The following is a 56614-nucleotide window of genomic DNA, read 5'->3' on the forward strand; positions in this document are numbered from 1 at the left end:
ACTGGCGGCAACCAAAGGCGCCTTCGCGCGTGGTTTCAAAATGCAGGTAAAAGTGCCCGATGGCCTGGTTGATCAGGTCGAAGGCCTTCTGCTGAAACGTTGCCAGAGTGTACTCGGCATGGCGAAGAAGGCCGGGGGCGTGATCCTTGGTTACGACCAGGTGAAGGACGCACTGCGCAACAGAACCCATGGAATCCTGCTTGAGGCTTCCGATGGTGCAGAAGATGGGCGCAACAAGGTGTATTTTCTCGCGAAAGCATTATATAGCAGCGTGAACGTCGCCGGGGCTCTCACCTCGGCGGAATTGGGCATGGCTTTTGGCCGGGAGCGTGTGATACACGGTCTCGTCCGCAAGGGAGCCATTGCGAAGACGTGGACTCTGGCCTATCGCCGGTTGACCGGCTTTCGCGAAGCCCCCGAATTGAACTGGTTCAAGGATCAGGATCGGTCTTGAAAACTTGCCGGGACGCATGGGCGCTTCGGTTCAAATTGTGATATGTAGGACGTATGAGCGAAACGAACGATACAGGTAATAATCAGGGTGGCCGCAAGCCGCTCACCGTGGCCCGCAAATCTGCCGGCACGGTGAAGCAAAGCTTTAGCCATGGTCGCTCGAAGCAGGTTGTGGTTGAGACCAAGAAGCGCCGGGCGGTTGGCCCAGGCGGCTCAGGCCCCACGCCTTCTGATAACGCGCCAGCCAAGAAAACAGACACGCTTGAAGCGCGCCTGATCGCTACGGCGAAAAAGCTGGGCATCACGGTCGACGAACTGAAAGCACGCCAGAAGGTTCTGCTGGAGCGCAAGGCTGAAGAAGCCAACCGCGCCAAGGAGAACATTCAGGTCGAAGCGGCCCAGGATCGCCTGCGTACTGAACAAGAGCGCAAAGCCACGGAAGCGCGTGAGCGCGAAGAAGCCGAAGCCCGTCGCAAGGCTGAAGAAGAAGCCCGCAAAGCTGAGGAAGCTGCTGCCGCAGCAGCAGCCGACGCGCCCGCGACAGTCGATGCCAAGCCGGCACGCGGCCGGTCCAAGCAGGATGCTGCCGCTGACGCGTCCGTTCCGGAACCGACGGCAGAAGAAGCCGCCGGTCGTGGCAAACGTGGCAAGGGCAAGGATGATCGCAGCGACCGTTCGCGCGACGCTGCCGCCCGTACAGTGCGCGACAGCGGCGAACGCCGCCGTGGCAAACTCACCATTTCCTCGGCGCTCGGCGACGATGCTGACCGCCAGCGCTCACTCGCCTCGCTTAAGCGCGCCCGTGATCGTGAACGCGAGCGCCGTTTCGGTGGTGGCGAGCAACGCGAGAAAGTCTCCGTCGAAGTCACGCTTCCCGAAACCATCACGCTGCAGGATCTTGCAGGCCGCATGAATGAGCGCGTCGCCGACGTCGTGAAATTCATGATCAACCAAGGCGAAATGCTGCGCGGCAACGATATCGTCGATGCCGATACGGCCGAACTGATTGCCGAAGAATTTGGCCACACGGTCAAGCGCGTCGCGGAATCCGATGTTGAAATCGGCCTTGAGGGCGAAGCTGATGATCCGGCCTCGATGAAGCCGCGCCCACCGATCGTCACGATCATGGGCCATGTCGACCACGGCAAGACATCGCTGCTGGATGCCCTGCGCTCAACCGACGTTGTGTCGGGCGAAGCAGGTGGCATTACGCAGCATATCGGCGCCTACCAGGTTCAGCTGAAGTCCGGCCAGAAGATCACCTTCCTCGACACCCCGGGCCACTCTGCCTTTACCGCCATGCGTGCACGCGGCGCCAATGCGACTGACATTGCCATCCTGGTTGTCGCTGCTGACGACTCGGTCATGCCGCAGACGATTGAATCCATCAATCATGCCAAGGCGGCCGGTGTGCCCCTCATCATCGCGGTCAACAAGATCGACCTGCACGATGCGCAGCCGGAAAAGGTGCTCACCGACCTCCTGCAGCATGACATTCAGGTTGAATCCATGGGCGGCTCCACGCAGGCCGTGCAAGTATCCGCCAAGTCGCGCATCGGCCTTGATGAGCTGACTGACGCGATCACGCTTCAGGCTGAACTGCTCGAACTTGCTGCCAACCCTGACCGCGCCGCCGATGGAGTCGTGATCGAAAGCCAGCTCGACAAGGGCCGCGGCCCTGTTGCAACCATACTGGTCAATCGCGGCACACTGAAACGCGGTGATATCGTCGTGGCCGGCGCCCAATGGGGCAAGGTTCGCGCCATTACGGACGAACGCGGCCAGCAACTCGCAGATGCGGGTCCATCGCTGCCGGTCGAAGTACTCGGTCTTGATGGTGCGCCTGATCCAGGTGAACCTTTCGTCGTTGTTGATACCGAAGCCCGCGCCCGCGAAATCACGGAGTACCGTGTCCGCAACAAGCGTCAGGTCTCCGGCAAGGCAGGCGCCGCCGCACGCGCCTCGCTCGACCAGCTGCTTAGCCGCCTCAAGGACGGTACGGTGGAAACCTCCGAACTCCCCGTCGTTGTCAAAGGCGATGTTCAGGGCTCCGTCGAAGCCATCTCCATGTCGCTCGACAAGATCTCGACCGAAGAAGTCCGCGCCCGCGTCATCCACGGCGCCGTCGGTGGTATCTCCGAAAGCGACGTCCTGCTGGCCCGCTCGTCGAATGCGCCTATCTTTGCCTTCAACGTCCGTGCCAACAAGCAGGCCCGTGACCTGGCCGAAAAGGAAGGCGTCGAGATCCGCTACTACTCGGTGATCTACGACCTGATCGACGATGTAAAATCCACGCTGTCGGGCATGCTCGCACCGGAGAAACGCGAAACCTTCCTCGGTTACGCCGATATTCTCGAGGTCTTCAACATCACGAAGACGGGCAAGGTTGCCGGTTGCCGCATCTCCGAAGGCAAGGTTGTCCGCGGTTGCGGCGTGCGCCTCCTGCGCGACGATGTCGTGATCCACGAAGGCAAGCTGAAAACGCTCAAGCGCTTCAAGGATGAAGTGAACGAAGTTTCCAGCGGCATGGAATGCGGCATGGCCTTCGAACGCTATGAAGACATCCGTGTCGGCGACAAGATCGAGTGCTTCCAGGTTGAGGAAATCGCAAGGACGCTCGCCTAAAGACAGGCAGAATGACGAAGCCGCTGCGCATATCCGGTCTTCTCCGGGAGAAAGATGTGAGACGCCTTACGCGTCTCACACGCGGCGGATCGGTCGGCCCCACGGCAGTCTACTACGCCGGGGTCACCGCGCCGATCATTTCGGCCAGCATGTCTGTCATGGTGCGCGAAGCCATGCGCATGGCGGGCCTGTCGGAATACTGGCAATGGTTCATCGCGGCGCTTGTCGCGGCCTTTGCCGGGATCAGCTGGTATCTCATCTTCATCCGCTGGTCTTACCGGCACAAATTCGGACGGGGCACGGAAATGACGCTTGAAACGGCCATTTCACTGGATGATGCAGCCCTCCTCGTAAAGCGCGGTGGCATCGAGACCCGGATAGACTGGGCCTGTGTTGAAGCCGTTCGGACATCGCGCAGCCATGTATCGGTGCTCATCAACGGCGCCGATGCTCTGATCATTCCGGACGCATGGTTCGGCAAGGACAAGGCGGCCCGCGCCGCATTCACCACCCGCCTGCAGGAAAAGGCCCCCAACTGATGGCTCGTAAACCCGCCTCCGCCGGCATGCCCTCCCAGCGCCAGCTCCGCGCTGGCGAAATCATCCGCCACGCCCTCGCTGATGTCCTCACGCGGGAAGACCTGCGCGATCCCGACCTCGCCAATGTCATCATCACAGTAGGCGAGGTGCGCTGCTCACCCGACCTGCGCCACGCCAACGTCTTCGTCACACCGCTGGGCGACGACACCCAGGAAGGCCGCGACAAGCTCGCAGAGGCCCTCACCCGGGCAGCCGCCTTCCTGCGCGGCAAACTTGGCCGCGAGATCGACATGAAGTTCACGCCGCAGCTGCACTTCATCGCCGACAAATCATATGACGAGGCCACACATATTGACCGCCTTCTGGCCGATCCGCGCGTCAAACGCGATCTCGAAGACTGAGCCTCGCCTGCCAGGCGTCTTATCAGCATTGTCATTTGACATCACGGCCATCTGTTGAGAGCGTTAATGGACTTGTGACAGGGGGACGGGCCTCATGGACCGCCAGACGCTCGATATGGAAGGCGCCCGCCACGGCGAAATCTCGGCGGCATCGCTGCAGCTGGGCGATGACACAATTGCCATACGCCGCATCGCCACCATGTGCGTCGAATCCATGGAATTTGCGCCTTGGGACATGCCTCGTAATCGCCAGAGCCAGCGCCTGCATGCTACGCTTTGCGTGGCCAACCTCTTCTTCGCGCTGGCAGCGCTGGCCTGGTGGGGCCTGATGCCCAACCAGCCCTCGAGCACGATTGCCCTGTTCATCGCTGGTGTGCTCCTGTTGCTTGGCGTCTTCCTGGGCATGCGCGCCGCCATGATCGCGATGAAAATCCGCAGGCGCGAACCCTATTACCGCCTCACCATCGGCACATCTGATGCCCGGCAGATCCCCATTGTTGACGATAATCGCGATGTACTCATCAAGATCCGCGACATTGTCCGCCACAAGATGGATACGGGCGACACCGAGACCACAGGCGAGTTCGACCTCAACCTCGATATTGTCGATCTTAAACTGCCCAAATCGGCTCAGCCCTCCGCAAGGCCCCCCGCCCGGCCCGAACGCGCGCCTGCATCAGACGAGCCGGAAATCCTCTTTGACGCCGACGAGGAAGAGGCGGCCGCCCAGCTAAAGAGCGCATCCTGAGCCTCTGCGGTTGACGCCAGCCGCCGCCCGGCCTAAGGCCGCGCCTTCATTTTGAATATGCCCGCAAGAGACGGATCGTCGGCGTTCGAACCGCCACGGGTCCGCAGGAGACAAAAAATTTGGCCCGTCAAAGAAAACGTAAGGGTGATCCGGTCAGCGGATGGCTAAACCTGTTCAAACCCGTTGAAATGACATCCACGCAAGCGGTCGCCATCCTGAAGCGCCTCTACAATGCCGAGAAAGTGGGCCATGGCGGCACGCTGGACCCGCTGGCCGATGGCATCCTGCCGATTGCCTTTGGCGAGGCCACCAAGACCGTCCAGTGGGCGATGGATTCCGAGAAGGAATATGTCTTCACCATCCGCTGGGGCGTCTCCACCGCCAGCCAGGACGCCGAAGGCGAGATCACGGCCACATCCGACGCCCGCCCCACCCGCGATGCCGTCGAAGCGGTGCTCGCCAATTATCTTGGCCTCATCGAACAGGTCCCGCCAAAATTCTCCGCAATCAAGGTTGACGGCCAGCGCGCCTACGACCTGGCCCGTGAAGGTGAGGATTTCGAGCTCAAATCCCGGGAAGTCATGGTCCATTCGGCCAAGGTGATCGGCATGCCGGACGCCGACCACACGGTTGTGCACGTCACCTCGGGCAAGGGCTTCTATGTCCGCGCCATGGCCCGCGACCTTGCTTTCGACCTCGAATGCGAAGGCCATATCAGCCAGCTGCGCCGCACACGCGTTGGCGCCTTTGCCGCACCGGACGCCATTTCGGTTGAGGCCCTTCAGGGCATGACCGAAAAGGCAGACCTGCTCGCCGCCCTGAAGCCTCTGCAATCTGTCCTCACCGGCATCCCTGATCTGGCCGTCAGCTCCGGCGATGCCGCCAGCCTGCGCCAGGGCCGCACGATCATGCTCATGCCCCACGTCCTTGAGGCCTGGCGCGATGCCCGCAATCCGGCAGACGAGGAAGACCGGCTCGCACTCGCCACGTGCAATGGAATCGCCGTCGCCCTCGGCGATGTGCGCGCAGGTCATTTCGAGCCTGTCCGCGTATTCAACATCCGCGAAACCCAAAGCGCCTGATCGCGGAACGAGTCAGCACTATGGCGATTGATGTCCCGAGACTCTTGAAAGGAGTAATAGGATGAACCGTATCGCCATCTGCACACTCGCGCTCCTCGCCGCCGCCTGCCAGCCACCCGAAACCGAAGTGCCCGCCCCGGAGCCTGCCACAATGGCAGAGCCGGGCGCGGTTGCACCGGAACAGACCAATCCTGCCCCTGAGGCGCCTGTCGCCGACGCCACCCCCGAAAGCGTCCTGCAAACCTGGGCCAGCGCCCTCGAAGCGGGCGATTGGTCGACGGCGCGGGCCCAGTGGGGCGAAAACGGGTCCCAGAGCGGCCTCTCGGAAGCCGAATTCGCTGCCGCCTATCACCAGTACAAGACCATCCATATAGACATCGCGGATGCCGAAACCGAAGGCGCGGCCGGCTCACTCTATTACCAACCCGAAGTCACCATGACCGGGGAGATGGTGAACGGGGAGCCCTTCCGCATGGTCGGCCCGGTCACCGTGAAGCGGGTCAACGACGTGCCCGGCGCGACGGAGGAACAGCTACGCTGGCATATCGCCTCCAGCGATCTGAAACCGCGCCCCATTGAATAGGTTGGATGGCCCTCTTGGGGGCCGAAGGCCTGATTGTGGGCCTCCCGCCCATATCACCCCGCCCCCTTCCCAAAGGGGCCTAAATCCGTCATAAGCCGCCCCTTGAGGCGAATATCGCCCTGAATCCCTTGCTGGACGACATCCCGGCTGCGGACACCAGGTCCCGAATTCTCTCAAGCCCCCTGCGTCCACGAGGCCGCAATATATTGAAAACCTTCGTCTTTTGACGATTTTACAGAAAGAGACCCGATGTCGATTACGGCAGAAAAAAAGCAGGAACTGATCAAGAAATTCGCCATCAAGGATGGTGATACAGGTTCCCCGGAAGTTCAGGTCGCGATCCTTACGGAACGCATCAACAACCTGACCGACCACTTCAAGACCAATAAAAAAGACAACCACTCCCGCCGCGGCTTGCTGACCATGGTCGCCACGCGCCGGAAGCTCCTTGACTATGTCAAAGGCAAAGATGAAGCGCGTTACACGACGCTCATCACGGAACTCGGCATCCGCCGCTAGGTCCGAAAAACAAGCCCGCCGGGCAATAGGGCCGCGGCGGGCTTTTCGTATGTGAAAAGAAAGACAATCGAAATGTTCAATAAACAATCCGTGTCGCTGGAATGGGCGGGACGCACGCTGACAATTGAGACGGGCCAGGTGGCACGTCAGGCAGACGGCGCCGTCATGGTGACCTATGGGGATACCCAGGTTCTCGCGACCGCATGCTTCGCCAAGTCGGCCAAGCCAGGCCAGGACTTCTTCCCCCTGACCGTCAACTATATGGAAAAATACTACGCATCGGGCCGCATCCCAGGCGGCTTCTTCAAGCGTGAAGGCCGCCCGACCGATAAAGAGACGCTGACCTCGCGCCTCATCGACCGCCCGATCCGCCCGCTTTTCGTCAAAGGCTTCAAGAATGAAGTCCAGGTCGTCCTGACCTGCATGTCCTATGACCTCGAGAACGATGCCGACATCCTCGGCATGATCGGCGCCTCGGCTGCCCTCGTCCTGTCCGGTGCACCATTCATGGGCCCGATCGGCGCTGCACGCGTTGGCTATATCGATGGCGAGTACGTCATCAACCCAACCATCGCCGAACTCGAAGACTCCGACCTTGATCTCGTTGTCGCCGGTACGGCCGACGCCGTGATGATGGTTGAATCGGAAGCCTATGAGCTGTCCGAAGATGTCATGCTTGGCGCTGTCATGGCCGGTCACGAATCCATGCAGCCCGTTATCGACGCGATCATCGATCTCGCCGAAAAGGCTGCCAAGGAACCGTTCGACTTCGAACCCGACGATAACTCCGCTGCGCTCGAAGCCATCCAGAAACTGGTTGGCCAGGACCTGTCGGCTGCTTACTCAATCACCGACAAGCTTGAGCGTCAGGCTGCCGTGGGCGCTGCCCGCGACAAGGCCAAAGCGGCCCTCGTCGGCACCGAAGAAGCGCCCGGCGAAATGACCGGCGACGCGTTCAAGGCCTCCTTCAAGGAAGCCGAAGCTGCCGTCGTGCGCGGCGACATCATCAAGACCGGCAAGCGCATTGACGGCCGTGCCCTTGATCAGGTCCGTTCGATCGAAGCCATTGCCGGCTTCCTGCCACGCACGCATGGCTCCTCGCTGTTCACCCGCGGTGAAACACAGGCCATCTGCGTCGCAACGCTCGGCACCAGCGATGATGAGCAGTTCATCGACGGTCTCGACGGCACGTCCAAGTCCAAGTTCATGCTGCACTACAACTTCCCGCCCTATTCGGTCGGTGAGACAGGCCGCATGGGTGGCGCAGGCCGTCGCGAAATCGGTCACGGCAAACTCGCATGGCGCGCGCTTCAGGCTGTCCTTCCTGACCACGCCGAGTTCCCGTACACGATCCGCCTCGTCTCCGAGATCACCGAGTCCAACGGCTCGTCCTCGATGGCAACGGTTTGCGGTTGCTCGCTTGCCATGATGGATGCCGGCGTGCCGGTCACCCGTCCTGTCTCGGGTATCGCCATGGGCCTGATCAAGGAACCAAACGGCGTGGCCGTCCTCTCCGACATTCTCGGCGACGAAGACCACCTCGGTGACATGGACTTCAAGGTTGCCGGTACCGAGAAAGGTCTGACGTCCCTGCAAATGGACATCAAGATCGCCGGTATCACGAAGGACATCATGAAAACGGCGCTAGAGCAGGCGAAGGGTGGACGCATGCACATCCTCGCCGAGATGGCGAAAGCCCTCGACACGTCGCGCGACAGCCTGTCGGAAAACGCACCTCAGATGGAAATCATGAAAGTGCCAACCGACAAGATCCGTGACGTCATCGGTTCCGGCGGCAAGGTCATCCGTGGCATTGTCGAAGAATCCGGCGCCAAGGTGAATATCGACGACGACGGCACAGTGCAGATCTCTGCGCTCGACCGCCCGGCGATCGAAAAAGCCATGAAGATGATCAAGGAAATCACCGCAGAAGCCGAAGTCGGCGAAATCTATCAGGGCACCGTGGTTGGCCTGAAAGACTTCGGTATCTTCGTGAACTTCTTCGGCCCGAAGGACGGTCTCGTGCACGTTTCGCAAATGGCGAAAGAGCGCATCGGCCATCCTAAGGAACTGGTCAAGGAAGGCGACAAGGTCTGGGTCAAGCTCATGGGCTTTGATGACCGCGGCAAGGTTCGCCTCTCGATGAAAGTTGTCGATCAGGCGACCGGCAAGCAGTTCGAAGGCGCCGAAGGCGAAGAGTAGACTTACAGTTTCTTGTAAGTATCAGATCAGGGCCATCCTCCGGGGTGGCCCTTTTTCTTTGCGCGAAGCCCGCCAATCGCCTGCCGCAAATACTACATCTTTCTGTACCCGGATGAAATTTTATTGACACGGAAGTGTCATGAAACTAATGTGACAGTTATGTTACAGTCACGTTACAAATATATGTCAGTGTCGGCGCTAGCCTTTGCGGCGCTCGCATTTCCCGCGTCGGCCGTGTCGACTTGCGAACTCGCAGACGGCCTGCCGCTCGATCCTGTGGCCTACAATCAGGAAGTCGCTGCCTGCTACAGCACCCCGACGAGCATCGCCAAGGATGCCGGGCTTGAGAAGGACCTCATTCAGGCGACCGACGCGGTTCGGGCTGCCGACAATGAGCCAGCCCTCATTCCGCTTGCATCGCTCGAAGAAGCTGCCCGCATCCACGCCATGGACATGGCCGCCCGCAACTATGCCGGCCACACGGACAAGGAAGGCCGCGGCCACCTCGAACGCGTCCGCATGCTGGACCGCTCTGTGCTGATCGGCGCAGCCGGCGCCAACATTGCCATCCTCGAAGGCGAGGGCGATGCTGAAGCCGTGTTCAACGCGCTGCGGGCAGACCCGGTCAATGCCAGCAACATGACGCGCGATGCCTTCACCCATACAGGCATCGGCATCGCCAAGGCGAACGGCCGCACTTACATCGTCCAGCTCTTCGCGCGCGTGGATGGCCACCTTGAATCCCCCCTCCCCATCCAGGTGTCGGGCCCGGCAGATATCAAGGCAACATTTGACGAGAAGGGCGTGCAACCTGTCGGCTGGCGCCTCACAACGCCTGAAGGCGAAACCGTTGCGCGCGGCTATGGCGCCAACATGACCGGCACGCTTGCGCCCGGCCAGCAGGCCTATGTCACCTTCGACATGGCCCGCAACACCCAGGAATACGCCCTGCGCGGTCCGCTCGTCGTCGGCCGGTAGACCCGCTTCTATCATGCGTCCCCCAGCCCGGCCCTGCACAGGGGCCGGGCTTTTCATGTCTGCACAGTTGAACAGGCCGGAACTATTGGAAAATGCGCCTGTTTGGCGCTAAGCAGCCCTCATGACCAAACGTAAGTCCGCCTTCCTCATCGCCATGTCCGGCGGCTCCGGCTCCGGCAAGTCGACGCTCGCCGAAGCCCTGCTCGAACATCTCGGGCCCGGACAGGCCGTCATGTTCGGCGAGGACGCTTATTACCACCCCATGCGCCATTACGGTGACTACACGACCGAGGACGAGCGTCAGGCCATCATCGCCGGCGTCAACTATGACGACCCGATTTCCAAGGAAGTCGACCACCTTGTCCGTGACCTGAAAGCGCTCAAGTCCGGTCATGGCGTCGACCAGCCGATCTATGATTACGAACGCCACGACCGCAGCGATCAGACACGCCGCATCGAGCCAGCGCCGATCCTGCTGCTCGAAGGCATCCACGCCCTCTCCATGCCCAAGATCCGGTCCCTGATCGACCTCTCCGTCTATGTCGACACACCGGACGATCTGCGGCTCGCCCGCCGCATCCGGCGCGACGTGATCGATCGCGGCCGCGATGTCGACAGTGTGCTTGAGCAATACATGTCCACCGTCCGCGCGGCGCATTATCGCTGGACCCACCCAGCCAAATTCGAAGCTGATCTGGTCATCGCTGACGAGGGCTTGCCGGCCTATGGCAATGTCCGCCCCAATGCCGAGGCCATTGAGCGAATGGTGGCCCCTGTCCTCGAGCGCCTGCGCTCGCTTGGCGTCCTCTCGGACAGGGCAAAGCTCTAGCCAATCTCGCTGAGCACAAGCGCCATGATGAAACCCAGCGCTGTGGCAATGCCCGCCATGTGGGAATCTTCCTTATAGGCCTGCGGGAACACCTCGGTTGCCAGTGACGCAATCACGGCGCCTGCCGCAAGGCAGCGGATCCCCGCCAGAAAATGCGGGCTTGCCCCTTCCAATAGCAGGTTACCCAGCACGGCCGCCGCTGACAGCAAGACCGCTGCGCCAACCCACATCATCAGTGCCTTTGTTTTCGATGTCCCGTTCTCCTGCATCTCCTTTGCCCCGCCCGCCGCTTCCGGCAAGTTCGACAGCAAGATCGATCCGGCGAGCGCCGCGACCGCCATGGGTTCTGCCCCAATAAGGGCAACGCCCAATGCGAGGTTTTCCGGTACGCCATCCAGCGTGATCGCCGCCAGTAGACCGCCCCCACTGTCGCTGTTCCACTTCTCATCGATCAGGTAATCGACGCCCGTGAACACGGCCGCACCCACGGCGGTCATCAGCATGGAGAGCCACAGCGTTGATGTCTGGATCGACGGCTCGATCAGCTCGGTCACGACCGACAGGATCAGTGCGCCCCCTGCGAGTGCCACGAGAAAACCCTCGAGCGGCTTGGGCAGTGTGCCGTAAAGGCCCCATGCCGCGCCTGCCACCAGCGCCCCTGAGACAACCGCCACCACAATCAGCATCATGAGCATGCCACACCTCCCGTCCGCCTAAATCTTCCGGATCAACCGGCTTGCACGGGGAATGTTCCGCTGCGGTAATAGTCTGGGCAACGCCATTAAGCGCCGCTAGGCTTTCGCGCATGAGGCGAACCCTGTCCAAATGGCTGGCACTCGCAGGCGCAGGCATTCTCATGGCCAGCGCCGCACAGGCCTGCGACTTGCGTCTTGGCGCGCGCGGCCAGAGCACGGCCGACTATGTCGAGACTGTGCGCCCCTGCCTTGCGCAGCTCCCATCCGGCTACAGGTTTGACGTGAAGATGGAGGCCGGCTTCCTGACTCGCATCAATGAGGAGCGCGCCGCTCATGGCCTTGCGCCGCTGCAGCTCCGCCGGGAGTTACTGGCCCCTGCCCGCTTCCAGAGCCTGGACATGGCCGCCAATCATTTCTTCGATCATGTCAGCCCCGATGGCCGCTCACCGGGCGACCGCCTGACGGCACTGGATCGCCGCGCCCTCCTGCAGCGCTCGGCCGAAAACCTCGCCATGCTGGAAATCGTGAAGGGCCGCTACAATTTCTCGAAAAGCCTGCCCCAGCTGCACGCCAACTTGATGAACAGTCCGGGCCACCGCGCCAATATCCTGAACCCGGATTTCACGCATGTCGCCATTGGCGTCGTCGTCACCAGGCAAGGCGTCTGGGCCACGCAGGTCTTCGCAGGCCTTTCCGGCACGCTCAGCGAAGACGTGCCGCTTCGCATGGCCGCTGGCCAGAGCCTCACCGCAGAGCCCTCGCTCAATGACTGGACCTTCCGCCACTTCGAAGCCGAAACGCCGGGGCACGCCTACATGCCGTTCAGGCAGACCCCGCGCGGCGCCATCGTGCCTGATGGCCTCAAAGGCGACGTCGACCTCGCCGCCTTCAGCATCCAGATGGGCGAAAAGAAAGGCATGATCTACTCGATCCGCCTGGCAGGTCCATCCGTCACGATTGTGAACTGACGCCTATTCCTCCGGTGCATCCGGCACGCCGACGACGTGGAAGCCTGCATCGACATGGATCACTTCGCCGGCAATCGAGCGGCCGAGCGGTGAGAGAAGGTAGAGCGCGCAGCCAGCGACGCCTTCCATGCTCGTATCTTCCTTCAGCAGCGACCAGTCGCGGCCCGTGCCCATCAGGCTTTTGCCGCCCTTGATGCCGGCCAGCGACAGCGTGCGCATGGCGCCCGCCGAAATCGCATTGACGCGAATGCCCTGGGGCCCGAGGTCGCGCGCCGCATAGCGCGTCGAGGCCTCAAGGGCGGCCTTCGCGACGCCCATGACGTTATAGGACGGAACGGTCCGTTCCGCGCCGAGATAGGTCATGCACATGATCGATCCGCCATCCGGCATCAGTTCGGCGCCGCGACGCGCACAGTCGATGAAGGAATAGACAGAGATATCCATTGCCCGGCGAAAGCCTTCGCGCGTGGTGTTGGCCACCATCGAGCCCTGTAGCTCATCCTTGCCGGCAAAGGCAATCGAATGAACGAGGAAGTCGATCTTGCCCCACTTGGCTTTGATCTCGGCGAAAGCGGCGTCCATGCTCGCATCGTCGGTCACGTCAGCCGGGATCATCATGTCCATGCCGATGCTCTCGACGAGCGGGCGCACACGGCGCTCCAGCGTCTCGCCCTGATAGGTGAAGGCAATCTCGGCGCCCTGCGCGGCCAGCTGTTTGGAAATGCCCCAGGCAATCGAGTTCTGGTTGGCGACGCCCATGACGATGCCGCGCTTGCCCTTCATCAGGTCACCGGACGGCAGGTTCCATTCTTCGGCCATGCGGGCCTCCTCATTGGCTGTTTTTCTGCCCTACGGGCTAGGCGGACACGGTCAAACCGTCAAGCGTCCCGCCGCTCAACCGACCCATGGGTGTGGCCTGCACTCAAAGGTTCAGAATGGCTCTTGCGGATCCTAGACCGGCGTTGCTTGGCCCGGAACGGTCAGGCCAACCTTCATGTCATTGGCCGTGTAGACATGGCGCTCGTCGACGAACACCTTGCCGTCCGCAATGCCGAGCACCAGCTTGCCACGGCGCACGCGGTGAATGTCGATCTCGTAGCGCACGAGCTTGCAATCCGGCGTGATTTCGCCGGTAAACTTGACCTCGCCCACGCCCAGCGCACGGCCCTTGCCGGGGCTACCGGACCAACCGAGCCAGTAGCCAACGGCCTGCCACATCGCATCGAGCCCAAGGCAGCCCGGCATGACCGGATCGCCCGGGAAATGGCATGCGAAGAACCACAGGCTCGGATCAATATCCAGCTCACCGATGACATGCCCCTTGCCGTAGACACCGCCATCCATGCTGATCTCGGTAATCCGGTCCATCATCAGCATTGGCGGCGCAGGCAGCTGCGCATTGCCGGGCCCGAAATACCCGCCCTTGCCCGATTCGAGCAAGTCAGCCTTCGTATAGCTGGACTTCGGGGTGTGGTAATCATGGGGACCGGACATCGCGGATTCTCCTGGAATTTGGCGTAACCGCTTAACCACAGTGACCGGCCCGGCTTGTCAACCGCCTGAGCTACCCTGAATTACAGACCTGCCTCGCCCGTATCCGCGCCCCAGAGCGCTTCTCGCAGGGCCCAGCCACGGAAATTCTGCACCTCAACCGCGCACCATTTCACTTCGCAATCGCCCAGCCGCACCAGCACGCCAGCCTCAAGTGACGCGACTTCAGGGCTCGCCGCGTCAGCCGTCTCATGTATCACAGTCGCTGACTGCACCATCGCCGCCGCGCCTGGCTCCAGCATCCGCGCATGCACCCAAACTTCATCGCCAGACGGGTCACGCACACGCCGCCAGTCGCGGCTTTCCTTGATGATCAACATCGGCAACCCCTTGCGCTCGTAGCGCCACAGGATTTCCTGATCCCGGCTTGGCCCCTTGCGACCGTTCACTGCGGCAAATTTCAACACTTCAAAGCGCGGCACGGCCTTGCCGGAGAACTGGCTTATCCGCGTAACCTGCGGGCCCTCGGCCGACGCAAAGCCGCCAAACAGGAAGATTCCGGATACTAAAAAGGGTGCCCATTTCATGCGCAGGAAGCCAGACTCGCTGTTGAGAGCCTCACACTCTCACACCCAGATGAATCACGTGTAAAACAACAGGCGTTGGCGTTCCGGGATCGCTCTGCTAAGCCCGATGAAAGAATTACGAGGGGGCCAGATGCCAGCCAAGAAACTGAAGATCGTCGTCACCCGGAAGCTGCCCGCCCCCGTCGAGCTGCGCATGAAGGAATTGTTCGACACAAGCCTGAATCAGGACGACCATGCCTTCACGCATGAAGAGCTCGTGGCTGCGGTCCAGACCGCTGACGTTCTCGTGCCAACAGTGACAGACCGGATCGATAGCAAGGTGCTCGCCCGTGCCGGTGACCAGCTGCGTCTCATCGCCCAGTTCGGTGCCGGTGTTGACAATATCGATGTGCAGAGCGCCGTGCAGCGCGGGATTACCGTTACAAACACGCCGGGCGTGCTGACAGACGATACCGCCGATGTCGCCATGGCGCTTATCCTGGCCGTCCCGCGCCGCCTGCATGAAGGCGCCCTGGTGATGGACAGTGGCAGCTTCGATGGCTGGACACCAACCTGGATGATGGGCCGGCGCCTGGCTGGGAAACGGCTTGGCATTGTCGGCATGGGCCGCATCGGCCAGGCCGTGGCGCGCCGTGCCAAGGCCTTTGGCCTGCAGATTCACTACCATAATCGCAAACCGGTCAGCCCGCGCACCGAAGAGCTGCTTGAAGCGACCTATTGGGACAGTCTGGACCAGATGCTCGCGCGTATGGATATCGTGTCGATCAATTGCCCGCACACGCCGGCAACGTTTCACCTGATGAATGCCCGCCGCCTCGACCTGATGAAGCCGGAAGCCTACCTCATCAACACGGCACGCGGCGAGGTGATAGACGAAGCAGCCCTCGCAAGGGCGCTCAAGGCCGGCAAGATTGCCGGTGCAGGCCTTGACGTCTTCGAACGCGAGCCGGCCGTGAGCGAAGACCTTCTGGGCCTGCCAAATGTGCTGCTCCTGCCGCATATGGGCTCAGCCACGATCGAAGGCCGCACCGAGATGGGCGAGAAAGTCATCATCAACATCAAGACCTTCGCCGACGGTCACCGTCCACCGGACCGCGTGATACCTGCCATCCTCTAGGCGCGCAGCTTCAGCGCAATCGCGAAGAGGGGCGAGACCGCCGTTACCAGCGCCCGCTCAAGCGGCCCTTTTGCGAACTTGCGGAAATAGCGCGTCAGGCTTTGCGCCTTGTGCCCCTGAACCACGCTGGAAGGTGCGTCCGATGTCGCGCCATAATGCAATGCCCCAGCCAGCGGCTGGTAGATGACCGCTCCGCCGGCCTCGATCACCCTGCGGCAAAGGTCGACATCCTCGACATGCAGGAAATAGCCCTCGTCAAAGCCGCCGATCGCGCGGAAAGCTTTCCGGCGCATCAGGAAGAAAGCGCCGGAAACCGCGCCTACGGCAATCGGTCCCTTTGGAGCTGGCTCCCCGTCCAGTGTCCACTGGCCAAGCCCCAGAGCGCGGGCAAGCGTCAGCGTATTGCGCCGGCATCCGCGCTCCTCGCGCCCGTGAAGGTCGAAAATCTTGCCCCCGACAAGCACCGGTTCTTGCTGTCCATTCATGGCGGCCACGAGAGGCCCGACAGATCCGCGCCTTATGATGGCATCCGGATTGATTATAAGAACCAGGTCTCCGAGCGCGCTGGCCGCCCCCCGATTGACCGCTGTCCCGAACCCCGGATTGTCGCCCATTCGGATGAGCCGGGCATTATCCGTGCGCGCAATGAAGCTGTCGATCCACGCCTCGGCTCCAGGCGCATTGCCATTATCCACGAGAATGATTTCGGAAATGTCAGGGTCTGATTTCAGCGCGTAGAGGCACTCCTGCAGGCGTGGCCCGGTATGGTAACTCACCACAATGGCGGAGGTCGTCGGCAGGTTGTTCACAGGGACTGACGGTCCCGCCGTGCAAGCAGGATAATCGCGCACACGGCCAGTACGATGCTTGCCCAGAAGGAATCGTTCCAGACATTATAGGAAAAACTGAACAGGCTAACGACGACACCAATGAGACCGGCAATCGCATAGCGAATGTCCGTCCGCAGCGTGGAAGGCGCCGGCAGGCGAAACCCTATGACAACAAGCGTCAGTGCGGCCATGACTGCACCAATCAGACCGGTCTCGGCCCATATTTGCAGGGCCATGTTATGGGGGTGTCCGGGAACAACTACATAGCTCGACCAGGAGGCAGGCAATTGGGCCAGCCACGCAGGATGGTCAGCATAGGTGTCCCGCCACGTTTTCGAGGCCGAAATGCCATGCCCGATAATCGGTTCTTCGACTGACTTGCTGATGACCAGCTGCCATGAATAGACACGCGACTGAAACGAGCCGGGAAGCACAATGCCAAACTGCGAAATCAACTTCACCGCAGTGCCGATCAGCAATGGCGCTGACGCAATATAGGCCGCCACCATACATAGCAGCCAGCGATAGCCTGTCTTTGGCGCGAGCGTCACGATCGCCGCTGCGGCCAGCATGAAGACAATGCCGATCAGGCCGGAATCCGTGTCGTCGAAGATCACGCTTACAATACTGGCGACCACAAGTCCGGCGGCGACAGCCCGCCATTTCCATCCGGGCTGGGCGATCAGATAAGCCAGCAATATCGGCAGCACGATCATGAAGGCATTGGCATTACGTGCTATATTCTGCGCGCCCTTGGCCTGCTCCATCGGATCAGCGCCATAGATCATCGCCACCACAGGCCCGCCGAAAACCGCACTGGCAGCTACCAGCAGGCCTTGTACGGCAAACGCACCCAACATCACACGTGCCGAGCGCTGTGCATTGCCCTGCTTGATCTGAAGGGCGCCAGCGACGGCCAACATTCCGAAAACAGCTGTCAGAACGATCCGCACACCTGCAGCGCGGATCGCAAAGTCGCCTTCCAGCAGGTTCCCTGACACGAAGCCGCGTGAAGCAGGCGACCAGATATCGCTCAAGGCTGCCCAACCGACAAAAGCTAGCGCCATCAGGGCATAGACTGCCGGCGGCATTTTCGGCCGCGCCACAGCGAGAGCCGGAAGCGCCGCAATCGCCAATAACGGGCCATAACCCTGCGCACCGAGCAGGCCCATGACAGGCCAGAGCACGAATACGGCTGCAAGAATGGGCGCATATGACATGCAGTTCACTCTGTCGCCAACGCCCTGACTTGTCACGAGTCCTTGATCACACGTCCCGCTTCAGATCGGGCGCAAGGGCTTCCAGCGCAAGGCTGACGACAGCCTCATCAAGACTGATCATCTGCTGGCCCTGGCTGCCAAGGCGACGCAGCGCAAGCGTGCGTTCCTCAGCTTCACGGCCACCCACGACGGCAATGATCGGCACCTTTTGCACCGAATGCTCACGGACCTTGTAATTGATCTTCTCGTTGCGAAGATCCGTCTCGACCCGCAGCCCTGCCTTGCGCAGCGCCGCCGCAGCTTCCAGCGCATAATCATTCGCCGCGTCCGTAATCGCCGCCACGACAATCTGCACAGGCGAGAGCCAGAGCGGGAAGGCGCCCGCATAGTTCTCGATCAGGATGCCCATGAAGCGTTCGAATGTGCCGAACACGGCCCGGTGCAGCATGACCGGCCGGTGCTTGGCGCCATCCGACCCTGTGTATTCCGCATCAAGGCGTTCCGGCAGCACATAATCGAGCTGGAACGTGCCGCACTGCCATGTCCGACCAATCGCGTCCGTCAGGTGGAATTCGAGTTTCGGGCCATAGAAGGCGCCCTCGCCCTCGGCGATCTCGAATTCCATGCCCGCCGCTGTGAGCGCGTCCGACAGGGCCTTCTCGGCGCGGTCCCATGTTTCGTCCGTACCGGCGCGCAGCTCGGGCCGCGTGGCCAGCTTGTAGGAAATCTCCGAGAGGCCAAAATCACCATAGACGCGCTCAAAGAGCTTCAGGAAGCGCAGCGTCTCGTCCGCGATCTGGTCTTCGCGGCAAAAGATGTGCGCATCGTCCTGCGTCATCTGACGCACGCGCATCAGGCCATGCAGCGCGCCGTGCGCCTCGTTACGATGGCAGCAACCGAATTCGGCCATGCGGATCGGCAGGTCACGGTACGAGCGCTGCCCGTTCTTGAATATCTGCACATGCGCCGGGCAGTTCATCGGCTTCAGCGCCATCAGGTCGCCTTCGCCCGTCAGGATTGGCGCATCATCCTCCGTCGACGGGATCTCATCCGGCACGACGAACATGTTCTCGCGGAATTTCGACCAGTGGCCCGACTGCTCCCAGAACACCGAGTTCAGCAGCTGCGGTGTCTTCACCTCGACATAGCCATCGGCGTCCTGCTGGCGGCGGATATAGGCCTCCAGCTGGCGCCAGATCATGAAACCCTTGGGATGCCAGAACACAGATCCCTGCGCTTCCGGCTGGAAGTGGAAGAGGTCCAGTGCCGCGCCGACCTTGCGGTGGTCGCGCTTCTCGGCCTCTTCCAGGCGTTCAAGATGGGCCTTGAGATCCTTCTCATTGGCCCAGGCCGTGCCGTACATGCGCTGAAGCATCTCGTTCTTCGAGTCGCCGCGCCAATAGGCGCCGGCCAGCTTCATCAGCTTGAATGCCTTGGGCAGCTTGCCCGTCGATGGCAAGTGTGGCCCGCGGCAAAGGTCGAACCAGTCGCCCTGGCGGTACAGCGTAATCGCCTCGCCCGGCGGAATGATGTCGTCGATGATCTGCGCCTTGTAGTCTTCGCCGATCTTGCGGAACATCGAGATCGCCTCGTCCTTGTCCCAGACTTCGCGAATGATCGGGTAATCGGCATCGACAATGTCGCGCATCTTGGCTTCGATCTTGTCGAAATCCTCCGTCGAGAACGGCGTCTCGCGGGCGAAGTCATAGTAGAAGCCATCATCGATCACCGGGCCGATCGTGACCTGCGTGTCGGGATAGAGCGCCTGCACGGCCTGCGCGAGCACGTGCGCGGCATCATGGCGGATCAGCTCGAGGCCTTCGGCGTCATTGGCCGTCACGATTTCTACGCGCGCATCGCCGTCCAGCGGGCGCGTCAGGTCGCGCAGTTCGCCATCGACACGGGCGGCAATGGCCTTCTTGGCAAGGGAATTCGATATGGACGAGGCGACGTCGAAAGGGCTCGCGCCCTCGGCAAACTCACGCACCGATCCATCGGGCAGGGATACTTTGATCATGTTTCAGTCTTCTTCAGCGGTCTGGCGCACGGGGCGCGGCAAAGTCTTATTCCGAAAGGCCTGCCTGCGGCGGTGTGCTTAGCGCGAGTTCACCAAAAATCCCACCCCATTCAAGGCGGCGATTGCATCAGGCCGGCGGGCCGGGCTTGTGAGGGAGTTTACCGGGTACATGAGACGGGAAGCGCGCACAGCGGCGCAGCCTCGCGGGGGTCATGCACCCCGGCGGGTTCGCGTGGTCAGGCCGCTGGGCAGCAGGATACGGTTCGAACATGTCATCGGGCGGGCTTATCTCACGCTTCCGGCGGATTTTCAATCTGCTGGTTCGGAAAGGGCCGACCGCCTGTTTTCCAGTCGCCATAGCGCCAGGGCTGCCATGCGGGCACGTCCGGTTTTGTCTCCGGCGCCGGATCATATCCGAAACTGCCCCCGGGGCGGCAGCGGATGAACCGCGCAATCGCCATCCATCCCCCCGGCCACCAGCCATGCCGTGCCACACATTCAGCGCCATATTCACTACAGGTCGGCTTGTGCTGACACCGCGCGCCCGCTGCATAGAAGACAAGCGAGAAACTGGCCTTGTAGATTCGCAACAGCACATAGGCCGTCTTGCGGCGCAGCCCGCTCATCCCTGAGGCGCCTCGACAGGCGCAAGGCCGCGTGCTGCCCGCGCCTGCTGAATCGCCGCCACAGCGGCCTCAAAGGCCAGCAGCGTGCTTGTATGGCGCGGGGGATAGTCGGCAACGGCCTGCAGGTGCCGCAATTCCCAGAACCGGCCTTCCGGCGGCGGGCCCTTGTCCTTCAGCATCGCTTTCAAAGCGTCGCGCGCAGCGACAACTTCATCGACATGCGCCCCGAGCACATATTCCGCCAGGATCGCCGTCGACGCCTGCCCCAACGCGCAGGCTTTCGGGTCCACCGCGATGGCAGCAACATGGTCCCCGCTCTCGTCGAGACGGATCTCCACATTCACTGTCGAGCCGCAAACGCGGGACACCTTCAGCACTGAGGCCTCGGCGCCCTCAAGCGTGCCGACATGCGGAATGTTCGCCGCAAGTTCCAGGATACGGTTGTGATACAGTTCGCTCATCACGCACACAGATGGCCTTGGGCGACTGTCATGACAAGCAGCGCTGCCAGAGGCAGGCAAAAAGAGGCCGCCCTCAACAGGTGTGAAGAGGACGACCTTTAAAGAATTCGGTGCATTGAAACGGGGGTTCTAGGCCCGTGACCCATTCGTCCCACGTGCCGCCCTGTCCGGTCAATTTAACGATCCGTCAGGATACCGCTCTCATGCGACATCAACTGTGATTGATACGATTTCGGCCACCATGGGCGCGCCATCCAGCTTCTGTTCCAGCGCCGCAAGTTCAGACTCGAGCGTCTCGGCAGGCACCTTGCGCTCAAGCACGCGCGTGCGTCCGTCATGATCAATGAATTCCGCCCGTAGCATAAGGAATTCCGATTTCTGCGTCTGGGCCGCGTCGGTAAAGCCCACAGGCGCCCCCGCCACTTCGTAATTGTCATGCGCCAGGTTCAGTACGCCCTTGCCGGCATGATAGACGCCCTTCCCCGCCATTTTGCCGCCCGCCCAGGCGACCTTCACGGGAACCGTAACAGCCGTCTTGGCAACTTTTGTGGCCACGCATCCCGGCAGAAGGAGCACGGCCGCGCAGGCAACGAGAATCCGGAACATAAAAAAGGGTCTCCCGAGTGACCGGAAGACCCTAGTTGAGAGGTAACCGACGGACCAGTGCCCCTTTGCACGGGTCGTCGGAAAACTGGTGATGGCGCAACATACACCGCCTACCCCAACGCGGCGTTCAGTTCGCCGCGCGAATTTCGATGAAATTTATGCGCGCCTTAAACGCGCCGCCAGGTCGATCCGCCAGCGCCATCCATGATTTCCACGCCCTCAGCCGCCAGCTCATTCCGGATCCGGTCTGCCTCAGCCCAGTCCTTCGCGGCGCGCGCATCGATCCGGGCCTGAACCAGCGCGTCGATACGGGCATTGCCGTCGCTGTCGCCGCCCTGCTCCCAATCCTTCGGCGTATGGGTCAACAGGCCCAGCAGCGCCCCGGCGGCCAGCAGGTTCGCCCGTGCATCCGCCATGGCGTCCCGGTCCTTGTGGTCGGCGGCCATATTGGCTTCGCTTGCAAGGCGCGACAGTTCCGCCAGCGCCTCGGGCGTATTGAGGTCATCGGACAGAGCCTTCAGGACGCCCTTGTCGCGCGCAGCACCACCTTCCTCGTCCCATACACGGCGCAGGGCGCCATACACCCGGTCAAGCGTCGTCTTGGCCTGCCTCAGCAGGTCCTCGTTCCAGTCAAGCGCAGCGCGGTAATGCCCGCTCAGCATGGCAAAGCGCAGCACTTCACCTGGCCATGTCTTCAGCAGATCATGGATCAGTACGACATTGCCCAGCGACTTGGACATTTTCTCGCCGCCCATGTCGAGGAAGCCATTATGCATCCAGTAATTGGCCATCACCTGCCCGTGGGCGCATTCCGACTGGGCGATCTCGTTCTCATGGTGCGGGAACTGGAGATCGATGCCACCGCCATGAATGTCGATTGTCTTGCCGAGATGCTTGGCCGCCATGGCCGAGCATTCGATATGCCAGCCCGGCCGGCCACGACCCCATGGGCTCTCCCAGATCGCATCTTCCGGCTCGCCCGGCTTGGCAAACTTCCAGAGCGCGAAATCAGCAGGATCGCGCTTGTCGGTCTCGACCTCGACGCGGGCACCCGCTTCATTGTCTTCGGGCTTACGGCCCGACAGCTTGCCATAATCCGGCATCGAGCCAACCGCGAACCAGACGCCCTGTGCGCCGACATAGGCATATTTCGTCCGCACCAGCTTTTCGATCATCTCGATCATTTCCGGCACATGGCCCGTCGCCCAGGGCTCAATCGTGGGAGCCATCACGTTCAGTGCGGCGACGTCTTCATTATAGATTTTCGCAAACTTGTGCGTGATCGTCTCGATCGGCTCGCCGGTTTCCAGCGCTGCCGCAATGATCTTGTCCTCGATATCCGTAATATTGCGCGCATAGACGATGGACTTGGCGCCATACTGGCTGGCCAGTACGCGGCGCAACACGTCGAACACGATAGGCGGGCGCGCATTGCCGATATGCGCATAATTATACACCGTCGGCCCGCACACGTAGAGCGTCACACGGGCCGGATCCTGCGGTTCAAACACGCGCTTTGCGCGGGCAGCGGTATCGTAAATGCGAAGAGTCATGGAATTTCGGGCTCGAACGGAAAAAAGGGTAAAATCATCGCCCTGCAGCAGGGCCGGATGCCCTAATGGGCACTAGTTGCCTTAACAGCAACAGCCTTTTGGCAATGCGAGCAGGGTCCGAAACAGCGTCATGAGGGGCCAGATACCACCGGCTACCGCTGCGGGCAATGCGATTCCGGTCAAGCATTTACTCTGCGTCACCGCAGAATTTTCTGGAAACGCCTGAATTGCCAGCCTATCTAATCACGCATCGCCCTGAGGGTATCAACTCGGGCGGGCGTTAAGTCCGGGCAGGGGGCCATCCGGTTTCCCAGACCAAGCCTCGGCTCGACCTCCGTCCCTCAGTCGAAGGACACTTAACATGGCCATGGACGCCATCACGCCCAAGAATGAAAAGTCGCGGGGGGAACCCCTCGTTCGCCCGACCGTGCAGGAAGCTGAAGAAGCCGTTCGCACGCTCATTGCCTGGGCCGGAGACGACCCCCGCCGTGAAGGCCTGCTCGATACGCCCAAGCGTGTCGTGAATGCCTACAAGGAATGGTTCTCGGGCTATGACGAAGACCCGGTCAAATACCTTTCCCGCACGTTCGAGGATGTTCAGGGCTATGACGACATCGTCATCCTGCGCAATATCGACGTGGAGAGCCATTGCGAGCACCACATGGCGCCCTTCATCGGCAAGGCCTATGTGGCCTACAAGCCATCGGACGCCGTCGTTGGCATCTCCAAGCTCGCCCGCGTCGTTGAAATCTTCGCCAAGCGTCTGCAGACGCAGGAAACGATGACCGCGCAGATCTGCGACGCCATCACGGAAAGCCTCGCGCCCATGGGGACAGCTGTCCTGATCGAGGCCGTGCATGAGTGCATGTCCACACGCGGCGTGCACCACAAGGATGTCACCACGATCACGACCCAGTTCACGGGCGTTTTCAAATCGGATGCAGACCTTCGCAACCGCTTCCTGCGCGCCGCCAATCAGTAGGCTTCGCCGGAATCAGACGTGATATTCAAGGAGGCGCTCGTATATCGGGAGCGCCTCCTTTTCAATTCGGGCCGCCTCGCCTGTCAGGGTGGGCAACGGCCCCGCTTCTGCACCGAAGCCTTCGGAACGCCAGACCGCATCATACCAGTGGGGCGCCCACGCTCCGTCCTCTGACTTTGGGCCCGGCGTCCATGAAAGCATGTTGGCGTCCCAGGAAATGCCGACCGCCGTGCACAGGTGTTCCAGGACGGTCGCAGGGTCGGCAAGGATACGATCTGAATCCACGACCGGCGGCGCCTTGCTTTTGAGTGCCTTCATCGCGTCGAACAGCCGCGCCTGTTGCGGAAAGCCGATCGCTTCGAGGCTGACCTCATCCATTTTGCGGACATACGAAGAAATGACGCGCGCTGGATGGCGGATGAGGAATGCGTGCTCGCAGTGCGCGGCCCACTCCAGAGGAAAATCCTCGGGCATGTGATGCGTCATCTGCTTCTGGTATTGCACCGTCTTGCCGGCAGGCAGCGGCGCCAGTAGCGCTTCAGCCACCTCGGCCGGATCTGCAGGCTGGCTGGCGAGGATTTCGGCTTGCATCGGGTGCGTTTCACCCGCCGCGACGAGCCAGGCCGCATAGAAGGGTTCGTCCACCGCCACGCAGTCCGCGCGCGCGCCGAAGCTGCGCATCATCGTGGTGGACATGTTGCGCGGGCCTGACCACATGGCAATCCTGTGGGCCGAACTCATGAAATCGGCGTCAGACTGTTGGTGGCGAGCTGCTTGTAGAGCGTGCTGATACGCTGGCTGACCGGGCCGCCGACATGGTCGATTGAACGCCCATCCACTTCCCGCACCGGCGTCAGACCGGCAAACGTGCCCGTAATGAATGCCTCGTCGGCAGAGTAGACATCAAACAGCGAGAACCGCTTTTCGAACACCGGTATGCCCGCCTCGCGGCAGACACGCATGATATTGCCGCGCGTGATGCCGCCGAGGCAATATTCCGGTGGACTGGTCCAGACTTCGCCGTCACGTACGATGAAGAAGTGCGTTGAATTGCACGTCGCGACAAACCCTTGCGGGTCCAGCATCAGCGCCTCGTCGGCGCCCGCTTTGTCGGCCTGGATGCAGGCCATGATACAGTTGAGCTTCGAGTGGGAATTCAGCTTCTGGTCCTGCTCGGCCGGACCGGTGCGACGCACATGGACCGTGAACAGTGTCACACCCTTGGCCACGATCTCCGGCACAGGTGTCTTGTATTCCGGGATGATAACGATTGTCGCCTTGCCGATCGTGAAGCGTGGCCCCTGATAGGGCGTCTTTTTGATCCCGCGTGTCACCATCAGCCGGATATGGACGCCATCCGTCATACCGTTGGCCTTGAGGCAGTCCATAAGGCGCGCCGTCAGTTCGTCTTTTGTCAGGCCGATATCCATGTCGATCGTTTTGGCACCGGCATAGAGCCGCTTGAAATGCTCCGGCAGGAAGGCAACGCCGCCATTGGACACGCGCATCCCTTCCCACACGCCATCACCCAGAATGTAACCGCTATCAAAGACGGACACGACCGCTTCGTTGCGCCGCTTCATCTCGCCATTCACCGAGATAAGGACATCTGCATTACGCGGATCAGCGACATAGTCATGCACGCCGTGTGCATCGTCCTCCATATCGTCAATCATGCCCGCGCTCCAAAAGGCTCATCCAGCCACTCCACGATGTCGGCCACCACGGAATCAGTGCCGGGCTCATCGACAATCCAGTGTGCATTGTCCGGATACTCGAAAAAATCGCCCGGCACGGGCGAGCGTGCATATTTCTCGCCCACCTTGCGCACGGCGCTTGCCAGCGTCGCCCGGTCATTCGAGGCCGCGATCGTCAGTGTCGGGACCGTCACCAGCCCCTCGTCCACCTCGACCCCGTCCGTGATGTCGCCATAGACCTGCCCGGAATCGTAGCGCGCCTGCGCGTAGATCGCGTCATGACGGCGCCGGGGCACACAATTCAACACCCCAAAGCGAAAGCCCGACCGCCATACCTTATAGGCCTTCTTGCGGTTGCGCGTCAGGATCACATTGAGAAACGTATAGACGACGGAGAGGCCAATCTCCGCGCATTCCTTGGGCTGCGCCGGCGTCAGGAACACGGCCTGCGACACGGCGCCCTTCTCGGCAAGGCATTGTGCAATCAGGCCCCCCATCGAATGTCCGATAACGGCAGGCTTGTGCCCCGTCTCGCGTTCAATCTTCCGCGCGGCCTCAAGCATGGCCGTGACATAGTCATCAAAGCCGAGGTCCGGCAGGCTTGCCGGCGGGTTTTCCAGTGTGCGCTGATCCGGAAACAGTGTCGGCGCCTCGCAGCTCCAGCCCGCCGCCTCGAATCCGGGACGCATATGGTCCCAGGCGTCCCCGCCGCAACCAATTCCGTGGATCATCAATAGGGATTTCGGCATGTATCGCTCCCTCAGCCCTGGGCGATTTTGCCACCATGTACAGGCTCGGCCCAGGTTTTGAACCGCTCGGCTACTTCCGAATAGACGAGACGCTTGAACGGCACAACCAGTCCCGGGGTTTCTTCCAGCGGCGCCCAGCGCCAGGCATCGAACTCGGGCGTATGGCGGTCGAGCCGCACATCGCTGTCAGACCCCTTGAAGCGAAAGGCAAACCACTTCTGCCGCTGGCCGATATAGGGCCCCGGCAGGCGCTTCTTCAGGTCCGGCGGAAAATCGTAATAAAGCCAGTCTTCGGTCTCTTCGAGCACATCGACGAGCTTTTCCGGCACGCCGATCTCTTCTTCCAGCTCTCGCAGCGCACCGTCGCGCGGTGATTCGCCCTTGTCGACGCCGCCCTGCGGCATCTGCCACTGGAACGCCCCGCGCCCGTTTATCCTGCGGCCAATGAAGACATGCCCGGCCTTCGAGAAAAGGGCGAGCCCGACATTCGGGCGATAGCGGTCAGGATCAATAATAGATGTTTTCACCCGGCAGGGTTTACAGGAGCCTGCGCCTTGCTGCCAGTGGCAACGCGCTCTGCGTCGACCAATTCTGCAGGCGTCGTGCCGACAAGCGCAGAGACAGGCGCCAGAATGATGCCCTTTGGTCCAAGCTCACTGGTCCAGATCTTCGCCATCTCGATCGTGATCGGGAAAGCGTAGCCGGCGCCCATGGCGGCGCCCTTCTCCTTGGCGATGGTCTCAAGTTCCATCAGTTCCAGATTGATATCGTCCGCCGTCAGCTTGGTATCGATGGGTGAAGCGGCCTTGGCGTAACGCACGTGCGTCTGGTCGGCCACCTTGTCGAGGCTCGCCTCTTCAAGGCTGCCATCCTCGACCAGCGCCACGCCGCGCTTGCTCAGCACGTCCAGCACCGGACGCACGGCCGTCGCATCCTCGGCAAATTTCGCACCCTGGTAATTGATCACGCCGAAATAGCCCGACGCCCGACCGAGCAGCGTGTTCAGACGCGGCACGTTCACATCCGCGCCCTTGCCGGACAGCAGAGTCTGCGGGTGCATTTTCATGCGCCCATAGTCATAGTTCTCCATCGGCAGCTCGATCAGCACTTCGTGCCCGGCGGCGCGGGCCCGGTCGATCCAGTACTGGAGACGGTTCGCATCCGGCGCGAAGGAAAGCGTCACTTCCGGCGGCAATTCCTCGATCGCCGATTTCGTGTGCGTGGCATTGATGCCAAGACCACCGACAACCAACGCCACGACCGGCTTCTGGCCCGGATTGGCAAAGGGCCGCGCATAGGCTTCGGCGGGCGTGCGCCCATCGGCAGCGATACGGGGCAGACGTACACCATTCACCGTCTCGGTCATGCCTGAAATCGGCGCATCGTCGAGCGAGGCAATCTTGGTGACTTCGCCATAGGATTCGCCTGGCTTCACCAGCTTGCCATTGATACGGACGCCAACGCCTTCACCATCGGCCATCACATCATCCGACGGGCCACCCGTTCCGGTCGCCTCGGCCCCTTCGGCATAGGCTATGCCAAGGCTCGGCTCATCGCCGCTTTCGACTTCCGCATAGCCGTCAGTGTCGACCTGCGGCAGCATCGCCATCTCGGCTGCGTCGGTCTTGAGCCGGGTCTTGAGGTCCGGCTTCGCCTCGTCGACCACTTCGAACAGGGCCAGCTGCTGGCGCGGGCCGGCCGCGGACGGGTCACCTGAAAACTGGATACCGGCACCAAGCGCGCCAGCAAGTCCACCGAACACCAGCAGACTCATCCCCGCATGGACAAGTCCGGTACGCAGAGGAGACGGATCAGCGTCTCTCCGATAAGGCATGGGGCGACCTCATGTAATCAACAAATTGAATCCTGAACGACCATAGATGCCGCAATCTGGTTAACGAGTTACAAATATTCGTTAACCAGCCCGCTGAAATGCACTGGCAGTTACAGTGCCTTCCTTCAGCATCTGCACGGCCCGCTCAAGCTGGAAGTCCTCGCCCTTGTAGTCTTCCGGCGGCTGTTCGTCCGGCATCTTCATTTCATGCCGGGTTTCGCCGTCTTCATTGGCCAGGGCATGTGGCAGGTCGGCTTCCGACCAGCGCTTGATCTTGGCCAGTTCCTCTTCGGTGAGGCGCGTATTGGTGATCTCGATATCGGGATCGATGCCCAATGCCTGGATCGACCGACCCGACGGCGTGTAATAACGCGCCGTCGTCAGGCGGATGGCGCCGCGATCTGCCCCCAGCGGGATCACCGTCTGGACCGAGCCCTTGCCGAAGCTGGTCGTGCCGAGGATGGTCGCGCGGCCACGATCCTTGAGCGCACCGGCAACGATCTCGGAGGCCGAAGCCGATCCCCCATTGATCAGGACGACAATGGGCACGCCCTTGAACACTTCACCCGTGCGCGCATTGTAGCGCTCGACATCGGAGGCCCTGCGGCCCTGCGTCGAGACAACTTCGCCGCCCGACAGGAACATGTCGGACACCGACACAGCCTGGTCGAGCAGGCCGCCGCCATTGTTGCGCAGGTCGATGATCAGGCCCTTGGGGCGACCGCCCGTGGCTTTCGAAATGCCTTCGATGCCTTCTTCAAGCAGCAGCGTGGTGCGCTCGTTGAAGCTCGAAATCCGCAAATAGCCAACGTCATTCTTTTCCATTTTCCAGGTAACGGATTTCTGCTCGATCACTTCACGCGTCAGCGTCACGTCGAACGGGTCTTCGCCCGCCCGCAGGATCGTGATCAGGATGTCCGTGCCCTTCTCGCCGCGCATTTCCTTGACGGCATCGTTCAGGGTCTGGCCGATGATCGGCTTGCCATTGATCGCGGTGATCAGGTCGCCCGGCTGGATGCCGGCGCGGGCTGCCGGGGTTCCGTCCATCGGGGAGATGACTTTGACAAAGCCGTCTTCCATCGTCACTTCGATGCCGAGGCCACCATACTCACCGGAGGTCTGCACCTGCATCGAGCGGAAGTCGTCAGGATTGAGATAGCCGGAATGCGGGTCCAGCGACGTGAGCATGCCATTGATGGCCGATTCCATCGCTGCCTTCTCGTCGATCTCGACCACATAGTCCTGGCGGGCCCGGGCGAGAATTTCGGCGAAGAGTTCAAGCTGCTGGTAGGTCACCATGCGCGAATCGGCAGGCTTTTCCTGTGGCCAGGCCAGTGCGGAGAACCCGACCGCCGAACCACCCAGAACGATGCCAAGCGCGGCACCCGTCAGCAGTGAACGCATATTCCAATCCTCCGTCATATGTGACCTCTATCTGTCACTCGGCAACCACTGTGCCGGATTCATCACCTTGTCGCCAAGCCTTAATTCCATATTCAGCTCAGGTGGCGGATCTGTCCGGTCCGGCATACGCCCGACGGGTTCGTTCGCAGACACTGACTGGCCTTCGGTGACATAGATCCGGCTCATACCTGTAAGAATAACATGGTATCCGTCACTTGTGCGCAAAATTAACATTGATCCATAGCTGCGAAATGGACGCGCATATTCGACCTTTCCGTCAGTCGGAGCCACGACCTGGGCGGCCTGTCTTGTCGAAAACGTGATCCATTCCGTCTTGCCGCCGGTCGGCATCTTGTCGCCAAAACCATAGAGGACGTTACCAGCCGTCGGCTGGATCAACCCGCCCAGCGCCGCCTTTCCCAGCGGACGGGGCGTTGGCGTGGAGGATGGCGCCTGTGAGGGTGGCTTGGGCCGCGAAACGGATTTGGACGCGGAAGCCAGGGTCGGGCGCAATGTCGGCTTCACCCCCGGTGCCGACGGCGCTTCAGACTCCAGCGCCGAAAGCAGTTCGCGCAGCGTTTCCGCCTTGCGGCCCAATGTATCGGCCCGCTGCTTCAGCACATTGATGTCCCCGGTAATGTCCTCGAAGCTGCCGCGCTTGGCCGCCGCCAATTGCTCGATCTCGACCCGCTTCAGCGCCAGCGTCGCCTCGGCTGCTTCCAGTTGCGCCCGTTCGCCGCGTATCTGACGCTCCAGCTGGTTCAGCTCGTCGATCTCGGCCGAGAGCGTGTCTGACCGCGCCGCAAGGCGCGGCGTTGTCTCGCTCATCAGGATTGCCCGGCGGATCGCCATATTGGCCTTGCCCGGCGACACGATCAGCGCCGGAGGCCGCCGGCGGTTTGACGCCGCGAGCGCGCCCAGCAGGTCTTCCAGCGCCTGCCGATCTTCCAGCAAGGCCGACTGGGCAACCACCCGCCGCGTGCCAAGATCAATCAGCGCCTTTTCCGACGCAGCCGCCTGCTCTTCCCGGCGGCGCGCCTCCATCGCGGCAGAGATCAGCTTGCTGTCGATCTGCCGGAGGTCTGTCTCGGTTTCCTGCCCGGCCGTCTGCAAGGCCTCAAGCCTCGTCATCGCCGCCTGCCGCTCAGCCTCAAGCGCGTCCAGTTCCTCACGTGTGTAGGTTGCCGGTGCCGCCGCGATCAGGGCAAAGGCGGCGCACGAAAGCACGAGGGGGCGAAGGAGAGGTCGCATGAAAGCCATTCATGCCACGCGACCATGACCCGGACATTAACCATCGCTCACAAGCCTGCGCGAGATCGCAGCCAACTGATCGGCGATCAGGGCGGTCACAAGCCCATGCGGCCCCGGATCGAACGCGGGATGGACCAGCAATACGTGCCGAATGGCCGAGAAAGTCTCCCGGAATGGTCCGTGAATGGACTCGGAATACCCAGGAATGTCCGGCGATGTCCCATGGACGACCCCATTGCGGAAGGCGATGACCTGCTCGATCCGGCGCGCGGCCGCCCCGGTCAGGACCAGTCTTTCCGGAGGATTGAGATAGTCTGTCGAGCGTGCGCGGCGCAGCAAAAGCGTCACCGGTGCATAGCGTTCGGGGTAGGACGGATCGACGACATCGCCCTCCTCCGCCGTCTCGTATCCACTCAAAGCCGCAACCAGTGCCCCTTGCAGGGCAATCACCGCGCCGACCGAAATCCAACGCCAGCGCTGGGGATCTGACGCGACATGGTCCAGCTCGCGGTGCACGAAGCGCAAGGCTTCATGCACCGAGTCCAGGCTCGCCGCGATGCGGGCCTGCCGGTCAGCGATCACGCCTACTGGTCTTCAATCGCAGGCGCTGCCGCCTTGCGGAAATCCCATCCCGTTTCCGCAGCCACATAGGTCAGCGCGGCATAAACAGCCACATTCTGCCGGAACGCCTCCGGATCGATCTTGTCAAACGTATCATCCGGCGTGTGATGCAGGTCGAAATAGTCAGTCCCGTCCTGGTCAGCAGAGATGGCGGGCACGCCCATGTTCCCGAGGACAGACACATCTGAATCCCCCTTGGAACTGTTGTCCCCCGGCACGACACCCAGCGGCGCCACAAGGTCCTGCATCGCCTTGGCGTAGGCCATCGCTCCCTCGCCAAACCCGGTTGTCAGGCGCCAAATACGGCCCGCGCCAAAATCGCTTTCGGCAATAAGGACGTGCTTGTCCAACTGATCCGCATGCGCCTCTCCATAGGCCTTGCCACCAAACAGGCCGACTTCTTCAGACCCATAAAGCACAACTCGGATCGTCCGCTTCGGCTTGCCCGGCAGCTGCTGAATCAGGTTGGCCGCCGCCACCACAATCCCGCACCCGGCCGCATCATCAATCGCACCGGTTCCAAGGTCCCAACTGTCGAGATGGCAGCCGATCAGCACGATCTCGTCCTTCAGGCTCGAGCCTTCCACTTCGGCAATCACATTGCCTGACGCCGCCGAGTCAGCCGTCTTGACCTGGATGTTCAGCTTCACATTGACCGGCCCGCGCTCGAGCAGGCGTGCCAGCTGGTCTGCATCCGGCGCGGCAAGCGCTGCTGCGGGCAACGCGCCGAGAGCCCCCTCACGCGTCATGCCGCCCGTATGCGGCATCCGGTGCGAATCCGTACCCGCCGAGCGGATGAGGCACGCAACCGCGCCACGGTCTGCCGCCGCCTGCGCACAGCCACCGCGCTTTGCCACAGCGTAGCCATAACCAGATCCATCCTGCGCCCGCACCATGCGCTCATCAATGAAAGCAATCTTGCCTGTCAGGGAGTCCGCAGGCGCCGCTTTCAGATCAGCAAGACTGGTGAAACGCACAACTTCCGCCTCAACGCCGCCCTTTGCCGTAGACTTCGATCCACCCAGTGCCGTGATGGCCAGTTTCTGCGGATTGGCGCCTGTGACTGAAGCCGTCTCAGTCACCCGCTCCCAATAAGGGATATTGAAGTCCTCGATATAGGCCTGCTGGAAATTGAGGTCCTTCAACTTGATCATGGCCCACTGGCGGGCGCGCCATTCGGCATCCGACCCAGCCAGTCGCGGACCAATCTCGGTCGTCAGGCTTTCGGTGAATTCCAGCCCGACATCATCCTTGAGCCCAGCCGCCATAAGGGCCTCGGCCTGCGCCTTTATCGCGGGGTCCAGCACGTCGGCCTCATCTGCAATGGCTGGCAGGGCGGTAAAGGCCGCCGCCAGAATGAGAGGTGTCAGGATATGTTTCATGGCGTCAGCTCCGGCTTATTTGCCGGCAGGCTATGCCAGAGTGCCGACCAAGGAAACCCGTCTAGAGGCCTTCGGCTGTCTCTATCACCAGATCCACTGCAGGGCGCGTCTTGTAGCCTTCTTCCCGCAATGTCTTCACGACATAGCCATCCGAATTGACGAATACGATGGCGGGATGCGGAATGCCTTCATAGCGCGAGCCCGGCTTCACATCCGTGTTCAGCAGATTGAAGGCCTTGATCGCAGCGGAGCCCTGGTCGGAGAGCAATTCATAGGTCAGGCCCTTATCGGCCTTATAGGCTGCAAGCGTTTCAACAGGATCATAGGATACCGCCACGAGCGTCCAGCCCGCCTCCGCGAGCGGCGCTGCAGCCGCTTCAAGGTCGATCAGCTGCTTCTTGCAATAGGGGCACCAGTCGGCCGAGCGCACGAAGGCAATCACTGTGCCTTTGGGACCGGCCAGGGTTTCGAGCGTCTGCGTCGCGCCCGCTGTATCGACCAAGCTCACCGCTGGGGCTTCCGCACCATTGGGCAACCCGATCGCGGGTGTTTCCGCAGCCGCCTCAATGGCCATTTCGGATTCAGCGGCCTTGGCATTCAGGGCATCTTCCGACGGCTCCTGCCCACAAGCAGTCGCAGGCAGCAGGGCAAGTACGGAAACTAGGGACAAAGTGCGGATCATGGCGGCAATCTCCTCGGGCGCTTGTAGAGACTCTAGCCGCAAAGGCGACCGCCTGCGAGCCGCATCAGACGCCGATCACGCGCGTTTGATCCGGCGCGCCCGCCATGCATCCGCGCTCTGGCCGTAGGCATCCAGATTGAGTTCTATCGGCGGCGGCAGCGTAGCCTGACGTAATACCCGGCTGCCCAGCCGCTCAGCTACGCGGATAGACCCGCTGTTCGCGGGGTCGATCGTATGAATCACCTCATCCCAGCCCAGAATGTCCACGGCATAGTCCATCGCAGCTGCAGCGCCCTCGCTCGCATAGCCCTTGCCCCACGCGGACCGCACAAGCCCCCAGCCCACTTCCGTTCCCGGCCAGCCATAAGGCCGCCACGGGCCGAGCCGGCCGACCCATTCGCCGGTCGCCTTCTCGATCACCGAGAACATCGAGAAGCCTTCAATGGTCCACGCACCCGTCATGGCGCACATTGATCGCCAGGTCAGCTCAGGCCCCTGCACGCCGCCCAGATGGCGCATCACCTCTTCGTCGGCGTGAAACGCACACCATGAGTCAAAATCCTCCGCCCTTGGGGGGCGGAGGATCAGGCGTTCGGTTTCGATGGTTGGCCCAATGGCCATCATCTGGCTCCTAGGCGAGCGAGCCGTCGATATCCTTGCAGGCCTGAACGAGGCCCTGCACGGACTCAACCGACTTGGCGAACATCGCCTTTTCATCATCGTTGAGATCGAACTCGACAACCTTCTCTGCGCCGCCGGCGCCGATCAGGGTCGGCACGCCGACATACATGCCATCAAGGCCGTACTGACCGTCGCAATAGGCAGCGACAGGCAGGACGCGCTTCTGGTCTTTAAGGTAGGCTTTCGCCATCGAGATCGCGCTTTCAGCTGGTGCATAATAAGCCGAGCCGGTTTTCAGCAGCGCAACAATCTCGCCGCCGCCCTTGCGGGTGCGCTCGACGATGCTGTCGAGATCGCCTTGGCTCATCCAGCCCTGCTTCACCAGTTCCGGGAGTGACAGGCCACCAACGGTGGAGTGGCGCACCATCGGCACCATGTCATCGCCATGGCCAGCCAGCGTCCACGCATGGATGTCGGCGACAGACACACCGGTCTTCTCGGACAGGAAGTAGGCGAAGCGCGAGCTGTCCAGCACGCCGGCCATGCCGACAACTTTCTTCGTATCAAATCCAGAGAACTGCTGCAGCGCCCAGACCATGGCATCAAGCGGGTTGGTGATGCAGATCACGAAAGCGTTCGGGCAGTTGGCCTTCAGGCCTTCGCCGACCGACTTCATGACTTTCAGGTTGATGCCGAGGAGGTCGTCGCGGCTCATGCCGGGCTTGCGCGCCACACCAGCCGTCACGATGCAGACGTCTGCGTCCTTGATGTCGGCATAGTCGTTCGCGCCCTTAAGGCTGACCGAGGAATTGTAGACCGGAGTGGATTCTGCGAGGTCCAGCGCCTTGCCCTGTGGCAGGCCTTCAGCGATGTCGAACATGACCACGTCGCCGAGCTCCTCGCGTGCTGCGATGTGGGCGAGCGTGCCGCCGATCATGCCGGAACCGATAAGGGCGATTTTCTTGCGGGCCATGGATCAAAACTCCTGAAAGCGTTGGGGTGTGTATCTGGCCCGGAGGGTTAGCCGACGCGCAACTGTTTCGCAATGCGCCAAAAAGGAAAGCCCCGCCTGTAAGGGCGAGGCTCCGTATTTTGTGATGTCGGCAAAGCCTAGTTACGGTTGCCGGACATGATCGCCAGCATGAACTGGAACATGTTGACGAAGTCCAGGTAGAGGCTCAGCGCACCGTAGGTGGTAGCCACTGCCATCGCACGGCTGTTGCCGACGAGCTGGAAATACATGTTCTTGAGGCGCTGCGTGTCAAAGGCCGTGAGGCCTGCGAACAGTAGGAGGCCAACCACCGAGATGACCATGTGCATCATCGTCGAGTGGAAGAAGAACATGTTGAGCAAGCTGGCCGCAACGATGCCGATCACGCCCATGATAAGGAACGTACCGATCGGCGAAAGGTCGCGCTTGGTCGTATAGCCCCATAGCGACAGGCCGCCGAAGGCGATTGCTGTGGTCATGAAGGCTTTCGCAACGATCATCATGCCGTCAGGCTGGCGCGCGTAAACATAAACGATGGCGCCCATGCCCACACCGATCAGCGAGACGACCGACCAGTAGACGAGATTTGCCGCAAGCGGCGACGGGTTCTTCATGACGAAGCCGGACATCAGCAGGATGGCCAGTGGCGCAAACATGATGACCAGGCCGATCGGTCCGGTCAGCAATGTCAAAGTCACCGATTCCGGCACGAGGGCGCCGAAGGCATAAGCGAGACCCGCTGTCAGCAGCAGGCCGAGCGCCATCTTGTTGTAAACGCCCAACATGAAGGCACGCAGGCCTTCATTGACGGACGTGTCCATCGAGTCGGCGCCGGTTCTTGGCGTATAGGCCCGATTGAATTCGTTCATAGGTTTAATACCCTTCTGTTTTGGTTCCACGCGTAAACGCGCGCGTGTTACTTTTGAATATGGTGAAACTCATCAGCCACTGCAAGGAAAACCGGACATCATTCCTTGCCTTGTCCTCCCGCCGGGCCGCGCCCGCCCGTCGAATACAGCACGGCGTTTATAGCATTCTCACAGAACAGAATGTCTTTACTTCGAGATTGCTTGAAGAGGGGCAGGATTCCCAAGTGAACCGCACCAATTCAGAGACCTGCTCAAGACAACAGGTTTTCGCCTTTTGCATTGACTCATATTAACCAAAGGGTAATTTCGCCGATCTGGTGTAGTTCCAACGGTTGGGGCACCAGAAAATCTAAGGGGATAATATCATGGCAGACGCATCGGCTTACGCCGAAAACATAAAGAAGTATGCGAGCGGCTACAATCAGGCCGCCGCAGAGAAGATCGTCGGACATCTGGGCATTGCCCTGCGCAACCGCGACAGCTCACTGGTTTCATGCTCGGATGCAGGCGAACTGGACCGCGTGCGGGAGCGCTGGTGCCGGGGAAAGCTTGGACTGGCCCAAACCAAGGATGATCTTGACGCGGCCATCAAGGCTGTTTGCGACAAATTGCAACCAGAAGGCGGCAACAAGTCACGAGTCACTTTCTATTATTTGCTCGCCGAGCATTTCGGAAAGCTCGGCCATCTCGCCAGCTAAGCGGCGCGCCTGGGGCTAAAAAGGGACCCGGCTTGGTGGAGCCGGGTTTTCTTTTGCCTGCAATCCTGTTTGAGATGACGCGATGTACCGCTTGTTCGCTGCTCTTCCTGTGCCCACGGACATCGCGCCAGGCCTCAAAGTCCTTCAGAAAGGCCTGACAGGTGCAAGTTGGCGACCTGAGCGGAATTTTCACATCACGTTGCGCTTTTTCGGCGATCTCACGCACGACAATGCGCGCGACCTTGACGAAATGCTGGGTGAAATCCGCGCGCCGGAGATGGAGCTTCGCCTCGAAGGAGTCGGCTGGTTCGGGCGGCGGGAGCCCAGCGCTGTCTGGGCCCGCGTGCGCGAGACCGACGAGCTGCGCGCGCTTTCCGGTAAATGCGAGCGGGCCGCGCGGCGCCTTGGCCTTTCGCCTGACCGCCGTCCTTTCCTGCCCCATGTCACACTCGCCTACCTGCACGGCGCAACACCGGAGGAGGTCACCGCTTGGGCACAGCCGCGCCACGCCTATTGCAGTGAATCATTCTGGGTGAACACTTTTCACCTCTATTCCAGCCATTCCGGCAAGGGTCCAAGCCGATACGTAGCGGAAGCCGACTACGTACTGGAAGGGGTATAAATACAGGAAAAGGAGTGGTGCCGCTAAGGTGACTTGAACACCTGACCCCCGCATTACGAATGCGATGCTCTACCAGCTGAGCTATAGCGGCATGCTCCAACGAGCGTCCGGCCTGAATACTCATCCGAAGGCATCAGCGCAAGACGCTTTTGCCGTTCGGGTGTCCCGGCAGTCAGTCCTCGTCAGATGCGTAATCCAGCGGCGGCGTCAGAGGGCCATTGGGCGCCTTCGGCGGGGCGACCTTCTCCTCTTCCGGGCCCGCAATTGCCAGAACCCGTCCAGCCTCCAGTTCCCGCCCATAGGATTCATAGCGCGGATGAACCAGATCCCCGACATCGCCGAAGGCATAGACCAGTCGGCTCCAGTCGCGCTGGGCAAAGTCAAAGGCGTTGCCCTTGGGATCAATATCCGACCAGTCCGCCTCGCGTGACGCTGATGCGGCCATCCGGCCCCAACGCAGCGCCTCGTCCTTGTCGCCATAGCCCTTGAGCGCGCGCTCCATGAGGAGACACAGGCGCGCCGTCGGGTTTTCCTCCACAAGCAATGCCAGCAAGCGGATCGCCTCGACCCAGTTTGCTTCGTCCATCGCCAGTTCCGCCGACAGGATGCGGCTTTCGCGATGCGTCGGGTGGGTCGCAACCAGCGCTTTCAGGCGTTCCGCGATGTTATGGCGGTCATCCTGCGGCACGAGCCGACGTGACAGCTGCGCCAGCGCCGGGTGGGGCCTCGCCTTCCAGCCAAGTTCCAGCACGCCTTGGGCGGCCTTTTCCTTGGAATCGATCATCAGCTGTCGCGCGCCATGGAAGGCGGCAGGCGGGAAGCCCGGCGCGCCCCGGATGGCTTCAGCGAGCGCCTTCTGGGCATCCTGTTTGCGATCATGCGGTAGGCCGACAGCGCGAGCCGTCTGCAAGACCGCCCGGCGGCGACGCAGGCTGTCGCCTGTGATGAGCCCGCGCTTCTCACCAATGGTGAGCGTCTCCAGTGCCTTTTCCCACTCGCCCCTTGCGACCTGCAGGTCGAACAGGGAATTGAACGGCCAGTCGGCATTGGATTTCAGGCCCAGCGCTTCGCGCGCACGCGATTCTGCTGTTGCCTGGTCGCCGCGCTCCGCCGCCGCCATGGCAGAGCCGCGCAGGCCCGCGAGTTGCCCGCCCGGCAGGCGCGTCAGTTGGCCCCAAGCGCGCTCGGCCCCTGCCCAGTCATCGTTGGCTTCGGCCGCGCGCGCCTCAAGGAGCAGTTTCAACCGCTCGTCCTCGGCATGCTTGACCGCCTTACGCGCCAGCTTCAGGGCGTAGGTCGGGTCACCGGCCTCTGCCGCCAGCAGGCCTTCCGTAAGTGCCATATTGGCCTTGCGGGCGAGACTGGACTGACGAGCACGCCCAATCTTGCCCGGAAGAACGAAAAGACCACTGATCAGCCACCAGGCCGCCGCCACCAGGCCGCCAAAAACGATCAGCGCAATAGCTGCGACACCCATGTGCAGGGAAACGAGTTCACCGCGACTATCATTGATCACCACGCTACCCGGCAGGTTTACGGCCCAGAAGCCGATCAAGGCGCCGCCGACAATGATCAGAAGGATCAGAACAAACAGGAAGATGCGGTTCATTGCGCCTGGTTCTCCCCACCGATCATGCCGAGCCTCAGGGCCTTGAGCCCCGTTTCGAGTGTGATGCGCCGGTTTGCCGATTCGGTCCAGTCAGCCATGGCCGCTGCAGGCTCCCCTGTCAGATTGCCAATGATTGCCACCGCGCCTTCCAGGTCCCCTGAATCAAGCGCGTCCTTGGCGCGCGACAGGATAACGGGCGCACCCGCCTCTTCAGCATTCTCGCCTCGCACGGTCACGGCATCACCGAAGACATGGTTGAGCCAGCCCCAGCGCCCCTCTTTTTCGCGCGGCTCAGCAGCGCGGGCCTTCGCGCTGGCTGGTCCAAATGAGCGTTGGAGATCTGCCAGCGTCGGTGCGCCCGTGGTCGCGACGCCGCTTAGAGACCGAACCTCGGCCGATTGCGGCAACAGAACGCGCAGCTTGCGATAGTCGGATTCAAACGTCAGGCCTTGCCGCGAAGCCGCCTCTATCGCCGAGAGCGCAAGGGCTGCGTCCGCATTGCTTTCAGAGACTTCAGCTTTGGCACGCACAGCCGCCTCATCATTGCGCATCCGTTCGATGAGGCTTGTCAATTCCGTCGTGTCGCCGCCGCTGCGCACAATATCAGACTGAAGGTCAGCAAGCCGGGTTTCCAGCGACGTGACGCGCTCGGCGAGTGCGCCGACAGACCTCGCCAGCTCCTGCGCGCTCGCCTCGCCGCTTGTGTCGACGGCCTCAAGCGCCTCCAGCCGCGCTGACAGCTTCGCCACCGCCTCGCCACCATCATCGCTGGCAATCACTTCGTCGATCCGCTTCGACACGGCATCCAGTTCTTCCAGCAAGGGGCCGAGATCGTCGCCGCCTGCCGCCGCGACAGACTTGAGCCGCGCATCAAGGCGGGCCTCAAGATCAGCCGAATTCCGGATCACCTTGTTGCGCTCGACATCAGCCGTTACCTGTTCGGCTTTCAGCGCATCCAGCTCCGCAGTCAGGGCCGACACATCACCGTCTGCACTCTTCCCGGGCAGCGCCATTGTGGCGACGATGCCGATCGCGCCGCCAATACCGGCAGCGACAAGACTGGCAACGCCCAAACCGAGCCAACCCGGACCGGCGCCCGTCTTGCTTGCGTGCATCGTTTTCTGGTCTTCGAACGCCGGCTCGAAATCAGCATCAATCGGCTCCGTAGAATCGACAGGGATATCGTCTTCGGGATCGTCACTCATAAGTCTGTCTGCTCCTAGCAGGCGGGATTTGAATCACACTGACACATACGCCCATGGCGATCAAAGGTCGCCTTCAGAGCGCCAGAACGGCTGTGTCCAGCGCTTCCATCAGCGCAGTCTCGCTTGGCTGCGCCGCGTTGACGACAGCCTTCGCGCCGCAACCCACGAGAGGCTTGCTGGCCGCTTCCGATATCGCCACGATAATTGACCGCTTGAGGTCCAGGCCGCGTGCCGCATTCCGGAATGCCGCAGCCCCTTTGGCCGAATGCACAAGAATGACGACACGCGCCGCGCGGGTCAGCGCGCTCGCCGCACTATCGGCCACCGCAGACACTGGCAGCGTGCGATAGAGCGCCGCAAACCGCGCATTCACCCCCGCCGCCGTCAAACGCGCCATCAGATCGCCAGCTGCAGCCTCATTGGCAATATGCAGGAAAACGCCCGTCCGGGCTTCCGGCGCAGCAATGATATGCTCCGCCAGGTCGACCGCATTGCCATTGCCCTCACGAACGCCCTGCCAGCCCGCTTTGCGCGCAGCCTCGGCGGTTGCCTCTCCTACACACCAGACTCTCTGCACGCTATCGCTGACCGCCGGAAAGTGGCGCACGCCGTTCGCACTGGTGAACACGAGATCGGTCACGCCCCTCAGGTCGAGGTCAGCACCCAGAGGCTCAAGCACCAGCGCGGGGGAGAGGAGCGGCTTGTATCCAGCAGCCTTTAAACGCGCGGCCGTTTCGGACGCCCCCGGCTCAGCCCGCGTCACGATAACGGGAAGGCTCACCACTCGTCCACGAAGGCGGGAAGCACGCCGCCAGCTGCAGTGCGAATATCAGCCGCCACGTCACGCCCGAGCGCCGCCAGCTGCGCTTCGCTCGCATCTTTGCGGCATTTCCCATCAGCGCGCCAGCGCTGACGGCCATCCAGCGCAAGAACTTCCCCGATCAGTTCCCATTCCGTGCCCCGGTCAAACAGGTGCGCGGCAATAGGCGTACGGCAGCTGCCATCCAGAGCTGCCAGGAAAGCCCGCTCGGCTGTTGCAGCGGCGCGCGTTTCAGCATGATCAATCCCGGCAAGCGCCTCACGTACACCGGCATCGCCATCTTCACGCATCACCACCCCGATAATGCCCTGCCCCGCCGATGGCAGCATCTCTTCCATCGGTATCGGAACGGCCAGATGCGCCATGCCAAGCCGCGTCAGCCCGGCCATGGCAAGGTAGGTGGCATCTGCCAGACCATCCTCCAGCTTGCGCATGCGCGTGGCGACATTCCCCCGGAACGTCACGATCTCCACGTCCGGCCGCAATGCAAGTGTCTGCGACTCCCGCCGCAGCGAGGCCGTACCGACCTTGGCGCCTTTCGGCAGCTCTGCCAGTTTCTCGGCATGCGGCGACAGGAAACCCTCGCGCGCATCTTCACGCTGCGGGAAAGCCCCGAATGTCTGTCCCGCTGGCAGGACAGCTGGCACATCCTTCAGGCTGTGCACGGTAATGTCGACATCACCCCGGTCCAGCGCCGAATCAAGTTCACGGGTGAAAAGCCCCTTGCCGCCGGAATTTATCAGCCGCTCGGTCGTCAGCTGATCACCCGTTGTTGTGAACGGCACGATCTCACCGCGCAGGGCGCCGCCTGAGGCGACCTCAAGCGAGGCTGCGATCTGGCGCGCCTGCACCAGCGCGAGGGGGGATCCGCGCGTACCGATACGCACATTGCGCTGGTCTTTGCGGGCCGTGTTGTCAGGCGATATGCGTGGATCTGTCATCACACCCCTCTAGCCGTCCTACCCACGCTTGCCAATTGACAGCGCGCCGCAGAAGGCGATACCTCACATATCGTTAATCGGAAAATGCTGAGAGGACCCTCATAAATGCGCAGCTCCGTTTCCATCATCGCCCTCGCCCTTGTTTTGTCGGCCTGCGCTACAAAGCCAGCGCCGGCGGAATCACTCAATGCCACATCTGTCGCCGAAGCACCGGCTGAAACCCAGGCCGAATTGAGTGCACGCCTGAATACCTGGTTTGACGCCAAATACGAAGAACAGCTCCAGTTCAGCCCCATGGGACTGACCTTCCTGGGCCGCAAGGACAAGAACGACCAGATCGATTGCATGACACTGGCCTGCCAGGATGAACAACTGGCTTGGCTGAAAGAAGCAACCGAGGAAATGGAAGCTTCCTTCGACTATGATGCGCTCTCGGCGGAGGACAAGATGTCCTACGATATCTGGAAGTACCAATATGACGAAGCCGCCAAAGGTGCGGCGTTCCGTTACAATGGTTTCGTGTTCGACCAGATGAACGGCATTCAGAATTTCCTGCCCACCTTCCTTATCAGCTTCCACACGGTTGATACGCCGGAAGACATGACCGCCTACATCAAGCGCATCAGCGGCAGCGCCCGCGCTCTGCATGAAGCGATCGATGTAGCCCAGGAATCGGCCGATCGCGGCGTGCACGCCCCAAAATTTGCCTATGAAGGCGTTATCGACCAGTCCAAGAAAATCATCACTGGCGCGCCGTTCACGGACGGTGAGGACAGCGCCATCTATGCTGACATCAAATCCGACATCCAGTCTCTCGTCGAAAAAGGCAGCATTGATGATGTGCAAGCCGGCGTCTTGCTCGCCGAAGCGGAAGAAGCCCTAAAGGGCGATTTCCTCACCGCCTATGAAGACGTGATCGCCTTCGCGACGGCTGACATGGCCAACTCGCCGGACTCGACCCAGCCGGTCGGCGCCTACCTCCAGCCAGATGGCGCTGCCTATTACAATTATCGCCTCGAAACCCAGACAACCACGCAGATGACTGCCGACGAGATTCACGAACTTGGCCTTTCGGAAGTTGCCCGCCTGCGCGGCGACATGGAGGCCATCAAGGAAAAGGTCGGGTTTGAGGGCACGCTGAACGAGTTCTTCACCATGCTGCGCGACAGCAAGGATGACGAGCGCTTATACTATCCGAATACAGATGAAGGCCGTCTCGCCTATATCGCTGACGCAACGGCCGATATCAACCGCATCAAGGAACAGCTGCCAAACTATTTTGGCATCCTGCCCAAGGCCGATCTCGTCGTGAAACGCGTCGAGGCATTCCGCGAACAGGATGGCGCCGCCCAGCATTACTATCCCGGCACACCGGACGGCTCGCGTCCCGGCACCTATTACGCTCACCTGTCTGACATGACATCCATGCCGAAGCGCGAATTGGAAGTCATTGCCTATCATGAGGGAATTCCCGGCCACCACATGCAGATCTCGATCGCACAGGAGCTGACCGGCGTTCCGATGTTCCGCACACAGGCAGGCTTTACGGCCTATGCCGAAGGCTGGGGCCTCTATGCTGAATGGCTCGCCAAGGAAATGCCGGGCACCTATGCCGATCCCTATTCGGACTTCGGCCGCCTCGGCTCGGAAATCTGGCGCGCCATCCGCCTCGTGATCGATACCGGCCTGCACTCGAAAGGCTGGACCGAGGAACAGGCCGTCCAGTACTTCCTGGATAATGCCGCCATTACGGAAACGCAGGCTCGTTCGGAAGTGCAGCGCTACATCGTGATGCCGGGTCAGGCGACCGCCTACAAGATCGGTATGATCAAGATCCAGGAGCTGCGTGCGAAGGCCGAAGCAGAACTTGGCGACGAGTTCGATATCCGCGGCTTCCACGATACGGTTCTCGGTGGCGGTTCGCTGCCGCTCGAACTACTTGAGCGCAAGGTCGACGCCTGGATCGAAGCCCAGAAGGCCGCCTGAGGCCTTCCGGATACGACCATGACAGAGCCCTTCCCGGAAACGGGAAGGGCTTTTTCATTTCCCGCTATCAACAAGCCAGAAAAGTTAGCGCTAACTTGACTTCAGTCTTGCCGGTCCGGACAGTCAGAAACGGCAGATTGTAGGAGGATTATGCCATGTCGAACCGCCTTGCAGCGACCGTCCTGATTGCATCGCTTGCCGCCTGCAGCAGCCCGGGGCCTGAACCCCGCAGCGCTAAACCCGCCGCCACGCAGGCCACCAATCCGATCATCACCAATATCTTCACGGCTGACCCCGCCCCCATTGTGCACGACGGAAGGGTCTACCTCTATGTCGGCCATGATGAGGCCGGCGAAGGCGAGATGTTCCGTATGACCGACTGGCGTGTCTATTCAACAGACGACATGAAAACATGGACCGATCACGGCGTCATCATGAAACCGACCGATTTCAAATGGGCGGTTGCCGATGCCTGGGCATCTGAACCCATCGAGAAGGACGGCAAGTTCTGGCTATACACTGCCGTCGAGCATGATGAGACAGATCACGGCAAGTCCATCGGTGTCGCGGTCTCAGATAGCCCGACAGGCCCCTTCACTGATGCACTCGGCAAGGCGCTCGTCGCAAATTCAGAAACCGACGGCCCGCACACATGGGATGACATTGATCCCACCGTCTTCGAGGACGAGGATGGCACGTTCTGGCTCTACTGGGGCAATGCGAATCTGTACTACGCGCCCCTGGCAGCCGACATGGTGAGCTTCGCCGCGCCAATCCGGAAAGTGGCCCTGACGCATTTCGAGGAAGGCCCGTGGCTCTTTAAACGTGGCAACCTCTACTACATGGCCTATGCAGGCATCGACGAGGCGGAGAACGAGAACGAACAGATCTACTATTCGACTGCGCCAACCGTCACAGGCCCATGGACCTATCGCGGAAAGATCATGGGCCCAGGCGAGAACAGTTTCACGATCCATCCCGGTATCGTCGAATTCAAGGGCGACTGGTATTTCTTCTATCACAATGCGGCGCTCAGCATTGATGGTGTGGAAGGCGCAATGGGCCGCCGCTCGGTTCGCGCCGAGCACCTCTATTTCAATGAGGATGGCAGCATCCGCCCCATTACCGCAACGCAAGGCGGTCTCACCCTGCCCCGGCAGGACTGACGCAGCTCACACCACACGCATTCGAAGCGACGTCGCGGCAGGGCTTGTCAGGACAGGCACCTTGCCTAGGCTTTAGGAACGCCTGCTGCGGAGCCAAAGATGAACCTCACCTTCAGCCCTGAAACTGAAGTTTTTCGTACAAAAGTACGGGCCTTCTTCGAGACCGAGTTTCCTGCGGAGATCATCGCGAAAAACCGGGCGGGAAAATCCCTGACAACCGAAGACATCCGCCGCTCGGAAATGGCGCTTGGTGCTAAAGGCTGGCTCGCGAGTGCCTGGCCTGAGGAGTATGGCGGTCCCGGCTGGTCGGTCGAAGAGCAATACGTTTTCGATGAAGAACTTGAGCGCGCTGGCGTGCCGACCGTCACGCCGATGGGCGTGGTCTATGTCGGCCCTGTGCTCTACACATTTGCCTCCGACGATCAGAAAGCCAAATGGCTGCCGGGCATCCGCGACGGTTCCGTCGGCTGGGCGCAGGGCTATTCCGAGCCGGGCGCGGGCTCAGACCTCGCCTCGCTCCAGTTCAGCGCCGTTCTTGAGGATGGCACATACACACTCAATGGCCACAAGATATGGACTTCCGCGGCTCAGCATGCCGACTGGATCTTCCTGCTCGCGCGCACGAGCAGTGAAGGCAAGAAGCAGGAAGGCATCACCTTCATCTGCTGCCCGATGGACGCGCCCGGCGTCACGCTGATCCCGATCATCACGATAGACGGCAAGCACGTCCTCAATGAAGTCCTGTTCGATAATGTCAAAGTGCCCGAGGATTATCGCATCGGCGAAGAGGGCAAGGGCTGGACCTATTCGCAATACCTGCTCGGCTTCGAGCGCACCTCCTATGCCCGCATTGGCGGCAAGCGTGCCATGTTGCGCCATGCCCGCGAACTAGCCTCTTCCATTCCGAATGGCGGCAACCATCGCCTGATCGATGATGTGGCCTTCGCCCGCAAGCTCACCGAGGCCGAGATGGCTGTCGACGGACTCGAAATGACGGTCTTTCGGGTATTATCCGGGCTTTCTTCGGGGGGATCCCCGGGTGATGCTGCCTCGACGATAAAGATCCTCGCGACGCAAACTCACCAGCAGATTACCGAGCTTTTCCTCAACACAGCCGCCACCTTTGCCCAGCCAGGTTTCGGTGCAAACGCAGCGGATATCGGCCTGCCTCTCCACGCCGCAAAAGATGTATCAGCCTATTTCGCCGGCCGCGCCCAGTCGATCTATGGGGGCACGAACGAGATCCAGCGCACCATTATCGCGCGCAAAGTGCTTGGTCTCTAGCGCCGCACCGTCGCCGCGGCCGCCACAAAGCTTAGCGCTGACAGGATTAGCGAGACCACACCATTCCATCCGGCCATGGACAGGCCGAGGATGTAGAAGGGTGCGGCGGTACAATCAGCCACGTGGAAATTCTGGTTCAGATCCTTGATCGCGAAAGGGTCGACGGCTGCTGCCGCGGCGCAGCCAGCCGGTGGCGGGAACATCTTCCATTCCACGCCGGCATGATAGGCGGCCACAACGGCGCCCACACCAAACACGAGTCCGATCAGCACATTCAGCGCCACGAGGAAGCGCCGCTTGGGCTGCCATCGCCAGATAGCGAGACCTGTAATCGTCATGGCGATCAGGGCCCAATAGACTTCCCGCTGGCGCAGGCAGAGCGGACAGGGCGCAAGCCCGCCAAATGTCTGGAAACCATGCGCGATGGCAATCATCAGCGCAGATATGACCAGCGCTGCCACCGGCCACGTCCAATCCCTCAGGAGCATCTGGAGCTTCAACATTTCGCCACTAACACCGCCCTTGCCCGCACCCACAATGCGGCGCAGCGTCACGATGCCGTGAGCCCCATGATTGCATCCTTCGCGGCGCCAATCAGGGCCAACAGTGCGACAGGCCCAAGCACAACCAGTCCGAATATCCAGGCAAACCCCAGGAGCAGGCCGAGAATAACCAGAACACCGTCCTTGTTGATCAGGCCGAAACTCGCCAGCGCCACGCCAAAACCCGGCACGGTGTTCGTCATCGGCAGGGGCACGAGAATCGAAGCACTGAAAAGGCACAGGAAACCGCCGATAATACGCTCGGATCGCTTGCCCGTGATCCCCTTCAGCCTTGGTTTTGTGAAGGTTTCGATCCAGCCAAGCCATTTGCGTCCGCCCTTGGCCATCTGGGTCAGGCCTTTGCGGTCGATTTTCCGCTCGCCGAACTTTTCCGGCATCCAGGGCTGCGAACGGCCAGCGGCCATCTGGCCTGCCAGGGCCATCATGGGCAATGAAACCACCTGTGGCACGCCATAGAGGAATGGAATGCAGCAGGGCAGAGCCAGGAAAAACAGCCCGGCGCCGAAGGCACTTTCATCCAGTTGATCCATGATATTGCGCAGCGTGAGCCCCTCTTCAGGGGCGCTTGCGGCCATGGCCTCAAGGGTTTGCAACAAGGTCCGCTCGGCGGCAAAAGAGGCGTTTGGCATGGTGATTGTGTTAGCGACCTTCTCGCGCCGCGTCGAGATGATTGACAGGACCGGCTGCGATGCGGCAGGAGAGGCCTTCCCTGCAAAGGGCCTCTGTGGCGGAACTGGTAGACGCGACGGATTCAAAATCCGTTTCTGGTGACAGAGTGCCGGTTCGAGTCCGGCCAGAGGTACCAAGGGGCACGGCGCCCATTCAGAACTGGAAGTAGATGAACGGGCGATAGCCGAGCGGAACGAAGGCGATCGCAATCGCCACAATCGCCCCATAGGTCACCGCGAAGCGATTAGGCGCGAGACGCTCGATCATTTCCTGTGCGCCGAACCGATGCGACAGCCAGTGTGCAAGGCCAACACAGGCCAGCAGTGGCCAGACGGCGATTGGCAGAACGTTTTGCCCGGCAGACGACCATGTCAGATATGTCTGCGAGATGCTCAGCGCCTCGCCGAGGTCGGCCGCCCGGAAGAAAATCCAGGCCAGGTTCACCCAGTAAAAGGTCACAGCGCCGCCAATGAAGCCCCCCAGAAGCCCCATGGCCGGGACGCGCCGTGCCACAAGCTGGTGCCAGAAGCGCTGAACGATCAACGCTATCCCGTGCAGGAAACCCCAGATCACGAAATTGAACGAGGCGCCGTGCCAGAGGCCACCCAGCACCATGGTGGTCATCAGGTTCACATCCCGGCGGCCATTCCCGCGCCGATTGCCCCCAAGTGGAATGTAAAGATAGTCGCGCAGCCATGAGGACAGGCTGATATGCCAGCGGCGCCAGAAATCCTGGATATTGGCCGACAGGTAAGGCGAGTCGAAGTTGGCCGGGAACTTGTAGCCAAGCAGGCCCGCGCAGGCGATCGCCATGTCGGAATAACCTGAAAAGTCGCAATAGATCTGGATACCGTAGAGCAACACGCCGGCGACGACCTGCGACGCGGCAAAGGAGGACGGGTCGGCAAAGATGACGTCGACATATTGCGCGATATTGTCCGAGATGCAGGCCTTCTTGATGAAGCCGATCAGGAACAGCGTCAGGCAGGCGCGCACGCTGACATCGGCCCATTTGCGCGCTGTATCCATCTGCGGAATGAATTCCGAAGCCCGCACAATGGGGCCCGCCACCAGCTGCGGGAAGAAGGCGATATAGAAGGCTACATCGAGGAAAGAGCGCCGCGCGCCAATGTCGCCGCGATGGACGTCCACCATGTAGGATATGGCCTGGAATGTATAGAAACTGATGCCGACGGGCAGGACCAGGTTCAGCGTGACCGAGCCCGCGCTGAAACCCATCATGCCGGCAAAATCGACAAAGCTGTCAGCGAAGAAATTGAAGTATTTGAACACACCCAGAAGGGCGAGCGAGGCGACGATACCCGCCGTCAGAGCCAGTTTTCGCGTCCTGTCTCCCGCCGGATAACGGCTGGCGGCTGCGCCCACCAGATAGCTGATCACGGTGATCAGCAGGATCAGGCCCAGAAACCGCCAATCCCAGGCGCCGTAGAAGACGTAGGAGGCTAGCGTGAGGACGCGCTTGCGCCAGAGATTATTGCGCAGGATCCAGACGAGACCGAAAACGACGGCAAAGAAAAGGAAGAAGCGTGGCTCAACGAACAGCATGCTGACCTCCTGCGTCCGACTGCTTCAGATCGCGGCAGAGCTCAGCGCCGGCAAGGCGGCTCAGCTTTCGCGCGCCCTCCTCGCCATAGTGACTGTGATCGAACCAGAGATTCCGACCGAAGAGATCGGGATAGACATCGGGCCGGTTGAAATTCAGCACGGAAAGGTCCGGCGCAATGCGCGCAAGTTCGAGACCGACACGAGGCGTACGGTCCAGCTCCTCAGGGTCCGGAGAGACGAAGAGCGCTACATTCAGACCTTGCGCCTGGAGGCGGCGCAGCCGTGTTTCGAGATAAACGGCACGCGCCTCGACAGCTTCGTCACTGGCCGCGCCGTAGCGCGTCAAGGCCTCGTCGTATTTTTCCGGATGATCTACGAAGTCCTTGCGGCGCGCTTCGATGTCTGGCGACGAAATCGAGCCCAGAATTTCGAACCCGTCTGATGACATATCCATTTCGTATGGCGCTGGCTTCACGGGAGCCGGGAAGAAAAATTCAGCCGCCCGGCCAACGCCGGAGAGGTCGTAAGCGGCGCCCGCGCCGAACATGCCTAGCCGGAAAACCTTTTTCGGCGCAGATTCAGGGAAGGAACTGATACTGTTCAGCGTGGCGGAATAGTCAGATGGTGCGTGGAAAAAGCGAGCGCGTTCGTTCGTGGCATCGTCCAGCGAGCGCGCTTCGGGCAGCGGGTCTTCCATGACGACCGTGCGCAAAGCACCCTGCCCCGCAGCAAGAACCTGATCAAGCAGCCAGTCCTGCTCGGCGCCTGTCAGGCCGAAGACGCCGAAATTGAACACATTGGGCCGCTGGCAGCCTTCGGCTTGCATGGCGGTCTCCACCTCGTCAGGGACGATATGGTAGAAGGTGCGCGATGTGCCGATGAAGACGGTGTCATAGTCGGCGGCATGATCGCGATAGGCGGCGAGTTTGGGGCTCAAGACGTTCATGTCCGGCACGGGCGCCGCGCGGCGCAGCGCCAGCGAAAAGCCGCTTGCCACCAGGGCGAATGTCGCCGCTCCGATGACACAAGGCACCAGAGTGACACGCAAACGCGACATGATTCCACGTTCTGACAAGACTACGCTCCCTAAGCACGCGCGAGTGACTGGCGCGGAATACGCGTCAGTTTACCCATCGCGATTGCACATATCATGCCATCAAGAGCGAAAGGTTACCGGCCGGAATTTGTGGTTTCGAGGGCGACAATCCTGTAGCCGTCCTGCTTCAAACGCGACAGGAGCAGCGCCGTGCGCTTGTCCGAACGGTCAAAGGGATCGTGCAGAAGCACCACGCCCTTGTTTCCCGCCAGCGCCAGCTTTTGAAACACCAGGTCTACGGCCGCTTCAGGTGAAATGCGGGTCCAGTCGGCGCCGTCGGCTGTCACGCCCACTTCAAGCAGGCCCATGTCCCGCGCCTGCGCAGACAAGTCGGGCGTCGTCGCCACGTAGGGAAAGCGGAACATCACGGACCGTTTGTCGAGACTGGAAAGGGCCGCATTGACCGCGTCCTCCCCCCGCGAGATCTGGTCCCTGGCCCTCGCATCATTCAGCTCCACAAGGTTGGCGTGAGACCATGTGTGGCTCCCGACAGAATGGCCCCTCGCGCTGATTTCACGGACCATTGCCGGATAGCGGCTCGCCTGGTTCCCCAACAGGAAGAAGGTTGCCTTGGCGCATTCCTTGTCGAGCGTGTCGAGCACAGCGCGCGTTCGCTTCGGATCGGGTCCATCATCGAATGTCAGGACCACTTCGCGGTCTTTCAGCAGCGCATCAATCGGTCCGGTTCTGGGCGTTACCTTTATCGTCCGCTCCACGCCCAGCATGGTTGCGTCACAAGATACCGGCTTGGGGTCGGACGCAGGCGCCACAGAGCATGCGGCCAAAAGCAGACTGCTGGCAGCCCAAAGACTTGGACGCCGGAACCCGCGCAATCCTGATCGAAATCTCATATTGAATAATCCACAAGGCTGCCGGGAGTGCCTATGGAGACAATATCGACCTTTAATGCCGCCCGCAAATGGCCGCACGCCAGACGCGATTTTACATCGGGAGGAAAAATCGGCCTTCGACTGTGGTCACGCTGTGGCCGGAGAGTTTGACGCGGTCGCCCTGCAGGTGCGTGTCGATCCGTCCGCCGCGGCCCGGATAGGCCTGGAAGCAGGATAGAACCTGCTTGCCGAACCGCTCCGACATGACGCGTGCCAGCATCGTGTGCCAGCTGCCTGTGGCCGGGTCCTCGTCAATACCGCTGCCGGGCGCAAAGAAACGGCTGGTCACATCGACACTTTCACCACCGGGCGCGAAACAGCCGAAATTGCCCCTGTCCCAGCCTTCACCCGGCACGCCAAGGGACGCCAGAGCCTTCAGGTTCGGCTTCAGTGCCCGCACGGCCTCAGGCGTCTCGAACATGGCCGCATAGAACATGCCGCCCCACGCCTGAACAGGCCGTGCACCGAGCGCCTCAGCGACATCGTCGCTGACGGGGATTTCTGTTATCGGGCCCGACGGAAAATCCATCTCCAGCCGCCCGTCTTCCAGCTTGCGCACGGTCAGGCGTCCGGACTTGACCGTGTCGAAGGCAATTGTCTCGCCCGCAAAGCCCTCATGGGTGAAGAGCACATGCGCCGCAGCCAGCGTGGCATGGCCACAGAGCGGTACTTCAACGGCTGGGGTGAACCAGCGCAGGTTCCAGCTCTCTTCGCCTGTGCGGACGATGTAGGCCGTTTCAGCGACATTGTTTTCGGCGGCGATGGCCAGCATGACATCGTCCGGAAGGAAGGCGTCCAGGGGCATGATACAGGCCTGATTGCCTTCAAATGCACGGGTGGCAAAGGCATCAACCTGGTAGAGGGGCAAGGGCTGGGTCATCGGCTTATCTCCTGAGAGACGCTTTAAGCACACCGCCTGTCCGTACAGAAACGACGATTTCTGACAGGGTCTTCAGTGCGCCTAACGGGTTATTCCCGGTCCAGTGACCAGCCATGGTTGACCGGTCCATGGCCCATTCCGAGTCCCTTCGCGGTCCGTAGCGCGCCCAGAAGATAGTCGCGCCCCTGCTCAACCGAGTCCGGCACACTGACGCCTTGCGCGAGATAGGCCGCGATGGCGGAGGCCAGCGTGCAGCCTGTGCCATGCGTGGAACTTGTATTGATGCGTGGGCTTTCGAACAGCCATTCGCCGGTTGTGGTCTGCAACACATCGGTGATCACACTGCCACCGATATGCCCGCCCTTGACCAGCGCGCCATGGGCGCCGAGTTCGAGCAGGCGGTCGGCCGCGCGGCGCTGGCCATCGATGGATTCGACGGCCTTGCCGGTCAGCACTTCCGCTTCCGGGGCGTTTGGCGTCACCAGACGGGCACGCGGCACCAGTTCGGAACGGATCGCTTCGACAGCTTTTGCGTCGACAAGCCGGTCACCGGATGTCGCAACCATGACGGGATCAATCACGCGCGGGATCATCAAGGCGTGCTCGTCGAGACATTCGGCAATGGCCTCAACCAGCGCGGCCGACCCCAGCATGCCGGTCTTGATTACGTCGGCGCCAATATCGGCCAGCGTGACGCGCATTTGCCCGATGACGGCATCAATGGGCACCGGCCAGACACCGTGCACGCCTTTGGTATCCTGCACCGTGATGGCGGTGACGGCCGTCATCGCATAGCCACCGAGCATGGTAACGGTCTTGATATCGGCCTGGATGCCGGCACCGCCGCCCGAGTCCGAACCGGCAATGATGAGCACGCGCCCTTTGCGATCGACGGCCTCAGCCATGATGCATCAGACCTTGATGTCTGCCTTCTTCGCGTCGGCGAGGAAGGCCTCAAGGCCCTTGTCCGTCAGCGGGTGGTTGACGAGGCTCTTGATGACGCTTGGGGGCATGGTGGCCACATCTGCACCGGCAAGCGCAGAGAGCTTCACATGATTGGGGGTGCGGATCGAGGCGGCCAGGATTTCCGTATCGAACAGGTAGTTGTCATAGATCTGGCGGATGTCGGCGATCAGCTCCATGCCATCTAAATTGATGTCGTCGAGACGGCCGATAAAGGGCGAGATGAATGCGGCGCCAGCCTTGGCAGCCAGCAGGGCCTGGTTGGCCGAAAAGCAAAGCGTGACATTAACGGCCGTGCCTTCGTCAGACAGCGTGCGGCAGGCTTTCAGGCCGTCCCAGGTCAGCGGCAGTTTCACCGCCACGTTCTCTGCGATCTTGGCCAGCTTGCGGCCTTCGCGCACCATGCCCTCGGCATCGGTCGCGACGACTTCAGCGCTGACAGGGCCGGTGGTGAGACCGCAGATTTCCTGGATCACTTCAGCGAAGGGGCGCCCGGCCTTGGCGATCAGCGAAGGATTGGTGGTGACGCCATCAATCAGACCGGTCGCGGCCAGTTCGGCAATGTCCTTGGTATCAGCTGTATCGACGAAGAATTTCATGTCTGGGATCCGGTCTGGAAAGGAAAGCGGGAATTACGGGCGGCCGATTGACGTGTAGGCAAAGCCACGGGCCGCCATGTCTTCGGGAGAATAGATGTTGCGCAAGTCTACCACGATATTCGTGTTCAGCGCAGCTTTCACACGCTCAAAGTCGAGTGCGCGGAACTGGTCCCATTCGGTGATGATCACCATGGCGTCTGCGTTCTGGATCGCGTCATAGGGACTGGTGGCAAAATCGACGCCCTCGAGCAGGTGCGCCGCTTCCGTCATCGCTTCAGGATCATACGCGCGCACCTTCGCGCCTGCCGCCATCAGCGCCGGCAGGATGTCGAGGCTGGGCGCATCGCGCATGTCATCGGTGTTCTGCTTGAATGCGAGGCCGAGCACCCCGATCGTCTTGCCTTTCACATCCCCGCCCATGGCCGCGATGACCTTGTCAGCCATGGCCTTCTTGCGCGCCTTGTTCACTTCAACGACCGTATCGACGATACGGACGGGGGCACCGACATCATTGGCCGTCTTGCTGAGCGCAAGCGTGTCTTTCGGGAAGCAGCTGCCGCCATAGCCAGGGCCCGCATTCAGGAACTTGCGACCGATCCGGTTATCGAGACCGATACCGCGCGACACTTCCTGCACATTGGCGCCGACTTTCTCGCAGAGGTCTGCCATTTCGTTGATGAAAGTGATCTTCACGGCAAGGAAGGCGTTGGCCGCATACTTGATCAGTTCCGAGGTGCGCCGATCGGTAAACAGGATGGGCGTCTCGTTCAGGAAGAGGGGGCGATAGAGTTCACGCATCAGCTGGCGGGCGCGCTCATCCTCGGTGCCGACGACAACGCGGTCCGGAATCTTGAAGTCCTTGATCGCTGCGCCTTCGCGCAGGAATTCAGGGTTGGAGACGACGGCGAAGTCCCCATCGGGGCGGGCCTTGCGGATGATGTCCTCAACCTCGTCTCCCGTGCCAACCGGAACGGTCGATTTCGTCACGACAACCGTAAAGCCGTCCATCAGGCCGGCAATCTCTTCCGCCGCTGCATAGACATAGGAGAGGTCTGCATGTCCGTCGCCGCGCCGTGAAGGCGTCCCGACTGCAATAAAGACGGCGTCTGCATCCTTGATGGCCTCGGCCGCATCGGTCGTGAAGAACAGGCGCTCTTCCTCAACATTACTGGCGACGAGCGCGTCGAGACCCGGCTCGTAGATGGGCATGATGCCATTCTTCAGGCGCTCGATCTTCGAGGCATCCTTGTCGACGCAAGTCACGATGTGACCGAAATCTGCAAAACAAGCACCCGAAACCAGGCCCACATAGCCTGTACCGATCATCGCAACGCGCATGGAATCATCCTTTTCGAAAGCCCGCCCGGTTTGCGCAGGGGCGTGCGATTTTTGGGCCGTCAGGTCAAGAGCCTGTGCCCGTTCGTCAGCCTGTATAGGTTATCGAGGCAGACACTTTGCGAGCCGCCTCAAGGTCCGTGTCGGAATCGAAATACGCCGCCACCATCACCTGGCCGGCCTCGCCATGGACATAAGAGTAGAGCCCATTGACGATCACGCCATCCGCTCTTGTCTCTGCAAGGCGGTAGCTGAGGCGGCCGACGCCATCCTCGTGACTTTCGACCATGTCTGTTGCCTCCGGCGAGGCATTGCCCCGGTCACGCGCCAGACGTTGCTCGATCGTCATTCCGTCCTCGGCGCCATAGGCTGTCAGCCAGATCGTCAGGCCGGGTCTCCAGAAGCAGAGGCCCGCCTCTTCTTCACGGCGATTGAACTCACCCGGCAGGGTGATGGCCCAGCGTCCGGTCACCTGCTGGCGACCGGAAACGGCGGCATAGTTCGGATTGAGGCCCATGACCGTCAGATTTCCTGATTGTAGGCGCCGACTTCCGGATGTTTGCCGAGGCGCGGCTTGATTTCCTTGTGGAAGAGATCGCGCATGTCGTCCTCGCTGGACATGGATTCGACCACGACAACGAGTTCCGGCTTGTTGGAGGAAGCACGGATCAGCACCCAGCTGCCGTCTTCCAGCGTCACGCGGGCGCCGTTCACGGTGTTCACGTCGACAACCTTGCGGCCGAGGATTTCGGTGCCGTTCAGCGCCTCGTATTCGGCGACCATCTTGTCGACCACGTCATACTTCACTTCGTCTCCGCAATGCGGCGACATGGTGAGGGACGTGAAGGCCACGCCAAGTTCGTCGCGCAGGTCGGCCATGGTCTTGCCGGGGTTGCGGTCGAGCATTTCGAGGATCGCCTTGGCGGCCGTCAGGGCGCAGTCATAGCCAAGCCCGATGGGCGGACGGAAGAAGAAGTGGCCGGACTTCTCGAAGCCAGCAAGCGCGCCAAGTTCATTGGTGCGGCGCTTGATGTAGGAATGGCCGGTCTTGTAATAGTCGACCGTGGCGCCGTTTTCCTTGAGGATCGGGTCGGTCTTGTAGAGGCCGGTTGATTTCACATCGACGACAAAGGTCGCGTTCTTGTAGTTTTTCGACAGGTCGCGGGCCAGCATCAGGCCGATCTTGTCGGCGTAGATTTCCTCGCCCGTATTGTCGACAACACCGCAGCGGTCACCGTCGCCATCAAAGCCGAGCACGACGTCGGCGCCGAGGTCTTTCACGGCTTTTGACATTTCGTGCAGCATTTCGGCATCTTCGGGGTTCGGGTTGTACTTCGGAAACGTGTTGTCGAGATCACAGTCCATTTCGATGACTTCGGCGCCCATGGCGCGCAGGGCGTCCGGCGCGAAGGCGCCAGCCGTGCCGTTGCCACAGGCGGCGATCACCTTGATCGGGCGCGACAGTTTCACGCCATCGGCGACCGAGGCGATATATTTCTCGCGCATGCC

The 56614-nt window shown here is 61.2% G+C and carries 58 protein-coding genes and 2 tRNA genes (2 of these 60 running past the window's edge); 20 read left to right on the plus strand and 40 right to left on the minus strand.

The window, feature by feature from the left end; translation table 11 throughout:
* The 11 genes from HY30_RS02175 to udk form a co-directional block, all read left to right on the plus strand.
* On the plus strand, positions 1-454 hold the 3' portion of the coding sequence (locus tag HY30_RS02175; RefSeq protein ID WP_034736406.1) for an RNA-binding protein. Its footprint begins 224 nt before the window's first position; the window shows 454 of its 678 coding nt (coding positions 225-678); its start codon lies beyond the left edge, outside the window; the stop codon is at positions 452-454.
* Positions 455-507: 53 nt separating this feature from the next.
* Positions 508-3078 carry a translation initiation factor IF-2 gene (gene infB, locus HY30_RS02180; protein WP_034736408.1) on the plus strand — a complete coding sequence of 857 codons (2571 nt, stop codon included), beginning with the start codon at positions 508-510 and terminating at the stop codon, positions 3076-3078.
* A gap of 56 nt (positions 3079-3134) precedes the next feature.
* Positions 3135-3617 carry a YcxB family protein gene (locus HY30_RS02185; protein ID WP_162176879.1) on the plus strand — a complete coding sequence of 161 codons (483 nt, stop codon included), beginning with the start codon at positions 3135-3137 and terminating at the stop codon, positions 3615-3617.
* Positions 3617-4018 (plus strand): 30S ribosome-binding factor RbfA, encoded by a 402-nt coding sequence (gene rbfA, locus HY30_RS02190; RefSeq protein ID WP_034736411.1) that lies wholly within the window; start codon positions 3617-3619, stop codon positions 4016-4018. Before HY30_RS02185 ends, rbfA begins: the two co-directional genes overlap by 1 nt.
* 94 nt (positions 4019-4112) lie before the next feature.
* Positions 4113-4766, plus strand: a complete 654-nt coding sequence (locus tag HY30_RS02195) for a DUF6232 family protein (protein WP_034736413.1) — start codon at positions 4113-4115, stop codon at positions 4764-4766.
* A 119-nt stretch (positions 4767-4885) separates the two neighbouring features.
* Positions 4886-5848: a tRNA pseudouridine(55) synthase TruB gene (truB, locus tag HY30_RS02200; RefSeq protein ID WP_034736415.1), complete on the plus strand. Its 963-nt coding sequence runs from the start codon at positions 4886-4888 to the stop codon at positions 5846-5848.
* A gap of 61 nt (positions 5849-5909) precedes the next feature.
* A complete protein-coding gene (locus HY30_RS02205; protein ID WP_051614655.1) occupies positions 5910-6431 on the plus strand; it encodes a hypothetical protein in 522 nt (173 codons plus the stop codon).
* Between the two features lie 249 nt (positions 6432-6680).
* Complete coding sequence (gene rpsO / locus HY30_RS02210) at positions 6681-6950, plus strand: 30S ribosomal protein S15 (protein ID WP_034736417.1); 270 nt, start codon at positions 6681-6683, stop codon at positions 6948-6950.
* 72 nt (positions 6951-7022) lie between these two features.
* Positions 7023-9152: a polyribonucleotide nucleotidyltransferase gene (pnp, locus tag HY30_RS02215; protein ID WP_034736420.1), complete on the plus strand. Its 2130-nt coding sequence runs from the start codon at positions 7023-7025 to the stop codon at positions 9150-9152.
* Between the two features lie 159 nt (positions 9153-9311).
* On the plus strand, positions 9312-10130 hold the full coding sequence (locus tag HY30_RS02220; RefSeq protein ID WP_034736421.1) for a CAP domain-containing protein: 819 nt from the start codon (positions 9312-9314) through the stop codon (positions 10128-10130).
* A 121-nt stretch (positions 10131-10251) separates the two neighbouring features.
* A complete protein-coding gene (udk, locus tag HY30_RS02225; protein ID WP_034736423.1) occupies positions 10252-10959 on the plus strand; it encodes a uridine kinase in 708 nt (235 codons plus the stop codon).
* Here udk and HY30_RS02230 read toward each other — a convergent pair.
* A complete protein-coding gene (locus HY30_RS02230; RefSeq protein WP_034736425.1) occupies positions 10956-11654 on the minus strand; it encodes a ZIP family metal transporter in 699 nt (232 codons plus the stop codon). The genes udk and HY30_RS02230 overlap by 4 nt on opposite strands.
* Before the next feature lie 110 nt (positions 11655-11764).
* On the opposite strand from HY30_RS02230, the gene HY30_RS18975 reads away from it, so the two are divergent.
* A complete protein-coding gene (locus HY30_RS18975; protein WP_051614657.1) occupies positions 11765-12622 on the plus strand; it encodes a CAP domain-containing protein in 858 nt (285 codons plus the stop codon).
* Positions 12623-12625: 3 nt separating this feature from the next.
* On the opposite strand, the gene HY30_RS02240 is transcribed toward HY30_RS18975, so the two are convergent.
* The 3 genes from HY30_RS02240 to HY30_RS02250 form a co-directional block, all read right to left on the minus strand.
* Positions 12626-13441, minus strand: a complete 816-nt coding sequence (locus tag HY30_RS02240) for an enoyl-ACP reductase FabI (protein ID WP_034736427.1) — start codon at positions 13439-13441, stop codon at positions 12626-12628.
* 132 nt (positions 13442-13573) lie between these two features.
* The gene (gene fabA / locus HY30_RS02245; protein WP_034736430.1) at positions 13574-14116 is read right to left on the minus strand and encodes a bifunctional 3-hydroxydecanoyl-ACP dehydratase/trans-2-decenoyl-ACP isomerase; all 543 of its coding nucleotides are present in this window, start codon (positions 14114-14116) and stop codon (positions 13574-13576) included.
* 80 nt (positions 14117-14196) lie between these two features.
* The gene (locus tag HY30_RS02250; protein ID WP_051614659.1) at positions 14197-14700 is read right to left on the minus strand and encodes an SH3 domain-containing protein; all 504 of its coding nucleotides are present in this window, start codon (positions 14698-14700) and stop codon (positions 14197-14199) included.
* 130 nt (positions 14701-14830) lie between these two features.
* Here HY30_RS02250 and HY30_RS02255 point away from each other — a divergent pair, with 130 nt between their 5' ends.
* Positions 14831-15817, plus strand: a complete 987-nt coding sequence (locus HY30_RS02255) for a 2-hydroxyacid dehydrogenase (protein WP_034736432.1) — start codon at positions 14831-14833, stop codon at positions 15815-15817.
* Here the strand turns inward: HY30_RS02255 and HY30_RS02260 are convergent.
* The 7 genes from HY30_RS02260 to cysS all read right to left on the minus strand — a co-directional run bounded on the left by HY30_RS02260 (position 15814) and on the right by cysS (position 23130).
* Entirely contained in the window at positions 15814-16626 is an 813-nt protein-coding gene (locus tag HY30_RS02260; RefSeq protein ID WP_051614661.1) for a glycosyltransferase family 2 protein, read from the minus strand. The two genes, HY30_RS02255 and HY30_RS02260, sit on opposite strands and share 4 nt — an antisense overlap.
* Complete coding sequence (locus HY30_RS02265) at positions 16623-17867, minus strand: O-antigen ligase family protein (RefSeq protein WP_034736434.1); 1245 nt, start codon at positions 17865-17867, stop codon at positions 16623-16625. The genes HY30_RS02260 and HY30_RS02265 overlap by 4 nt, the downstream gene beginning before the upstream one ends.
* Before the next feature lie 46 nt (positions 17868-17913).
* Complete coding sequence (gene thrS / locus HY30_RS02270; protein WP_034736436.1) at positions 17914-19884, minus strand: threonine--tRNA ligase; 1971 nt, start codon at positions 19882-19884, stop codon at positions 17914-17916.
* Between the two features lie 290 nt (positions 19885-20174).
* Positions 20175-20510 (minus strand): membrane protein insertion efficiency factor YidD, encoded by a 336-nt coding sequence (gene yidD, locus HY30_RS02275; RefSeq protein WP_034736438.1) that lies wholly within the window; start codon positions 20508-20510, stop codon positions 20175-20177.
* A complete protein-coding gene (locus tag HY30_RS02280) occupies positions 20507-20971 on the minus strand; it encodes an iron-sulfur cluster assembly scaffold protein (protein WP_206741393.1) in 465 nt (154 codons plus the stop codon). Before HY30_RS02280 ends, yidD begins: the two co-directional genes overlap by 4 nt.
* Positions 20972-21172: 201 nt before the next feature.
* On the minus strand, positions 21173-21577 hold the full coding sequence (locus HY30_RS02285; RefSeq protein WP_034736443.1) for a hypothetical protein: 405 nt from the start codon (positions 21575-21577) through the stop codon (positions 21173-21175).
* Positions 21578-21744: 167 nt separating this feature from the next.
* Positions 21745-23130 carry a cysteine--tRNA ligase gene (gene cysS / locus HY30_RS02290; protein ID WP_034736445.1) on the minus strand — a complete coding sequence of 462 codons (1386 nt, stop codon included), beginning with the start codon at positions 23128-23130 and terminating at the stop codon, positions 21745-21747.
* A gap of 367 nt (positions 23131-23497) precedes the next feature.
* Between cysS and folE the strand changes: the two genes are divergently transcribed.
* Positions 23498-24112, plus strand: coding sequence for a GTP cyclohydrolase I FolE (gene folE / locus HY30_RS02295; RefSeq protein WP_034736846.1), 615 nt, complete (start codon positions 23498-23500; stop codon positions 24110-24112).
* A gap of 12 nt (positions 24113-24124) precedes the next feature.
* Here folE and HY30_RS02300 read toward each other — a convergent pair whose 3' ends face one another.
* The 13 genes from HY30_RS02300 to HY30_RS02360 form a co-directional block, all read right to left on the minus strand.
* Positions 24125-24853: a sulfotransferase-like domain-containing protein gene (locus HY30_RS02300; protein ID WP_034736447.1), complete on the minus strand. Its 729-nt coding sequence runs from the start codon at positions 24851-24853 to the stop codon at positions 24125-24127.
* Positions 24850-25788 (minus strand): aminotransferase class IV, encoded by a 939-nt coding sequence (locus HY30_RS02305; RefSeq protein ID WP_241765618.1) that lies wholly within the window; start codon positions 25786-25788, stop codon positions 24850-24852. Before HY30_RS02305 ends, HY30_RS02300 begins: the two co-directional genes overlap by 4 nt.
* A complete protein-coding gene (locus HY30_RS02310) occupies positions 25785-26558 on the minus strand; it encodes an alpha/beta hydrolase (protein WP_034736450.1) in 774 nt (257 codons plus the stop codon). Before HY30_RS02310 ends, HY30_RS02305 begins: the two co-directional genes overlap by 4 nt.
* Positions 26559-26569: 11 nt before the next feature.
* Entirely contained in the window at positions 26570-27085 is a 516-nt protein-coding gene (locus HY30_RS02315) for an RNA pyrophosphohydrolase (RefSeq protein ID WP_081812009.1), read from the minus strand.
* The gene (locus HY30_RS18980) at positions 27082-28392 is read right to left on the minus strand and encodes a divergent polysaccharide deacetylase family protein (protein ID WP_081812010.1); all 1311 of its coding nucleotides are present in this window, start codon (positions 28390-28392) and stop codon (positions 27082-27084) included. Before HY30_RS18980 ends, HY30_RS02315 begins: the two co-directional genes overlap by 4 nt.
* Positions 28393-28473: 81 nt before the next feature.
* Positions 28474-29796 carry a S41 family peptidase gene (locus tag HY30_RS02325; protein ID WP_034736453.1) on the minus strand — a complete coding sequence of 441 codons (1323 nt, stop codon included), beginning with the start codon at positions 29794-29796 and terminating at the stop codon, positions 28474-28476.
* 27 nt (positions 29797-29823) lie between these two features.
* Positions 29824-31047: a murein hydrolase activator EnvC family protein gene (locus HY30_RS02330; protein WP_034736455.1), complete on the minus strand. Its 1224-nt coding sequence runs from the start codon at positions 31045-31047 to the stop codon at positions 29824-29826.
* Between the two features lie 36 nt (positions 31048-31083).
* Positions 31084-31629, minus strand: a complete 546-nt coding sequence (locus HY30_RS02335; protein WP_034736457.1) for a hypothetical protein — start codon at positions 31627-31629, stop codon at positions 31084-31086.
* Between the two features lie 2 nt (positions 31630-31631).
* A complete protein-coding gene (locus tag HY30_RS02340; protein ID WP_051614665.1) occupies positions 31632-33050 on the minus strand; it encodes a M28 family peptidase in 1419 nt (472 codons plus the stop codon).
* A gap of 61 nt (positions 33051-33111) precedes the next feature.
* Positions 33112-33732 carry a peroxiredoxin family protein gene (locus HY30_RS02345; protein ID WP_051614667.1) on the minus strand — a complete coding sequence of 207 codons (621 nt, stop codon included), beginning with the start codon at positions 33730-33732 and terminating at the stop codon, positions 33112-33114.
* 75 nt (positions 33733-33807) lie between these two features.
* Positions 33808-34356 carry a GNAT family N-acetyltransferase gene (locus HY30_RS02350; RefSeq protein WP_034736459.1) on the minus strand — a complete coding sequence of 183 codons (549 nt, stop codon included), beginning with the start codon at positions 34354-34356 and terminating at the stop codon, positions 33808-33810.
* 7 nt (positions 34357-34363) lie between these two features.
* Entirely contained in the window at positions 34364-35326 is a 963-nt protein-coding gene (gene mdh / locus HY30_RS02355) for a malate dehydrogenase (RefSeq protein WP_034736461.1), read from the minus strand.
* A gap of 137 nt (positions 35327-35463) precedes the next feature.
* The gene (locus tag HY30_RS02360; RefSeq protein ID WP_034736464.1) at positions 35464-36213 is read right to left on the minus strand and encodes a Bax inhibitor-1/YccA family protein; all 750 of its coding nucleotides are present in this window, start codon (positions 36211-36213) and stop codon (positions 35464-35466) included.
* Positions 36214-36578: 365 nt separating this feature from the next.
* Between HY30_RS02360 and HY30_RS02365 the strand changes: the two genes are divergently transcribed.
* Positions 36579-36911, plus strand: a complete 333-nt coding sequence (locus HY30_RS02365; protein WP_034736467.1) for a DUF2853 family protein — start codon at positions 36579-36581, stop codon at positions 36909-36911.
* Between the two features lie 82 nt (positions 36912-36993).
* Positions 36994-37533, plus strand: a complete 540-nt coding sequence (gene thpR, locus HY30_RS02370; RefSeq protein ID WP_034736468.1) for an RNA 2',3'-cyclic phosphodiesterase — start codon at positions 36994-36996, stop codon at positions 37531-37533.
* 15 nt (positions 37534-37548) lie between these two features.
* Here the strand turns inward: thpR and HY30_RS02375 are convergent.
* The 5 genes from HY30_RS02375 to hemC all read right to left on the minus strand — a co-directional run bounded on the left by HY30_RS02375 (position 37549) and on the right by hemC (position 42108).
* Positions 37549-37624, minus strand: a tRNA-Thr gene (locus tag HY30_RS02375).
* An 81-nt stretch (positions 37625-37705) separates the two neighbouring features.
* Positions 37706-39142: a heme biosynthesis protein HemY gene (locus HY30_RS02380; protein WP_034736469.1), complete on the minus strand. Its 1437-nt coding sequence runs from the start codon at positions 39140-39142 to the stop codon at positions 37706-37708.
* Positions 39139-40347 carry a COG4223 family protein gene (locus tag HY30_RS02385; protein ID WP_034736471.1) on the minus strand — a complete coding sequence of 403 codons (1209 nt, stop codon included), beginning with the start codon at positions 40345-40347 and terminating at the stop codon, positions 39139-39141. The genes HY30_RS02380 and HY30_RS02385 overlap by 4 nt, the downstream gene beginning before the upstream one ends.
* A 73-nt stretch (positions 40348-40420) precedes the next feature.
* Positions 40421-41128: a uroporphyrinogen-III synthase gene (locus HY30_RS18985; RefSeq protein ID WP_051614670.1), complete on the minus strand. Its 708-nt coding sequence runs from the start codon at positions 41126-41128 to the stop codon at positions 40421-40423.
* Positions 41125-42108 (minus strand): hydroxymethylbilane synthase, encoded by a 984-nt coding sequence (gene hemC / locus HY30_RS02395; protein WP_051614673.1) that lies wholly within the window; start codon positions 42106-42108, stop codon positions 41125-41127. Before hemC ends, HY30_RS18985 begins: the two co-directional genes overlap by 4 nt.
* 105 nt (positions 42109-42213) lie before the next feature.
* Here hemC and HY30_RS02400 point away from each other — a divergent pair, with 105 nt between their 5' ends.
* The 3 genes from HY30_RS02400 to HY30_RS02410 all read left to right on the plus strand — a co-directional run bounded on the left by HY30_RS02400 (position 42214) and on the right by HY30_RS02410 (position 46544).
* The gene (locus HY30_RS02400) at positions 42214-44094 is read left to right on the plus strand and encodes a DUF885 domain-containing protein (protein WP_034736472.1); all 1881 of its coding nucleotides are present in this window, start codon (positions 42214-42216) and stop codon (positions 44092-44094) included.
* Positions 44095-44249: 155 nt separating this feature from the next.
* Positions 44250-45260 (plus strand): glycoside hydrolase family 43 protein, encoded by a 1011-nt coding sequence (locus HY30_RS02405; protein ID WP_034736473.1) that lies wholly within the window; start codon positions 44250-44252, stop codon positions 45258-45260.
* Positions 45261-45359: 99 nt separating this feature from the next.
* The gene (locus tag HY30_RS02410; RefSeq protein WP_034736474.1) at positions 45360-46544 is read left to right on the plus strand and encodes an acyl-CoA dehydrogenase family protein; all 1185 of its coding nucleotides are present in this window, start codon (positions 45360-45362) and stop codon (positions 46542-46544) included.
* Here HY30_RS02410 and HY30_RS02415 read toward each other — a convergent pair.
* Both HY30_RS02415 and HY30_RS02420 read right to left on the minus strand, forming a co-directional pair.
* The gene (locus HY30_RS02415; RefSeq protein ID WP_241765619.1) at positions 46541-47098 is read right to left on the minus strand and encodes a disulfide bond formation protein B; all 558 of its coding nucleotides are present in this window, start codon (positions 47096-47098) and stop codon (positions 46541-46543) included. The genes HY30_RS02410 and HY30_RS02415 overlap by 4 nt on opposite strands.
* Entirely contained in the window at positions 47095-47736 is a 642-nt protein-coding gene (locus tag HY30_RS02420) for an exopolysaccharide biosynthesis protein (RefSeq protein ID WP_051614723.1), read from the minus strand. Before HY30_RS02420 ends, HY30_RS02415 begins: the two co-directional genes overlap by 4 nt.
* Positions 47737-47825: 89 nt before the next feature.
* On the opposite strand from HY30_RS02420, the gene HY30_RS02425 reads away from it, so the two are divergent.
* Positions 47826-47912 (plus strand) — tRNA-Leu (locus HY30_RS02425).
* A gap of 17 nt (positions 47913-47929) precedes the next feature.
* Here HY30_RS02425 and HY30_RS02430 read toward each other — a convergent pair.
* The 9 genes from HY30_RS02430 to HY30_RS02470 all read right to left on the minus strand — a co-directional run.
* Complete coding sequence (locus HY30_RS02430) at positions 47930-49342, minus strand: MBOAT family O-acyltransferase (RefSeq protein ID WP_034736475.1); 1413 nt, start codon at positions 49340-49342, stop codon at positions 47930-47932.
* Complete coding sequence (locus HY30_RS02435) at positions 49329-50417, minus strand: hypothetical protein (RefSeq protein ID WP_162176880.1); 1089 nt, start codon at positions 50415-50417, stop codon at positions 49329-49331. Before HY30_RS02435 ends, HY30_RS02430 begins: the two co-directional genes overlap by 14 nt.
* Before the next feature lie 95 nt (positions 50418-50512).
* Positions 50513-51163 carry a polysaccharide deacetylase family protein gene (locus tag HY30_RS02440; protein WP_051614674.1) on the minus strand — a complete coding sequence of 217 codons (651 nt, stop codon included), beginning with the start codon at positions 51161-51163 and terminating at the stop codon, positions 50513-50515.
* A gap of 217 nt (positions 51164-51380) precedes the next feature.
* Positions 51381-52208, minus strand: a complete 828-nt coding sequence (locus HY30_RS02445; protein ID WP_034736478.1) for a PhzF family phenazine biosynthesis protein — start codon at positions 52206-52208, stop codon at positions 51381-51383.
* An 89-nt stretch (positions 52209-52297) separates the two neighbouring features.
* On the minus strand, positions 52298-53113 hold the full coding sequence (thiD, locus tag HY30_RS02450) for a bifunctional hydroxymethylpyrimidine kinase/phosphomethylpyrimidine kinase (RefSeq protein ID WP_034736480.1): 816 nt from the start codon (positions 53111-53113) through the stop codon (positions 52298-52300).
* Between the two features lie 6 nt (positions 53114-53119).
* On the minus strand, positions 53120-53770 hold the full coding sequence (fsa, locus tag HY30_RS02455) for a fructose-6-phosphate aldolase (RefSeq protein ID WP_034736482.1): 651 nt from the start codon (positions 53768-53770) through the stop codon (positions 53120-53122).
* Positions 53771-53803: 33 nt separating this feature from the next.
* On the minus strand, positions 53804-55108 hold the full coding sequence (locus HY30_RS02460) for a UDP-glucose dehydrogenase family protein (protein ID WP_034736484.1): 1305 nt from the start codon (positions 55106-55108) through the stop codon (positions 53804-53806).
* Between the two features lie 85 nt (positions 55109-55193).
* Positions 55194-55622 carry a hypothetical protein gene (locus HY30_RS02465; RefSeq protein ID WP_034736487.1) on the minus strand — a complete coding sequence of 143 codons (429 nt, stop codon included), beginning with the start codon at positions 55620-55622 and terminating at the stop codon, positions 55194-55196.
* A gap of 5 nt (positions 55623-55627) precedes the next feature.
* A protein-coding gene (locus tag HY30_RS02470) for a phosphomannomutase/phosphoglucomutase (protein WP_034736869.1) crosses the window boundary here: on the minus strand, positions 55628-56614 show its 3' portion. 528 nt of this gene lie beyond the right edge of the window; 987 of the gene's 1515 nt are visible here — the last part of the coding sequence; its start codon lies off the right edge, out of view; the stop codon is at positions 55628-55630.

It is taken from the genome of Hyphomonas chukchiensis, assembly GCF_000682695.1.
Taxonomy (GTDB): Bacteria; Pseudomonadota; Alphaproteobacteria; order Caulobacterales; family Hyphomonadaceae; genus Hyphomonas; species Hyphomonas chukchiensis.

Coding starts and splice junctions, on each gene's coding strand:
- HY30_RS02330 (WP_034736455.1), bottom strand. CDS start 31,047: ATGCGACCTCTCCTTCGCCCCCTCGTGCTTTCGTGCGCCGCCTTTGCC.
- udk (WP_034736423.1), top strand. CDS start 10,252: ATGACCAAACGTAAGTCCGCCTTCCTCATCGCCATGTCCGGCGGCTCC.
- HY30_RS02460 (WP_034736484.1), bottom strand. CDS start 55,108: ATGCGCGTTGCGATGATCGGTACAGGCTATGTGGGCCTGGTTTCGGGT.
- mdh (WP_034736461.1), bottom strand. CDS start 35,326: ATGGCCCGCAAGAAAATCGCCCTTATCGGTTCCGGCATGATCGGCGGC.
- HY30_RS02420 (WP_051614723.1), bottom strand. CDS start 47,736: ATGCCAAACGCCTCTTTTGCCGCCGAGCGGACCTTGTTGCAAACCCTT.
- HY30_RS02385 (WP_034736471.1), bottom strand. CDS start 40,347: ATGAGTGACGATCCCGAAGACGATATCCCTGTCGATTCTACGGAGCCG.
- HY30_RS02340 (WP_051614665.1), bottom strand. CDS start 33,050: ATGAAACATATCCTGACACCTCTCATTCTGGCGGCGGCCTTTACCGCC.
- HY30_RS02440 (WP_051614674.1), bottom strand. CDS start 51,163: ATGCTGGGCGTGGAGCGGACGATAAAGGTAACGCCCAGAACCGGACCG.
- HY30_RS02360 (WP_034736464.1), bottom strand. CDS start 36,213: ATGAACGAATTCAATCGGGCCTATACGCCAAGAACCGGCGCCGACTCG.
- HY30_RS02405 (WP_034736473.1), top strand. CDS start 44,250: ATGTCGAACCGCCTTGCAGCGACCGTCCTGATTGCATCGCTTGCCGCC.
- HY30_RS02345 (WP_051614667.1), bottom strand. CDS start 33,732: ATGATCCGCACTTTGTCCCTAGTTTCCGTACTTGCCCTGCTGCCTGCG.
- HY30_RS02250 (WP_051614659.1), bottom strand. CDS start 14,700: ATGAAATGGGCACCCTTTTTAGTATCCGGAATCTTCCTGTTTGGCGGC.
- yidD (WP_034736438.1), bottom strand. CDS start 20,510: ATGAGCGGGCTGCGCCGCAAGACGGCCTATGTGCTGTTGCGAATCTAC.
- HY30_RS02255 (WP_034736432.1), top strand. CDS start 14,831: ATGCCAGCCAAGAAACTGAAGATCGTCGTCACCCGGAAGCTGCCCGCC.
- thiD (WP_034736480.1), bottom strand. CDS start 53,113: ATGGCTGAGGCCGTCGATCGCAAAGGGCGCGTGCTCATCATTGCCGGT.
- fsa (WP_034736482.1), bottom strand. CDS start 53,770: ATGAAATTCTTCGTCGATACAGCTGATACCAAGGACATTGCCGAACTG.
- HY30_RS18980 (WP_081812010.1), bottom strand. CDS start 28,392: ATGCCTTATCGGAGAGACGCTGATCCGTCTCCTCTGCGTACCGGACTT.
- HY30_RS02350 (WP_034736459.1), bottom strand. CDS start 34,356: ATGATGGCCATTGGGCCAACCATCGAAACCGAACGCCTGATCCTCCGC.
- HY30_RS02325 (WP_034736453.1), bottom strand. CDS start 29,796: ATGCGTTCACTGCTGACGGGTGCCGCGCTTGGCATCGTTCTGGGTGGT.
- hemC (WP_051614673.1), bottom strand. CDS start 42,108: ATGACAGATCCACGCATATCGCCTGACAACACGGCCCGCAAAGACCAG.
- HY30_RS02410 (WP_034736474.1), top strand. CDS start 45,360: ATGAACCTCACCTTCAGCCCTGAAACTGAAGTTTTTCGTACAAAAGTA.
- HY30_RS02380 (WP_034736469.1), bottom strand. CDS start 39,142: ATGAACCGCATCTTCCTGTTTGTTCTGATCCTTCTGATCATTGTCGGC.
- HY30_RS02280 (WP_206741393.1), bottom strand. CDS start 20,971: ATGAGCGAACTGTATCACAACCGTATCCTGGAACTTGCGGCGAACATT.
- pnp (WP_034736420.1), top strand. CDS start 7,023: ATGTTCAATAAACAATCCGTGTCGCTGGAATGGGCGGGACGCACGCTG.
- HY30_RS02400 (WP_034736472.1), top strand. CDS start 42,214: ATGCGCAGCTCCGTTTCCATCATCGCCCTCGCCCTTGTTTTGTCGGCC.
- HY30_RS02445 (WP_034736478.1), bottom strand. CDS start 52,208: ATGACCCAGCCCTTGCCCCTCTACCAGGTTGATGCCTTTGCCACCCGT.
- thpR (WP_034736468.1), top strand. CDS start 36,994: ATGTACCGCTTGTTCGCTGCTCTTCCTGTGCCCACGGACATCGCGCCA.
- cysS (WP_034736445.1), bottom strand. CDS start 23,130: ATGACTCTTCGCATTTACGATACCGCTGCCCGCGCAAAGCGCGTGTTT.
- fabA (WP_034736430.1), bottom strand. CDS start 14,116: ATGTCCGGTCCCCATGATTACCACACCCCGAAGTCCAGCTATACGAAG.
- HY30_RS02305 (WP_241765618.1), bottom strand. CDS start 25,788: ATGATTGACGATATGGAGGACGATGCACACGGCGTGCATGACTATGTC.
- HY30_RS02205 (WP_051614655.1), top strand. CDS start 5,910: ATGAACCGTATCGCCATCTGCACACTCGCGCTCCTCGCCGCCGCCTGC.
- thrS (WP_034736436.1), bottom strand. CDS start 19,884: ATGATCAAAGTATCCCTGCCCGATGGATCGGTGCGTGAGTTTGCCGAG.
- HY30_RS02430 (WP_034736475.1), bottom strand. CDS start 49,342: ATGCTGTTCGTTGAGCCACGCTTCTTCCTTTTCTTTGCCGTCGTTTTC.
- HY30_RS02195 (WP_034736413.1), top strand. CDS start 4,113: ATGGACCGCCAGACGCTCGATATGGAAGGCGCCCGCCACGGCGAAATC.
- HY30_RS02365 (WP_034736467.1), top strand. CDS start 36,579: ATGGCAGACGCATCGGCTTACGCCGAAAACATAAAGAAGTATGCGAGC.
- HY30_RS02285 (WP_034736443.1), bottom strand. CDS start 21,577: ATGTTCCGGATTCTCGTTGCCTGCGCGGCCGTGCTCCTTCTGCCGGGA.
- HY30_RS02465 (WP_034736487.1), bottom strand. CDS start 55,622: ATGGGCCTCAATCCGAACTATGCCGCCGTTTCCGGTCGCCAGCAGGTG.
- HY30_RS02300 (WP_034736447.1), bottom strand. CDS start 24,853: ATGAGTTCGGCCCACAGGATTGCCATGTGGTCAGGCCCGCGCAACATG.
- HY30_RS02310 (WP_034736450.1), bottom strand. CDS start 26,558: ATGCCGAAATCCCTATTGATGATCCACGGAATTGGTTGCGGCGGGGAC.
- HY30_RS02265 (WP_034736434.1), bottom strand. CDS start 17,867: ATGTCATATGCGCCCATTCTTGCAGCCGTATTCGTGCTCTGGCCTGTC.
- rbfA (WP_034736411.1), top strand. CDS start 3,617: ATGGCTCGTAAACCCGCCTCCGCCGGCATGCCCTCCCAGCGCCAGCTC.
- infB (WP_034736408.1), top strand. CDS start 508: ATGAGCGAAACGAACGATACAGGTAATAATCAGGGTGGCCGCAAGCCG.
- HY30_RS02240 (WP_034736427.1), bottom strand. CDS start 13,441: ATGGCCGAAGAATGGAACCTGCCGTCCGGTGACCTGATGAAGGGCAAG.
- HY30_RS02230 (WP_034736425.1), bottom strand. CDS start 11,654: ATGCTCATGATGCTGATTGTGGTGGCGGTTGTCTCAGGGGCGCTGGTG.
- HY30_RS02220 (WP_034736421.1), top strand. CDS start 9,312: ATGTTACAGTCACGTTACAAATATATGTCAGTGTCGGCGCTAGCCTTT.
- HY30_RS18975 (WP_051614657.1), top strand. CDS start 11,765: ATGAGGCGAACCCTGTCCAAATGGCTGGCACTCGCAGGCGCAGGCATT.
- folE (WP_034736846.1), top strand. CDS start 23,498: ATGGACGCCATCACGCCCAAGAATGAAAAGTCGCGGGGGGAACCCCTC.
- rpsO (WP_034736417.1), top strand. CDS start 6,681: ATGTCGATTACGGCAGAAAAAAAGCAGGAACTGATCAAGAAATTCGCC.